59 protein-coding genes are annotated in these 56660 nt (G+C 46.1%); 27 read left to right on the top strand and 32 right to left on the bottom strand.

The window, feature by feature from the left end:
- Window positions 1-169: 169 nt before the first annotated feature.
- Window positions 170-613, bottom strand: a complete 444-nt coding sequence (locus tag A4E24_RS02655) for a Fur family transcriptional regulator (RefSeq protein ID WP_292351417.1) — start codon at window positions 611-613, stop codon at window positions 170-172.
- Window positions 614-853: 240 nt separating this feature from the next.
- Between A4E24_RS02655 and A4E24_RS02650 the strand changes: the two genes are divergently transcribed.
- Window positions 854-2431, top strand: coding sequence for a hypothetical protein (locus A4E24_RS02650; protein ID WP_292351415.1), 1578 nt, complete (start codon window positions 854-856; stop codon window positions 2429-2431).
- 479 nt (window positions 2432-2910) lie between these two features.
- A complete protein-coding gene (locus tag A4E24_RS02645) occupies window positions 2911-3264 on the top strand; it encodes a helix-turn-helix transcriptional regulator (RefSeq protein ID WP_292351413.1) in 354 nt (117 codons plus the stop codon).
- Here the strand turns inward: A4E24_RS02645 and nikR are convergent.
- Window positions 3258-3680, bottom strand: a complete 423-nt coding sequence (gene nikR, locus A4E24_RS02640) for a nickel-responsive transcriptional regulator NikR (protein WP_292351411.1) — start codon at window positions 3678-3680, stop codon at window positions 3258-3260. The two genes, A4E24_RS02645 and nikR, sit on opposite strands and share 7 nt — an antisense overlap.
- Before the next feature lie 145 nt (window positions 3681-3825).
- Here nikR and purC point away from each other — a divergent pair, with 145 nt between their 5' ends.
- Together purC and A4E24_RS02630 are read left to right on the top strand one after the other, a co-directional pair.
- Complete coding sequence (purC, locus tag A4E24_RS02635) at window positions 3826-4539, top strand: phosphoribosylaminoimidazolesuccinocarboxamide synthase (RefSeq protein WP_292351418.1); 714 nt, start codon at window positions 3826-3828, stop codon at window positions 4537-4539.
- 21 nt (window positions 4540-4560) lie between these two features.
- Window positions 4561-6036: an NAD(P)/FAD-dependent oxidoreductase gene (locus tag A4E24_RS02630; RefSeq protein ID WP_292351409.1), complete on the top strand. Its 1476-nt coding sequence runs from the start codon at window positions 4561-4563 to the stop codon at window positions 6034-6036.
- Here A4E24_RS02630 and A4E24_RS02625 read toward each other — a convergent pair.
- The 7 genes from A4E24_RS02625 to yciH form a co-directional block, all read right to left on the bottom strand.
- Window positions 6025-6717 carry a TIGR00153 family protein gene (locus A4E24_RS02625; RefSeq protein ID WP_292351407.1) on the bottom strand — a complete coding sequence of 231 codons (693 nt, stop codon included), beginning with the start codon at window positions 6715-6717 and terminating at the stop codon, window positions 6025-6027. The two genes, A4E24_RS02630 and A4E24_RS02625, sit on opposite strands and share 12 nt — an antisense overlap.
- Window positions 6714-7751: an inorganic phosphate transporter gene (locus A4E24_RS02620; RefSeq protein ID WP_292351405.1), complete on the bottom strand. Its 1038-nt coding sequence runs from the start codon at window positions 7749-7751 to the stop codon at window positions 6714-6716. The genes A4E24_RS02625 and A4E24_RS02620 overlap by 4 nt, the downstream gene beginning before the upstream one ends.
- A 96-nt stretch (window positions 7752-7847) precedes the next feature.
- Window positions 7848-9071 (bottom strand): Nre family DNA repair protein, encoded by a 1224-nt coding sequence (locus tag A4E24_RS02615; RefSeq protein ID WP_292351403.1) that lies wholly within the window; start codon window positions 9069-9071, stop codon window positions 7848-7850.
- Window positions 9068-9430, bottom strand: a complete 363-nt coding sequence (locus A4E24_RS02610; RefSeq protein WP_292351401.1) for a transcriptional regulator — start codon at window positions 9428-9430, stop codon at window positions 9068-9070. Before A4E24_RS02610 ends, A4E24_RS02615 begins: the two co-directional genes overlap by 4 nt.
- A 17-nt stretch (window positions 9431-9447) precedes the next feature.
- Window positions 9448-9819 carry an iron-sulfur cluster assembly scaffold protein gene (locus A4E24_RS02605; RefSeq protein ID WP_292351399.1) on the bottom strand — a complete coding sequence of 124 codons (372 nt, stop codon included), beginning with the start codon at window positions 9817-9819 and terminating at the stop codon, window positions 9448-9450.
- A complete protein-coding gene (nifS, locus tag A4E24_RS02600; RefSeq protein WP_292351398.1) occupies window positions 9819-10982 on the bottom strand; it encodes a cysteine desulfurase NifS in 1164 nt (387 codons plus the stop codon). Before nifS ends, A4E24_RS02605 begins: the two co-directional genes overlap by 1 nt.
- Before the next feature lie 118 nt (window positions 10983-11100).
- Entirely contained in the window at window positions 11101-11409 is a 309-nt protein-coding gene (gene yciH, locus A4E24_RS02595) for a stress response translation initiation inhibitor YciH (protein WP_292351396.1), read from the bottom strand.
- Between the two features lie 77 nt (window positions 11410-11486).
- Between yciH and A4E24_RS02590 the strand changes: the two genes are divergently transcribed.
- Window positions 11487-11840 carry a DUF192 domain-containing protein gene (locus tag A4E24_RS02590; RefSeq protein WP_292351393.1) on the top strand — a complete coding sequence of 118 codons (354 nt, stop codon included), beginning with the start codon at window positions 11487-11489 and terminating at the stop codon, window positions 11838-11840.
- 101 nt (window positions 11841-11941) lie between these two features.
- Window positions 11942-14089, top strand: coding sequence for a phosphoribosylformylglycinamidine synthase subunit PurL (gene purL / locus A4E24_RS02585; RefSeq protein ID WP_292351391.1), 2148 nt, complete (start codon window positions 11942-11944; stop codon window positions 14087-14089).
- A gap of 50 nt (window positions 14090-14139) precedes the next feature.
- Here purL and A4E24_RS02580 read toward each other — a convergent pair whose 3' ends face one another.
- From A4E24_RS02580 to A4E24_RS02565, 4 genes are all read right to left on the bottom strand, one after another.
- Entirely contained in the window at window positions 14140-14337 is a 198-nt protein-coding gene (locus A4E24_RS02580; protein WP_292351389.1) for a DUF378 domain-containing protein, read from the bottom strand.
- A gap of 233 nt (window positions 14338-14570) precedes the next feature.
- The gene (locus tag A4E24_RS02575; RefSeq protein ID WP_292351388.1) at window positions 14571-15353 is read right to left on the bottom strand and encodes an epoxyqueuosine reductase; all 783 of its coding nucleotides are present in this window, start codon (window positions 15351-15353) and stop codon (window positions 14571-14573) included.
- Window positions 15354-15487: 134 nt separating this feature from the next.
- Window positions 15488-15703, bottom strand: coding sequence for a hypothetical protein (locus A4E24_RS02570; RefSeq protein WP_292351386.1), 216 nt, complete (start codon window positions 15701-15703; stop codon window positions 15488-15490).
- A 150-nt stretch (window positions 15704-15853) separates the two neighbouring features.
- The gene (locus A4E24_RS02565) at window positions 15854-16039 is read right to left on the bottom strand and encodes a hypothetical protein (RefSeq protein WP_292351384.1); all 186 of its coding nucleotides are present in this window, start codon (window positions 16037-16039) and stop codon (window positions 15854-15856) included.
- Window positions 16040-16288: 249 nt separating this feature from the next.
- On the opposite strand from A4E24_RS02565, the gene A4E24_RS02560 reads away from it, so the two are divergent.
- Together A4E24_RS02560 and A4E24_RS02555 are read left to right on the top strand one after the other, a co-directional pair.
- Complete coding sequence (locus tag A4E24_RS02560) at window positions 16289-18526, top strand: CDC48 family AAA ATPase (RefSeq protein WP_292351382.1); 2238 nt, start codon at window positions 16289-16291, stop codon at window positions 18524-18526.
- A gap of 35 nt (window positions 18527-18561) precedes the next feature.
- A complete protein-coding gene (locus A4E24_RS02555; protein WP_292351380.1) occupies window positions 18562-18825 on the top strand; it encodes a PRC-barrel domain-containing protein in 264 nt (87 codons plus the stop codon).
- Window positions 18826-18848: 23 nt separating this feature from the next.
- On the opposite strand, the gene A4E24_RS02550 is transcribed toward A4E24_RS02555, so the two are convergent.
- Together A4E24_RS02550 and radA are read right to left on the bottom strand one after the other, a co-directional pair.
- Window positions 18849-19529 (bottom strand): phosphoglycolate phosphatase, encoded by a 681-nt coding sequence (locus A4E24_RS02550; RefSeq protein ID WP_292351378.1) that lies wholly within the window; start codon window positions 19527-19529, stop codon window positions 18849-18851.
- A gap of 38 nt (window positions 19530-19567) precedes the next feature.
- Window positions 19568-20545: a DNA repair and recombination protein RadA gene (gene radA, locus A4E24_RS02545; RefSeq protein ID WP_292351377.1), complete on the bottom strand. Its 978-nt coding sequence runs from the start codon at window positions 20543-20545 to the stop codon at window positions 19568-19570.
- A gap of 975 nt (window positions 20546-21520) precedes the next feature.
- Between radA and A4E24_RS02540 the strand changes: the two genes are divergently transcribed.
- The 3 genes from A4E24_RS02540 to A4E24_RS02530 are packed head-to-tail and all read left to right on the top strand — an operon-like array spanning window position 21521 to window position 23191.
- A complete protein-coding gene (locus A4E24_RS02540; RefSeq protein WP_292351376.1) occupies window positions 21521-21979 on the top strand; it encodes a phosphopantetheine adenylyltransferase in 459 nt (152 codons plus the stop codon).
- 43 nt (window positions 21980-22022) lie between these two features.
- Window positions 22023-22355, top strand: a complete 333-nt coding sequence (locus tag A4E24_RS02535) for a hypothetical protein (RefSeq protein ID WP_292351374.1) — start codon at window positions 22023-22025, stop codon at window positions 22353-22355.
- On the top strand, window positions 22355-23191 hold the full coding sequence (locus tag A4E24_RS02530) for a TIM barrel protein (protein WP_292351372.1): 837 nt from the start codon (window positions 22355-22357) through the stop codon (window positions 23189-23191). Before A4E24_RS02535 ends, A4E24_RS02530 begins: the two co-directional genes overlap by 1 nt.
- 7 nt (window positions 23192-23198) lie before the next feature.
- Here A4E24_RS02530 and A4E24_RS02525 read toward each other — a convergent pair whose 3' ends face one another.
- The 10 genes from A4E24_RS02525 to A4E24_RS02480 form a co-directional block, all read right to left on the bottom strand.
- Window positions 23199-24581: an energy-coupling factor ABC transporter ATP-binding protein gene (locus A4E24_RS02525; RefSeq protein WP_292351370.1), complete on the bottom strand. Its 1383-nt coding sequence runs from the start codon at window positions 24579-24581 to the stop codon at window positions 23199-23201.
- A gap of 8 nt (window positions 24582-24589) precedes the next feature.
- On the bottom strand, window positions 24590-25372 hold the full coding sequence (gene cbiQ / locus A4E24_RS02520) for a cobalt ECF transporter T component CbiQ (RefSeq protein WP_292351368.1): 783 nt from the start codon (window positions 25370-25372) through the stop codon (window positions 24590-24592).
- A gap of 177 nt (window positions 25373-25549) precedes the next feature.
- The gene (locus A4E24_RS02515) at window positions 25550-25840 is read right to left on the bottom strand and encodes an energy-coupling factor ABC transporter substrate-binding protein (protein ID WP_292351367.1); all 291 of its coding nucleotides are present in this window, start codon (window positions 25838-25840) and stop codon (window positions 25550-25552) included.
- Window positions 25837-26544, bottom strand: a complete 708-nt coding sequence (locus tag A4E24_RS02510; RefSeq protein ID WP_292351365.1) for an energy-coupling factor ABC transporter permease — start codon at window positions 26542-26544, stop codon at window positions 25837-25839. The genes A4E24_RS02515 and A4E24_RS02510 overlap by 4 nt, the downstream gene beginning before the upstream one ends.
- Before the next feature lie 214 nt (window positions 26545-26758).
- A complete protein-coding gene (locus A4E24_RS02505) occupies window positions 26759-27343 on the bottom strand; it encodes a cobalt-precorrin-7 (C(5))-methyltransferase (RefSeq protein ID WP_292351363.1) in 585 nt (194 codons plus the stop codon).
- Window positions 27340-28356, bottom strand: a complete 1017-nt coding sequence (locus tag A4E24_RS02500) for a cobalt-precorrin-5B (C(1))-methyltransferase (RefSeq protein WP_292351361.1) — start codon at window positions 28354-28356, stop codon at window positions 27340-27342. The genes A4E24_RS02505 and A4E24_RS02500 overlap by 4 nt, the downstream gene beginning before the upstream one ends.
- Before the next feature lie 41 nt (window positions 28357-28397).
- The gene (gene mutL, locus A4E24_RS02495; protein WP_292351359.1) at window positions 28398-30224 is read right to left on the bottom strand and encodes a DNA mismatch repair endonuclease MutL; all 1827 of its coding nucleotides are present in this window, start codon (window positions 30222-30224) and stop codon (window positions 28398-28400) included.
- Window position 30225: 1 nt separating this feature from the next.
- A complete protein-coding gene (gene mutS / locus A4E24_RS02490; protein WP_292351358.1) occupies window positions 30226-32886 on the bottom strand; it encodes a DNA mismatch repair protein MutS in 2661 nt (886 codons plus the stop codon).
- Window positions 32887-32974: 88 nt separating this feature from the next.
- A complete protein-coding gene (locus A4E24_RS02485; RefSeq protein WP_292351356.1) occupies window positions 32975-34261 on the bottom strand; it encodes a hypothetical protein in 1287 nt (428 codons plus the stop codon).
- Window positions 34262-34363: 102 nt separating this feature from the next.
- On the bottom strand, window positions 34364-35182 hold the full coding sequence (locus A4E24_RS02480) for a Dna2/Cas4 domain-containing protein (RefSeq protein WP_292351354.1): 819 nt from the start codon (window positions 35180-35182) through the stop codon (window positions 34364-34366).
- Window positions 35183-35312: 130 nt separating this feature from the next.
- On the opposite strand from A4E24_RS02480, the gene A4E24_RS02475 reads away from it, so the two are divergent.
- The 5 genes from A4E24_RS02475 to cyaB are packed head-to-tail and all read left to right on the top strand — an operon-like array spanning window position 35313 to window position 39246.
- Window positions 35313-36053 (top strand): helix-turn-helix domain-containing protein, encoded by a 741-nt coding sequence (locus tag A4E24_RS02475; protein ID WP_292351353.1) that lies wholly within the window; start codon window positions 35313-35315, stop codon window positions 36051-36053.
- 30 nt (window positions 36054-36083) lie between these two features.
- A complete protein-coding gene (locus A4E24_RS02470; protein ID WP_292351352.1) occupies window positions 36084-37133 on the top strand; it encodes a hydroxymethylglutaryl-CoA synthase in 1050 nt (349 codons plus the stop codon).
- Window positions 37134-37143: 10 nt separating this feature from the next.
- Window positions 37144-38316 carry a thiolase domain-containing protein gene (locus tag A4E24_RS02465; protein ID WP_292351351.1) on the top strand — a complete coding sequence of 391 codons (1173 nt, stop codon included), beginning with the start codon at window positions 37144-37146 and terminating at the stop codon, window positions 38314-38316.
- 5 nt (window positions 38317-38321) lie between these two features.
- Entirely contained in the window at window positions 38322-38711 is a 390-nt protein-coding gene (locus tag A4E24_RS02460; protein WP_292351349.1) for a Zn-ribbon domain-containing OB-fold protein, read from the top strand.
- Between the two features lies 1 nt (window position 38712).
- Complete coding sequence (gene cyaB / locus A4E24_RS02455; RefSeq protein ID WP_292351348.1) at window positions 38713-39246, top strand: class IV adenylate cyclase; 534 nt, start codon at window positions 38713-38715, stop codon at window positions 39244-39246.
- A gap of 72 nt (window positions 39247-39318) precedes the next feature.
- Here the strand turns inward: cyaB and metG are convergent, their stop codons facing one another.
- Window positions 39319-41364: a methionine--tRNA ligase gene (gene metG / locus A4E24_RS02450; RefSeq protein ID WP_292351346.1), complete on the bottom strand. Its 2046-nt coding sequence runs from the start codon at window positions 41362-41364 to the stop codon at window positions 39319-39321.
- A gap of 148 nt (window positions 41365-41512) precedes the next feature.
- On the opposite strand from metG, the gene sppA reads away from it, so the two are divergent.
- On the top strand, window positions 41513-42586 hold the full coding sequence (gene sppA / locus A4E24_RS02445; protein WP_292351344.1) for a signal peptide peptidase SppA: 1074 nt from the start codon (window positions 41513-41515) through the stop codon (window positions 42584-42586).
- 64 nt (window positions 42587-42650) lie between these two features.
- Here the strand turns inward: sppA and A4E24_RS02440 are convergent, their stop codons facing one another.
- The gene (locus A4E24_RS02440; RefSeq protein ID WP_292351343.1) at window positions 42651-43229 is read right to left on the bottom strand and encodes a DNA-3-methyladenine glycosylase I; all 579 of its coding nucleotides are present in this window, start codon (window positions 43227-43229) and stop codon (window positions 42651-42653) included.
- 122 nt (window positions 43230-43351) lie between these two features.
- Here A4E24_RS02440 and A4E24_RS02435 point away from each other — a divergent pair, with 122 nt between their 5' ends.
- From A4E24_RS02435 to A4E24_RS02425, 3 genes are read left to right on the top strand one after another with little or no spacing between them, the layout of a single operon-like run.
- Window positions 43352-44038, top strand: coding sequence for a class I SAM-dependent methyltransferase (locus tag A4E24_RS02435; protein WP_292351341.1), 687 nt, complete (start codon window positions 43352-43354; stop codon window positions 44036-44038).
- A 45-nt stretch (window positions 44039-44083) separates the two neighbouring features.
- On the top strand, window positions 44084-44818 hold the full coding sequence (locus A4E24_RS02430; protein WP_292351339.1) for a SagB/ThcOx family dehydrogenase: 735 nt from the start codon (window positions 44084-44086) through the stop codon (window positions 44816-44818).
- Window positions 44815-45093 (top strand): helix-hairpin-helix domain-containing protein, encoded by a 279-nt coding sequence (locus A4E24_RS02425; protein ID WP_292351337.1) that lies wholly within the window; start codon window positions 44815-44817, stop codon window positions 45091-45093. The genes A4E24_RS02430 and A4E24_RS02425 overlap by 4 nt, the downstream gene beginning before the upstream one ends.
- A gap of 32 nt (window positions 45094-45125) precedes the next feature.
- On the opposite strand, the gene A4E24_RS02420 is transcribed toward A4E24_RS02425, so the two are convergent.
- From A4E24_RS02420 to A4E24_RS02410, 3 genes are all read right to left on the bottom strand, one after another.
- Window positions 45126-46052 (bottom strand): ribose 1,5-bisphosphate isomerase, encoded by a 927-nt coding sequence (locus tag A4E24_RS02420; protein WP_292351335.1) that lies wholly within the window; start codon window positions 46050-46052, stop codon window positions 45126-45128.
- A gap of 603 nt (window positions 46053-46655) precedes the next feature.
- Window positions 46656-47174, bottom strand: a complete 519-nt coding sequence (locus A4E24_RS02415; RefSeq protein WP_292351334.1) for a pentapeptide repeat-containing protein — start codon at window positions 47172-47174, stop codon at window positions 46656-46658.
- Window positions 47175-47216: 42 nt separating this feature from the next.
- The gene (locus A4E24_RS02410) at window positions 47217-47534 is read right to left on the bottom strand and encodes a nucleotidyltransferase domain-containing protein (RefSeq protein WP_292351333.1); all 318 of its coding nucleotides are present in this window, start codon (window positions 47532-47534) and stop codon (window positions 47217-47219) included.
- Window positions 47535-47667: 133 nt separating this feature from the next.
- Here A4E24_RS02410 and A4E24_RS02405 point away from each other — a divergent pair, with 133 nt between their 5' ends.
- From A4E24_RS02405 to A4E24_RS02385, 5 genes are all read left to right on the top strand, one after another.
- The gene (locus A4E24_RS02405) at window positions 47668-48099 is read left to right on the top strand and encodes a DUF61 family protein (protein WP_292351331.1); all 432 of its coding nucleotides are present in this window, start codon (window positions 47668-47670) and stop codon (window positions 48097-48099) included.
- A gap of 120 nt (window positions 48100-48219) precedes the next feature.
- The gene (locus A4E24_RS02400) at window positions 48220-49587 is read left to right on the top strand and encodes an NAD-dependent succinate-semialdehyde dehydrogenase (RefSeq protein ID WP_292351329.1); all 1368 of its coding nucleotides are present in this window, start codon (window positions 48220-48222) and stop codon (window positions 49585-49587) included.
- A gap of 130 nt (window positions 49588-49717) precedes the next feature.
- A complete protein-coding gene (locus A4E24_RS02395; RefSeq protein ID WP_292351328.1) occupies window positions 49718-51085 on the top strand; it encodes an NAD-dependent succinate-semialdehyde dehydrogenase in 1368 nt (455 codons plus the stop codon).
- Between the two features lie 2 nt (window positions 51086-51087).
- Entirely contained in the window at window positions 51088-52722 is a 1635-nt protein-coding gene (locus tag A4E24_RS02390) for an acetolactate synthase large subunit (RefSeq protein WP_292351326.1), read from the top strand.
- A 270-nt stretch (window positions 52723-52992) separates the two neighbouring features.
- Complete coding sequence (locus A4E24_RS02385) at window positions 52993-53274, top strand: DUF4405 domain-containing protein (protein ID WP_292351324.1); 282 nt, start codon at window positions 52993-52995, stop codon at window positions 53272-53274.
- A 62-nt stretch (window positions 53275-53336) separates the two neighbouring features.
- On the opposite strand, the gene A4E24_RS02380 is transcribed toward A4E24_RS02385, so the two are convergent.
- Together A4E24_RS02380 and A4E24_RS02375 are read right to left on the bottom strand one after the other, a co-directional pair.
- Window positions 53337-54083 carry an ABC transporter permease gene (locus tag A4E24_RS02380; RefSeq protein WP_292351323.1) on the bottom strand — a complete coding sequence of 249 codons (747 nt, stop codon included), beginning with the start codon at window positions 54081-54083 and terminating at the stop codon, window positions 53337-53339.
- On the bottom strand, window positions 54080-55003 hold the full coding sequence (locus A4E24_RS02375) for an ABC transporter ATP-binding protein (RefSeq protein ID WP_292351320.1): 924 nt from the start codon (window positions 55001-55003) through the stop codon (window positions 54080-54082). Before A4E24_RS02375 ends, A4E24_RS02380 begins: the two co-directional genes overlap by 4 nt.
- Before the next feature lie 367 nt (window positions 55004-55370).
- Between A4E24_RS02375 and A4E24_RS02370 the strand changes: the two genes are divergently transcribed.
- Both A4E24_RS02370 and A4E24_RS02365 read left to right on the top strand, forming a co-directional pair.
- Window positions 55371-56171, top strand: a complete 801-nt coding sequence (locus A4E24_RS02370) for a class I SAM-dependent methyltransferase family protein (protein WP_292351318.1) — start codon at window positions 55371-55373, stop codon at window positions 56169-56171.
- 17 nt (window positions 56172-56188) lie between these two features.
- The coding region (locus tag A4E24_RS02365; protein WP_292351316.1) for a D-aminoacyl-tRNA deacylase at window positions 56189-56660 on the top strand (472 nt) is incomplete at its 3' end.

The following is a 56660-nucleotide window of genomic DNA, read 5'->3' as shown; positions in this document are numbered from 1 at the left end:
TCACGGGCATCACATGTGATGGATACACATACGACCCAACGCAGAATGTCTATTCTACAAAAAGTGTCACTTTCTGAACGCAAGACATACTTCAGATCGTATCCTGCTTTGTCGGGATACGATGATCTTTTTTTATGCCAGAGGATAAAGGCTGCCTTTGGTCCTGCTTTTAAGTGTTCTCATCTTCCTGGCATTTCCTGCAAACGCCATTAAGGTTCAGACCCGATGCGCTCACGATAAAATGTGCATCATTGGAAATATTGCTAACCAATTCAGACAGGAGAGGGTCCTCCCAATCAGTGATATCGCCGCATTTCTCACAGATCAGATGTGCATGGGGCTCCAGATTCGGATCAAATCTCGACTGGCCGTCGGGCAGATTCAGCTCCTGGATAAAACCAATTTCCTTCAGGACCTTGAGAGTGGCATAGATCGTTGCCACGCTGACCGTCGGATGTGCCATCCTGATCTCCTGATAGATCCTCTTAGCTGTAGGATGCTCGCTGTTATTGAGCACATATTTGGCGATGGCTATCCTCTGTGGAGTGACTTTTAAATTATTCTCCCTGAATGTAGAAATTATTTTTTTATCAATATATTGCGATTCGGTCATATGTATTATTAGTTAATAATTGTTCTTAAATAAGAATGTGCTCATATTTATAAGCGAGGTAAAGTAGAGTATGATCTTTGCTTATTGCTAAGGTCAGAAAGAGAAATTCATGTTTTTTGAGAGAGTGGGAAATCTAAGTTAATTCCAATGAAGATTCGGAAAAAGAAGAAGATTTAAGTTATAGTATGAGTGTTACCACGCGTACTATATAAACTTACGAGAAAGTGGGAGGTATAAGATATGAAAAAATTGATTGTAACATTGATAGCAATGGCTTTAGTGTTTGCCCTGCTCCCGGCGGCGGGCGCAAATAGCATGTACACATATGACTGGAATGGTATAAACGGACTATATTCCCAGGATTGTACAATGCCCGATGCGGATGATCCCCGCTACGATATGTATCTGGATGGCTGGATTCACTGGGTATTCAACACCAAAGGCCTATCTACCGACGCAAATTTGGTTCTTACTGACAAGGACGGCAAACCACTCGGCACCTATTCTCCAGGAGAGCCGCTGAACGCCAATGTATGGCATTTTTATACACCATACTATGACCTAGAAAACCTCAAAGCTACGATAAATCTCAATGGCGCTCCGGGCAAAAACAGCAAGCTTGTTATTTCCGACTACTGCCCTGGTGGTAGCATCCAAGAATTAATTGACATTTCCAAGACCGCTGAGACCTCATACACCCGTGAACACTTCTGGGATATAGAAAAGAAAGTTACCACAGAAGATGGATATAAGGAAGATGGGTCTCCCAAGATCTGGCTCTACACCGACGGCAGCGGCGATGAAAAAGCAACCTGGACCGTGGATGTGACCTACAAAGGTTACGAGGACAGCGACTGGGCAGTTTCAGGAGAGATCACCATCACAAACAGTGCAAATGTTCCTATCGTCGTTACCAAGATTGAGGATACGCTAGCTGAAACACCGATTGATGTTGTTGCTGGAAAAGTGATTGATGTTTATGGAACAGTGACTGATGTTGATTGTACTAAGGCCGTCGAAGTGCCAGCCTCAGGGCAGTTGATTTGCACGTACAGCAAGAAAGTTTATGTCGAGGGATCTAATGTGGTATATGTCACATATTATGTAGATGAAGAGAATCCAGTGACTGAAACCGCAATTGCCACTATAAACTGGGAAGATGCCGAGGTAACTAAGGTTAACGACGTAGTCAATATACAAGACATAAGTGACCTGTTTGGTACAGTGAATCTAGGCACAGTTACTGCCCCGAATAACGCTCAGTTCACCTACTACAAGGACTTTGCCTGGGCATACTACGGCGCAGAAGAATGTGGTGATTTCCGTTACGACAACACCGCCACTATAGTTGAGACGAAACAATCTGCCTCTGCCACACTCTTGGTCAACGTCCAGTGCTTCGTCTTTGATGGTGAAACCGCCTGGGCGGCGAATGAACTGACCAGTGGACTCATTAGGTATGTTGACCAGGGCAACTGGGCAACCTACGTTGCATATACACCGAAAATCACTAATCTGTTCGCTGGGCAGACCACTCCAGTTGGCACAGTAGCTTTCTCTGAGGCCACTGGTGGATTTATCGACATCACTGTAAAACTGGATACTCCATGGGAGTTTGAGGACGTTACCGAAAACCTGAAGGTGCAGGACTATGCGGCAGCCCCAAGTGATAAGCCAGAGCCTGGTCGCTTTGCTTGGAAGAAGACCTGTGATCCTGCTGAATCCGCATGCACTATTACGGTCCCCTTGAATAACTTCTATGGTGTACACGTGAATGTTGGGCAGTGGATCCCTGACCCGGACTTTGGTCCAGTATAAATGACAGATATTTGAACATGCAGCTTTCAGCTGAATGATCGAAAAAACCCGGGATGCATCCCGCTCCCGGTGTACTTTTTTTATGATGGTTTCCTGTAATGGTGCAGAGCAGCAGATGTTTTTTTTAAAACTTGGCATGTTGCAGAAGTTTTTTTTATTGACATGTTACAATGACACCATAAAAACATGCGATCTTCGAGAAAAAAGAACGTGTTTCTGTTTTTAAGGAGTATGTGAAGCACTTGGATCCCTGTAGTATCCAGGACATCGTTTGTTGGTTGGTTGGTTATGCACAATTCTGTGATGTCTTCGCAGCAGGGTGTTGGTGGTGGCTTCACACCCGACTCCTTGGTTTAAACAATCGCCCGAACATATTTGAATGTTTCTAAATCGTTCCACAGCAGACAGAACTATCAATATCCTTACACCGATAATAGGGTAAAAAGATTATTAACATATCAGGACATCATCCAGTGTTAATGAGCGGAAAAGAAAGACTGCTGGAGCCTGAACCTTATATTTTGCCTGATATGACCATGCAGAAGGTCCATGATGCCATGCAGGAAAATGTGACTGGGCTCGTGGAACTGTTCAAGGTGCTCTCAGACCCCGTAAGGATACACATACTCAAAGCCCTGGAAGTGCAGGAGCTCTGCGTATGCGTGCTCGTGGAAATAACGGACTATAAGCACTCTGCACTGTCATACCATCTGAAGCTGCTCAAAGGAGCAGGGCTCGTGGAGTCCACGAGGAACAAGAACTATCAGATATATTGTCTCACTGACCTGGGAATGTCCCTGCTCAAAGCTATCGAAAGAACGTTCGATCAGTGACTTTCCGTAGGCTGGGCGGTGTTGAGCTTCACATACTTCACACCCTTAAGCGCCATCAGCTTCTCAGCTATCGTCTTTACCTCCTGACCCTCTCCGTCCAGGATAACGACCTCCAGGCAGTTGTCATGGTCCAGGTGGATGTGTATAGAGGTCTTGATCAGAGAAGAATGGTCATGCTGTATCTCCGTAAGGGAGCTGGTCAGTCCGCGTTTGGTATGGTCATAGATCAGAGTGATGGTAGCAACACGCCTGCCTTTCACATCGCTCATCCATTCGTAATGCGTGATGTAGCTTCTGATGGCATCCCGTATACCCTCCGAACGTGATGAATACCCTCTCTGCTCAATGATACCATCGAATTTCGTAAGAAGGTTCTCAGGCAGCGAAACACCAATTCTCATTAATTCCTGTTCCATAGGATCACCCATAAATAAGATATATAGACCTACTAATGAAAGTAAAGGCTAATAACATTTTGTATGTCTTGATGATAGATTTATTAAGATAAATAGTACTTACATGGGAAAATATAATAAAAGAACATTGCCATAGAGGGAGATGATGAAAGGCGAACAATTATACTCAGGAAAAGCAAAGACCATATACAGGACCGAAGACCCTTCAAAGTACATATCCGAGTTCAGGGACAGCCTTACCGCTTTTGACGGAAAGAAAAAGAGCGAAGCCTCAAAGAAAGGATATTACAATGCCCAGATATCAAAAAAGCTCTTCGAGCTGCTGGAAAGCAAGGGTATCAAGACCCACTATATAAAGATGCTTTCAGACACTGAGATGCTTGTGGAAGCTGTGGACATCATCAAAATAGAGGTCATACCCCGCAACATCGCTGCAGGCTCCATCACGCGCAGATACCCCATAAAGGAAGGCACGATTTTCAAGAAACCTGTCATAGTCATGGACTACAAGAGCGACGAGTACGGCGACCCCATGCTCAACGAAGACATCGCCGTAGCCCTGGGAGTAGCCACACACGAAGAAATAGCCACAATAAGGCAGCTTGCCCTCAAGGTCAATGACATCCTCATCAAATACCTTGATGAACGCGGCATAGCCCTGCCAGACTTCAAACTGGAGTTCGGGAGAAAGGATGGGCAGATCCTGGTAGCCGATGAGATATCCTGTGATACATGCCGCTTCTGGGACAAGGAAACAGGAAGGTCCATGGACAAGGATATCTTCCGCTTCGACAAAGGAGATCTGACAAAAGCATATGAAGAAATAGCAAAACGTATAGCCCCTGAGATATTCCAGTGAGCCTTCAAAGGGGTTGGCATCATGAAAAAATATGATGTTATAGTTGTCGGTGCAGGTGTCACAGGACTGCTTTCAGCTTTGGTACTTGCAAAGCATGGAAAAAAGGTCCTGATACTGGAAAAAAGCAAACATGTGGGGGGCAACTGTAATAGCTATGTAGTGGATGGGTTCCAGGTGGACACCGGGGCACATGCCATCACACACCTCATCGAAGGTCCGCTGAAAAGGCTCATGGAGAGCTACTTCGACTACCTGCCCGTATTCGAGGACTACGGAAACTATTTCATCCGCACGGACAAACGTCTTGTGAAAGTACCTTCCAATATCAAGGAATTCGTGACCTTCGACGTATTGCCCAAGATGGACAGGCTGGTACTTAGCCAGGCTGTCACCAAAGCCCTTACATATAGGACCTTCGGAATGGACCTATCCAAACAATCCGTATATGAATTCCTTCCCAAGAACCTCTCCCAGGATACTTACGACTTTGCCAATACGATATCTTATTTCCTTACAGGCAAGGACATGAAACATACATCGGCACAGAGGGTACTTGAAGGGAGCGCATTCGTGCGGGACAGTGTAACACCAGAACAGCTGGACGAGATCCTGAAAACAGAAGAAAGGAACGGTCAGGAAGAAAAAGTACTGCAGAACCTGATCCCATTGAACCTGCATACTTCACTGCAAACCCGGCTGAACAAGGTATCAAGTCCCCTTACAACCCTGGGCAGGCTTGCCACTAACAAGGTAAGCTATTCCCAGGGATATCCGCGTAAAGGCCTCAGATCACTCCTCAATACCATACTGTATTCCCTGCCCAGGTCAGTGGAGATCATGGTGGAGGATCCTGTGCATAAGATCCTGACAGAGGAGGGAGTGGTAAAAGGCGTGATGGCAGACGACACATACCTTGCTGACATGGTGATACACACAGGTTTTGCAAAGGATCTGCCATATCTTGTAGAAGATCTGCCTTCTTCCTATGTCAAAGAACTAGAAGGCATCGTACAAACAAAAAGCCTTACTATCTGGCTTGGGCTGGACACTACCATGGAAGCTTTCAATTACATAGGTTCTGAGATCTGGTTCAGGGACAAGGCCTACTGGGCAATGCCCATCAGCAACTATGACTCATCCCTTGCGCCTGAAGGAAAACAGCTGGTAGGTTTTACTTTTGTGATAGACCCGGAAAAGGATGACAGCTCTGAGGTCAAAAAGGCCTATGAAACGATATACAATGCTGTTCCCGGCATCGAGGAACATGTTGAGATGAAGCATGAGCAGATCATTATTCCTGAAAAGGCTGCAGTTACCATTGATGGGAACTTTGCGGACATCAGGACGCCCATAAAGAATCTGTATGTTGCGGGAACAGACACGGACCGGCGCAGTATGGGCATCACCCGTGCTGCATATTCTGTTATAGAAATGCTGCGTGTACTGAACATAGATGGCAACCTGCACAGGAGAGGAGGACGGAACTCATCTCCTTAATACCATGGTCCGCAACCTGTCCGCAGCACTCTCGGTACGGTCAGCAATGCGGCCTATGTTCTTGGCAAGTTCCAGGAAGAAATAAACACCTCCGCCATCAAGCAATTCTTCCTTCTCGAATATCTGTTTCATAACTTGTTTTTCTATAACGTCCACCTGGTGTTCCATTTCTTCTACCCTGGTGACAAGCTCCAGGGTTTCATGTACATCCTTCTTCCCAAAAGAAGATTCCAGTAGCTCGCTTAGCGTGTCCACAAGAAGCTCATACATCTCCACCGTTGCCAGGGTCCTGGACATCAGTTCACGGAACCCCTCTTCGAGTTCTTTTGGTACCTGACAATTTCGCAGTGTAAGCCAGTAAGCTGCATCCTGACACTCATCAGAGATCGAATCCTGTGGTTTGAGGAAATTGAGGAGGTCATCAGCATGGACCGGCAGCATGATCGTAGATGTAAGTTCCGACCGTATGGTCTGTTTTATCACATCTGCCTCATGCTCAAGGACATCTATCTCATTATTGAGGCGTAGCACAGTGTTCGTGTCACAGTCAAAGAAAGCAGAAAGTTCCTCGCTTAACTTTCGGACAGCATCTCCTCCTTTAGTGGCATGCATGTGCAAAGGCCTGAAAGGAGATTTTGCAAAGACGCTTAGCACAGAGCGTATGTATTCCCTTTTCGTCAAATTCCTATCCCCATTAGTCCTGTGAATATCAGAGCTGAAGTCAACGCTGCCACAGGCACCGTGATTATCCAGGATACTGCTATCTTTCCTATCACACTTAAATCAACCGCTGCAAGACCGCCTGCAAGACCAACACCTATCACAGATCCGACAAGCGTATGAGTGGTTGAGATCGGCAGGGAACTATAACTATGCAGCACCACAACGGAAGCAGTGGCAAACTCTGCACAGAAACCCCTTGTGGGAGTAAGTTCAGTTATCTTGTTACCAATGGTCTGTATCACTTTATAGCCCCATGTGGCAAGCCCAAGCACCATCCCGAACCCGCCGATCACCATGATCCACGTGGGTATCTGCACACCATTCATACCCAGCACATTGAGCCCTGCATACAAAGGACCTATTGCATTTGCAACATCATTGGAACCATGTGCGAATGCCATATAACATGCTGTCATGGTCTGAAGATATACGAACTTCTTTTCAACTGCAAAAGGTTTGTCAGTTTTCTGGAGGATAAAACGGGACACCAGCATGAACAGAATATATGCTACAAGAGCACCCAGCAAAGGGGAAACCAGCCAGCTTGCTACGATCTTGATCAGAACTGACCAATGTATCTCACTGTAAGATATGATCCCATGATAGGCCGATACCAATCCAAAACCAAGAACAGAACCAACGATAGAATGAGTTGTGGAAACAGGAAGATTATAAAAAGTAGCAAGCGTGATCCAGAAACCTGCAGCCAGGATCGCTGCAAGCATACCGATGACCACAAGATGTGGATCTATCATCCTGATCTGTTCCACAGGCACAATGCCTTTGGCAAGGGTAGAAGTGACACGCTTCCCAAAGAAAACAGCACCACAGAATTCGAATACTGCTGCAACCAGTATGACCTGTTTAAGGGAAAGTGCACCACTGCCAACTGAAGTTCCCATGGCATTGGCAAGGTCATTTGCCCCAATGTTCCAGGCCATGTATAATCCCGCAGCTACTAGAGCTATCACATAGGGATTAAAAATATCCATTTTCCATTATCCTCCTATTAACTACGTGGACAATTTAGTAAGATATAGATAAATGTAGGTACAATATTCTATATATCACTATATAGCCATATAGGCCTATAAGAAAGAATCAAGAGTCCTCTGGCACTTCAACTCTTTCATAAGACTTGCTTTTGGCCTCCATGCCTCAATGGGAGTTTGAAGTCTTGAGGACATATCCGCCAAAGCTGCATCTGTGCTCTCGAACCTCTGTGGAGGATTCTGCAAAGCGTTGCGCACAGCTTCCCTTACAACCCATACGCCCAGAGGCGCCCAGTAATCTGGCGTGATCTCCCTTACCATGAACACTGTAGCCTGTCTACTGATACCGTTGAGGTACTCCAGGGCCCCAAGACGCGCCGCATAATAACCACCTGCAAGACTAGAATATCCTTTTTTGCCGTCCATGCCCTCACCGTCGGCACCTATCCATGTGGAGTCACCCGACCATACAGCCCTGGGCATCCATATCTCTATTAGTTCATAGGAAAATACTCGGGGGATCAAGAGTATTTCGAAATGGTTACCGAAAGCTCCTCCGCTAAAGAGCATAATATCGCTTATCTGAGGATGATCCCGGACACTGTGCAACATATCCTTGCCCAGCATATCGTCCACTGCTGTTATGGACCATCTGGTGGGTACCAGCTTGCGCTCTTTTCCGAGCAGTCCAATGGAAAGAAGACGGGTGATGTGGTCCTGAGAGATATTCGAGGAGATAAGCTCTGAAACAGCATCCTTTGCCAGAGCATCGTCATCATATACCAGATAATCGACCTTCTTTGGAACATTCGGGTTCTCAGTGATATCCAGATCCTTTAGATCACCTGAAGGTCCCATAGGGGTCATTACGCTATCGAACTTCAACCTGTTGGACAGAGGCTTGTTGAACCAGGCTTCAGTATCCACAGGCGTTATAGAAAGGGCAAGTTCCTGAGACTTCAGGAGTAAAGGATCTTTGGGATCTGCGGCATCCTTAACGTGCATGCGTGCGCCTGCCCTCACAAGCCTGGAACGTGCTGCAATGATATCTCCAATGCCCATGCTGAGCAGCTGCTTAGGGTCCTCAAGCATGGAAGACTCATCTGCGCCCATATCAGGAGGAACCATGGGACCCGACATCACTGAAGGATAATCATGCCTGCCAATGAAAACTGCCGGAGGAGAGGCTCCGAATATGGAAGTTGCTCCTTTACTGGTTATTACAGATGACTCTATGGACTTGAACTTTTCAAGAATGGGACATACAGGACGTCCACAGAATCCTCGTCCCTTGCATTGTACACATTGATTATGGCTCAACTTTGCTCTTTATCCCCACATAGGATGCATGATCCTGCTTCAGGTATGTTCTTATCGAACCAGCCGGAGTGCTGCACGAATCTGCAGATATTGCACATACCTTCTACCTGGTCCTTTTGGTCCATGCCCTTAAGTAACCTGGCAGAGAACTTCCTCACCTCTGCACGGACCTCTTCTGGGAAATCAACTTCAGCTCCTCTTTTCTCGCTCATGTACTGTGAAACGGCAGCCCTTGAAAGACAGAGGATATCAGCGATCTCCTGCTGGGTACATCTGTGTTCAGAGAACATCACACGTGCGATCTCTGCACGTATCGCAGGAAGGACTTTCTGCACCATGATCTCACAAGTCGTTTTCAAAAGATGAGCCTCCGCTATCAGATATTATGTTTATTCTGATAATCTTCAATGGCCATCCTTAAAGTATCCGGAGCAAAGTTCGAACAATCCATCTTGCCTGGTGGAAGACCACCCAGCGCCTCAGCCACTTCTTCCTTTGTTATACGCCTGGCCTCTTCTATGGTCCTGCCTTTTGCCATTTGCGTCACCATACTCGAAGTAGCGATAGCCGCTGCACAACCGAAGGTCTTGAACTTAACATCTGTGAGTATACCATCCCTGACCTTTATGTAGATAGTTATGACATCACCATCTGCAGGATTGCCCAGCTGACCCACTCCATCTGCATCTTCGATGACACCTACGTTCTTAGGATCAGTGAATTCTTCCAGAAGTTTTCTGCTGTACATTAATTCCCCTCCTCGAAAGGTGACATCCGGCGCAGCTTTATGACGGCCTCCTCAAGGAGATCAACTACAAGATCGATCTCTTCCATGGTGTTCTCCCTACCTAGGGTGAACCTCAGTGAACCATGTATATAATCTACACCTGGATCGATGGCTGTAAGCACATGAGAAGCTTTTTGGGATTTAGAGGAACATGCCGAGCCGGTGGAAACAGCAACGCCCTGCATATCAAGGAGCATAAGCAAAGATTCACCTTCCACATGCCTGAAACTCATGTTCACATTGTTCGGAAGACGCTTTATTTCATGACCGTTAAGCCTGGAATACGGTATTCTGCTGCGGACCTTTTCTACCATAGAATCCCGCAGACGTTGCATGTGCCTGGAATCCGCTTCCAGTTGTTCCCTGGCAATGGCCATTGCCTTTGCAAAACCCACGATGCCCGGGATGTTCTCGGTACCCGGACGCAGACCGCGTTCGTGGCCACCACCCTGCACTATAGGCAGGATATTGACACCACTGCGCAAGTACAGGGCTCCCACACCTTTAGGACCGTGGAGCTTGTGGGAAGATATGGACAACATATCCACGCCCAGTTCATTCACATCAACAGGTATCTTACCCACGGACTGGACAGCATCGGTGTGAAGGACTATTCCCCGCCCTTCTATGAGCTCACTGATTTCCTTTATGGGCTGAACAGTTCCGATCTCATTATTGGCATGCATTATACTTATGAGAATGGTGTCTTCCCTTATGGAATCCTCAAGGAACTGCGTATCCAATATGCCTTCATTATCCACTGGCACATAGGTAACTTCGAAACCCTCTTTCTCAAGCTGCTCGCAGGTGCGTAATACTGCAGGATGTTCTATAACAGAAGTGATAATATGCCTGCCCCGGGAAGAACACATGTATGCAGAGCCTTTTATGGCCATGTTGTCAGATTCGGTGCCACCTGATGTGAAAATTATCTCCTGCGGTTCAGCACCCAGTGCTGCAGCCACCTGTTCCCGGGAAGAGGATAGTGCTTCTGCAGCTTCCAGTCCAAAAGAGTGTAAACTTGAAGCATTTCCGAACTTTTCACTAAAATAAGGGAGCATGGCCTCCAGAACCCTGGTATCCACATGCGTGGTTGCACTGTGATCCAGATATATACGTTTCATGCTTCACCTTATGAATAACTGACGGATTTACTCCTTCCCATAAAATGAATAAATCTGATACTTTGGAAAATTAAAGGTAAGTAACTGGGAGATACGATTTCCAGTTAAATGAAAGTGTTTAATCTTTGATCTGCTCCGGAGAAAAACCCCTTTCAACAAGAACATCCTTCATGCGAGACAGATGGTTGCCCTGCAACTCAACAGCATTATCCCTGACAGTTCCACCACATGCAAACTTGGATTTCAGATATGTGGATAGTTCGTGGAGGTCGATCTCGTGTGCATCAAAACCTTCTACGACAGTCACTTCCTTCCCATACCTTCTTCTGTTGACCTTCACGGTAATTCTTTGCTGCTCTTTTGCTACTTCTTCGCAGATGCACAATTCCATTGGCAATCCGCATACAGGGCACATTTCTGAACTCATCTAGTGATATTTCCTCCAAGATCATTAAACATTTTGACCATAAACTATACTTAAATAGTCGTATAAAGTAAACAGCAATGATATTAAAACCTAATGGTGAATTAGTTGCATCTGACATTGAATTTGCAGAAGGTATAATAAGCCAGTCAAGGGGGCTTATGTTCCGAAAGAGCATTGCAGAAAGATATGCGCTTGTCTTCATACTACCTTCTACTAGATCCGTTTCTGTGCACATGCTTTTTGTATTTTTTCCAATAGACGTGGTTTTTCTGGATGATAATAAGAAAATACTTGCCACTGCAAGATTGAAACCCTGGATAGGTCTGGCACAGTCCCCTAAAAAGACAAAATATATTATCGAAATGCAATCCGGCTCCGTAGAGCGCTGCAAACTCATGCCCGGAGAAAAACTCACTATTGATCTTCCGTGAACAAAGGGACGGGGTTTTGGTCTAATGAAGGAATCTTTTTTAAACTTGAGTGCTTTTAAGCCTACAGAAACACAGAAATGAATAGTAGTCTGAGGCACACAATGTTACAAGAGAACGATTTCAAGCTTATAACTGAAAAAATGGGAAGAGAACCCAACATTGTGGAACAGGGATGTTTCCTCAATTTGTGGAGCGAGCATTGTTCATATCGCTCCAGTGGACCTTTACTGAAGACTTTTACCACAACCGGCGAGAAAGTTATCATAGGACCTGGAGATGATGCTGCTATCGTGGACTTTGAGGACGGCTGGGTGCTTGCAATAGGTATGGAAAGTCACAACCATCCATCATACGTAGACCCCCACAACGGTGCTGCAACAGGCGTAGGAGGCATTGTAAGGGATATCATATCCATGGGAGCGAGACCTATAGCCCTTATGGACCCCCTGTATTTCGGGCCCCTTAATACTCCTAAGAACCTTTACCTTTTCGAACACATCATCGAAGGTATCGCAAGCTATGGTAATTGTATAGGTGTGCCTGTGGTAAGGGGAGAAGCATTCTTTGATGAAACCTATAGTGGTAACCCTCTTGTAAATGTTGCATGCATAGGGCTTGCAAGGAAAGAGAACATAGTGACAGCAAAGGCCCAGAAGGCAGGGAATAAGATGATCCTCATGGGATCCACCACTGGCAGGGACGGGCTGGGAGGTGCATCCTTCGCATCCAGGGACCTTTCCGAGAGCTCCGAAGCAGAGGACAGGCCCAGCATACAGATAGGTGATCCGTTCACAGAGAAACTGCTCATAGAAGCGACACTGGAAGTTGTCGGAGCGGGATATGTGAGATCCTGCAGGGATCTGGGTGCAGCAGGCCTTGCGGGTGCCAGTTCAGAAATGGCATCCAAGGGAGATATGGGAATGCATATAATCGCTGATAATGTCATACTCAGGGAAAAAGGCATGGTGCCTTATGAGATCCTCATTGCAGAATCCCAGGAACGTATGCTCTTTGAAGTAGAACCACAGAACGTGGAAGCTGTACTGGCCATAGCAAAGAAATATGATCTGAACGCCAGCATGATAGGAGAACTCACTGAAAGACCATATTACACAGTGGATTTTAAGGGAGAGACTGTTGTCGATATCCCGATCAAGCTGCTTGCTGAAGGTGCACCTACCTGTGAAATGCCTGCCAGTTCACCCGCCGAAAAAATACCATGGGAAAAGCCAGAAATGCCAGTTGATCTTAAACAGGCACTTTTGAACGTGCTTTCCTCTCATAATGTGGCATCAAAGGAATGGATATACAGACAATATGATCACGAAGTGCAGATAAGGACTACGGTAAAACCCGGAGATGATGCTTCCGTATTACGTATAGAGGGCAATAAGGGAATAATACTCTCATGCGGCTGCAACCCCAGACATACCATGCTGGACCCCTATCAGGGAGGAAAGGGTATTGTTTATGAAAATGCCATGAACATTGCGGTCAAAGGAGGTAAAGGACTAGCCCTTGTGGACTGTCTGAATTTTGGCAACCCTCAAAGACCCGACATATACTGGTACTTTAAACACGCTATCCTTGGATTGGGCGATGGTGCCAGAGAATTGCAAATACCCGTTGTAGGTGGGAACGTATCCCTCTATAACGAAAGTGATGAATTTGATACCGCGATCCTTCCCACTCCATCCATAGGTGTCGTGGGAACAACAAATAATGTTGCAGGTGCCCCCCTGTCCTCGTTCGCCAACGAAGGTGACACGATAGTACTTATCGGAGAGACACGGGATGAGCTGGGAGGTTCCGAATATTACAGCCTGCTCGGTAAGAAGATGGACGGCAACGCTCCTAAAGTGCCTGAAAATGCTATCTCTATAGTGGATTCCGTGATCAAGGCCGTGGACACAGGAAAGGTCACGTCCTCTCACGATGTTTCATTGGGCGGATTGGGAGTCGCACTGTGTGAGATGTGCACATATATGGGAGCAGATGTGGACCTCAGTAAGGCCTGTGAGGGCCTCAGGGCAGACGATGCTCTGTTCTCTGAGTCTTATGTAAGAGCCATTCTTACAACCCCTGAACCAAAGGTAATAGAGGAGGCATTGCAAGGAGTACCCTATGCGATCGTAGGTACTGTGGGCGGGGACATGTTAAAGATAAAAGTGTCGGGGATCTCCATTAAGATCTCACTTCCAGAAATTGAAGTGGCAAGAAACAGCCTTATGAAACAGATGATGGAATAAAAGAGTGATGAAAAGATAAAATGGTCAGGTCTTTGAAAGACTGACCATCTTTATTTCTTGGTTGCATAATAGATCATATACAATGCGGACAGACCTACAAGGATGTAAACGATCCTTGCTATGATGCTGTAGCCGAATATAAGTGCCACAAGGTTCAAATCCTGGGATATGCCGAAGAGTCCCCAGTTGAGGCCTCCGATTACAACCAAGACTAATGCTATCCAGTCTAACGTACTTTTCTCTGCCAAAAACTCACCCCCATGGTTTTGGTGAATATAAATATGTATACAGTCATATATAAAGAATTTGGCTATATATCGAAAAGAGAATCTAGTTTCACATAAAAGGATAACAGAGTATGGATGTCATAATTTGTTTTAAGTTTTACCCATCTAAAGTTCATACTAATGTGAAAAATAAATCGAATGAAACACTATTAAGATATAACTTCTGTGAAAATAAAAAAGATCAGTTCTTGCTTTCAGGCAAGACCCCTTTTTCTGGGAATGATCTGCACATCTACATTTTTGCCATAAGGACAAGCAAGGTTACAGATGGTACATTCCATAAATCCACGTTCTGTTATCCTGCGGATGTGCTTTTCCCATTTATTATCTATATCTTTTTCAAGTTCATGTGCTACAACACATTTATCATATATGACTTTTTCACCAGGTGGAACTCCCTGCGACGGACCTGGGATGATCGCACCATAAGGACATGCTTTTACGCACAATGATTCATGCTGGCACAATGGTTGCTCTGCACATAGGTTCCTGGAGAAGGGCTGGTCGGGCATTAGTTCAGCGGTAGTGAGCAAAGCTATCCAGCGTACCCTTGGACCATATTCAGGGGTTATCACCTGAGTATTGTGGCCTATGAAACCAAGGCCTGCGAGATACGCTGCCACTTTCACATGCACTGAGTGGGTGGGTGTCGCCTTGATACCTTTATCATCCCATAGCCATTGAGCCAGTCTCCATGCGCGTGTTTCCACCGTTTCGTAATATAGATTATAGTATTCTGCTTCGCCTCCGCTAAAATCACCGGTACCGGGAGTGCTTATTGCAGCGTTCATACCTTCGTCCCAGATCACCATACCCAGAACTACAAGTGATCTTGCATCCGACATAAATTCAGACGGCTTTACAAGCCCACGCCCAGGTGGAAACTCTACATCCTCCATTTTGCTTATATCTGACACACCGAAAAGCTGGAATCCCTTTTCCATGGCTTTACTTCGGATCTCCTCTTTCAGATCCAATGTTTGCCTCCTGCAGAACTTTGTGCCTGCACAGAAAAAAGCACTCTCGCAGTATATGAAAATAACCTACTATAATATTCAATGGTCGTGATAATCTTAAAAGTCAAGAATGAACAGGATACATGCATAGTTCATCAATCGCTTTCCTTTACAGCTTCTGCATACAGTTCTCCCAGGCTGGCGGGGATAGGGTTTGCCCTCAACAGTTGTGCGAAGGAGGTGAGATCCTGTACCATATGCCTGACCGTTCTGTTAGTATACAGATGCCTATCACCACCTGCTGCAATGTAACTCGCCCCCGGCCCTGCTGACCCGCCCAGTAGCTGTCCACGTTCGGAGGAACTGTGCAACCCAGATAGGTAATGTTGAACAGAGTATTAGCAGCCACATCATGTGCACCGTCCGTCCTCATTGCCGGTAATAAGCACACCCTCAACCTTCGCATAAAGAAGGAACTGACCAGTCTGCGGGTCTGCTTCCTTATAAGTTCCGTCCAACCTTTATACCACCATCTGTGCCACAGAGGAACGAACACCGAACCAGATAGAAGAGCACATCACAAGGATATCGCATGCCTTTATCTTTACAAGTATCAATGGCCATTCATCGCCTTGATCTTCGTCGGAAGAAACACCAAAGGGATTTTTATAGTCCGCGATCCGTATGCACTCACTTTTCACTCCCATATCTGAAAAAAGCCCCCAGCCTTGTCTATCAACGCTTGTGGTTAGAGATCTGTGGTGATCTCTTCAATGTACAGTTAAGAAATAAAGCCTTTAACCCCATAAAAGGCATAAGTAACATAATCAGTTAAAAAGATTTCTTCCTCGCCTTTCATATATTAGCAAGTGACCACTACATGCATTTTTATGCATCAGATAAAAATAAATACCTATAATCGGACTATATATGAGATTCAATTACAGGATGACATCATGGACGAAGTACAGATCAAGGTTGAAAAAGCACATCCGAACGATTTTGGTCGTGGCATCATTCGCCTGGACCCCAGCACTCTCCTGAGCCTGCAGCTCTCTCCCGGAGACATAGTAGAAATAACCGGTAAGAGGAGAACATGTGCTAAAGTGTGGAGAGCAGACCGTCAGGATTGGGGACAGGGCATTGTAAGGATAGATGGCTTCATCCGGCAAAACGCAGGAGTTAGTATAGGGGAAAGAGCTACCATCAAAAAAGCAGATTTCGAACCTGCTACGCATTTAGTACTTGCACCTCCGGAAGGCGTGGTGATGGAGTATGGCGATCATATTAAAGAGATCATCAAACGGAACATATTGAAGCGGCCTTTTGTGGTAGGTGATGTAATACCCATCATCAGTTCCATGACACAGCCCATGACGAGTCAGTCCTCAGGAGGGCAGGCAATACCCCTTATTGCTGTTGAGGCTCAGCCCCATGACCCAGTGCTCATGGTCACTGAGAACACGGAGATCGAATTGCGCCAGAAGCCTGTAAGAGGGTATGAAAGCGCAGCCAGGGGCATCACCTACGAGGATATAGGCGGACTGGGAGATGAGATCCAGAGAGTAAGGGAAATGATAGAACTGCCTCTTAAACATCCTGAACTCTTCCAGAGGTTGAACATCGAACCTCCGAAGGGTATTATATTATACGGACCTCCAGGAACAGGAAAGACCCTTATAGCCAAGGCAGTGGCAAATGAATCCAGGGCAAATTTCCTCTACATAGCGGGCCCCGAGATCATGGGGAAATATTATGGTGAAAGCGAAGAGCGTATCCGCAAGATATTCGAAGAGGCTGAAGAGGATGCACCATCCATAGTGTTCATTGACGAGATAGACTCCATTGCTCCAAAGAGGCAGAACGTCACTGGTGAAGTGGAACGCCGCGTCGTAGCCCAGTTGCTCACTATGATGGATGGTCTGGAAGAGCGTGGACAGGTAGTGGTGATCGGAGCTACGAACCGGCTGGATGCCATTGATCCTGCACTGCGCAGACCGGGCAGGTTCGACAGAGAGATAGAGATCGGTGTTCCTGACGCTGGGGGACGGTTAGAGATCCTGCAGATACACACACGTGGAGTGCCTCTGGGAAGCGATGTTGACGAGAAGTACCTTGAAGAGATAGCCAAGAACACACAGGCATTTGTAGGTGCGGACCTGCTGGCCCTTGTGCAGGAAGCTGCTATGCGGGCATTGAGAAGGGTATTGCCGGACATAAACCTTGACGATGACCTGATCCCACAGGAGAAACTGGAGCAAATAGTGCTGATACGATCTGATTTTGAGAACGCCTTAAGAGAGATAGGGCCTTCTGCAATGCGTGAAGTGCTGGTCGAGATACCATCTGTGAAATGGGCTGACGTAGGAGGGCTGGACAATGTCAAACAGGAGATCATTGAGGCTGTGGAATGGCCTATCACAAAGCCTGAGAAGTTCGTGCAGATGGGTATAAAGCCTCCTAAAGGAATTCTGCTGTTCGGTCCACCCGGTACAGGCAAAACCCTTGTGGCCCAGGCTGTTGCCAATGAATCCAACGCCAATTTCATCAGTATCAAAGGACCTGAGATGCTCTCCAAATGGGTAGGAGAGTCTGAACGTGCGATCAGGGAGATATTCAAGAAAGCAAGACAGGTAGCCCCATGCGTGGTATTCTTCGATGAGATAGATTCCATTGCATCTGCAAGAAGTTCCATGTCAGAAGATGCAAAGGTCTCTGAAAGGGTCGTGAACCAGTTGCTTACTGAACTCGATGGCCTCGAAGCTCTGAAAGAGATAGTTGTCATTGCTGCAACTAACAGGCCGGACATGATCGACCCTGCCTTGCTGCGCGCAGGAAGGTTCGACAGGCTTGTGCTTGTGGGCCAGTCCACGAGGGAAGGAAGGAGAAGCATCTTCCAGATACACACAAGAAATATACCTCTTGCAAGCGACGTATCAATTGATGAACTTGCGAACATCACGGAAGGATACGTGGGTGCTGACATCGAAGCAGTATGCAGAGAAGCTGTGATGCTTGCCCTGAGAGAGAACTTCAATATAGAGAATGTGGACATGAAGTATTTCATGGAAGCACTGAATAAGGTAAGACCCACTCTTTCCGAGAACCTTATGGGATACTATAAGAAGATACATGAGCTTTTCAAGGGCGGGATGCCGAAAGAAGAAACAAGCTCTTATATAGGATACAGATAAATATATGAAAAGTTTAGATTTATCGGGTGAACTACATGACGAAAGTATTTGCTAAGAACCTCTCCAGCAAACAGGTAATGGCTACGGATGGCACTGAACTGGGTGTGCTCTTCAACATAGTCATGGATGGGAAAACAGGAGACCTCATTGATCTTATAGTCAAGCCGGACATGAGCCTTGACACTTCCAAGTATAAGACAGACGACCAGTACATTCTCCTTCCATTTACTTCTGTTAGAGCAATTAAAGACTACATAGTAGTAGATAAAAACACTGCATTAGGCAAACCTGTTGAATAAACGGCTTTTGCCTTTTATGTTTTTTAGATCAGGCTATGCTCCCGAAGATAGGTGATACCTTCAGCCGCTCCGGCCCCATAGGGTGATGCGGCAGTATAATCGGCAACTGACCTTAATTCCGGATCGCCGTTGCCTACAGCTATCCCAAAACCTGCCATTTCAAGCATCTCCACATCATTCACGGAGTCGCCTATGGCAACGAAATCCTTTGGCTCAATACCCATCAGCTCTGCAACTTTAATGAGACCAGTGCCTTTGTTCACTCCCCTGCTCTTTATATGGATTGCGAAATGTGTGTCTATGATCTCTACGTTAGGACCATGCTCATACAAGATCTGCCTGGCAAGTTCCAGATCAAAGTCCCTCCTAAGCACTATCTCTGTCTTACGATGCTCCGGGTCCAGCTTAGTTAGCTCGAACTTGCCCGAGAGCAGATCAAAAGCCTTTTGACATTCTCTGATCGATTCGGATACAATAGGAACCGTATCAAAACCTGGGGAAATGACACCTCCATTTTCGGCTATCACTATCCCTCCTACTCCTATTAGCCTTGCGGCGGCATGGGCATAACAGAGAACATTGCCTGTGGATAGCACCACAGGTACATCAAGGGAGCGTAAACTCCCAATTGCTGCCATATCAAGGCTTCTGTCCCTGAAAGTTATGGTACCGTCGATATCAACTGCAATGGCCTTGAATTTCATGGCAGGTAAATTAGAAAAAAAGTTTAAAAACCTGCTGTTCAGGGGTCACGCAGGCCAGCGGTGGTGACTGAGATCACTGCTTCAGCATCCGGAAGGTTCGGAGCGTCCACAAGCTTGACTATCCTTTTATCCCCCTTGGATTTGCGCATATATAGCCTGAATGTAGAAGTATGGCCAAGTATATGCCCTCCTATGGGCTTTGTCGGATCGCCAAAGAAAGCATCCGGTTTTGCCATGACCTGGTTTGTTACCAGCACCACTGCATTGTTAAGGTCGCCAAATCTCTGGATGTCGTGGAGATGTTTGTTAAGTTTTTGCTGCCTGTCGGCAAGAGTCCCCCTACCGATATACTCTGCTCTGAAATGTGCCGTCAGGGAGTCAACTATGAGCAGCCTCACAGGTTTGTCAGAATCCTTGAGCTCGTTGGCAAGTTCAGATGCTGCATCCACGAGCAGGATCTGATGGTTCGAGTTGTACGCCCTTGCCACATGTATGTGCCTGAGGAACTCTTCATGATCATAGTCCTCACCGTATAGCTCCGAAAGGCCCTCCACCATCTGTTTTATCCTTTCGGGCCTGAAGGTGTTCTCTGTATCGATCATAATCACGGAGCCATTCAATCCGCCTTTTTCCTGCGGCAACTGCACATTGACGGCTAACTGGTGAGCAACCTGCGTCTTGCCTGACCCGAACTCGCCGTATACTTCGGTTATGGCCTGGGAATCTATCCCGCCACCCATTATATCATTGAACTCCTTACAGCCCGTAGAGAGCTTACCTACCAGTTTCCTGCGTTCCATTACCACATCACCTGTTTCAAAACCACCGATATCTGCAGCTTTACGGGCTGCCAGGATGATCTTGGCTGCTGTGGACTCTCCTATATCCGCGGCTGTGGCGAGCTCTGCGGGAGAAGATACAGCAATGGCTTCTACTGTCGAAAAACCTGCTTCGATGAGTTTTTGGGCTGTGGCAGGACCAACGTGGTCCAGGTCCTCAAGTAATACTTCTGACATTTTTAAGACTCCTTTGTGGTGCACATGTTAACTTCCGGTGCACATTTCGATGAATTATTGGTCTTTGGAATATATATACATGAAGAGAGCGGAGTGAAAGTAATAATTGACCCATAGTTAAATTTCAGGAAATCGGACTGACAAAGAAATGTGCCTTATACCATGAAAAATACTATTTTGTCTCATAGTGAATACCAGACCAGATCAAAGATAGGCCAAAAATGAATGTTCCGAGTATATATAAAAGCCCAAGATTCTCTCGCAACGATACCGAACCTGTATATTTGTACCGCGCTAACAGATCTACTATAATAAAAAAGACAGTACAAACAAGTGTAAGGAAGGAAATTCTAAAAGGTGTCAATAATTTCTTTCTTTTATTTGCCGGCACTGACATGGAAAATAGCAGCATGGAAAGAGAAAAGACTATTGAAACAGAATACTTGAAAAAATTGTCTGAAAGAAAATTCGAGATATTACTATAATTTGCAATGAAGGATGTATCATAAAATGGCCCTAATATATTGTTATCACGGTTCAATGTGACCAATACTATTGAAAAAAAGAGAGGTATCCCCATATACCATCTTGGCGACTTATTCTTTATATTGCTCAGGAATAAGAAAAGCCCAATAGTAGGAATTAGAAATGAGAACAGATACATACTGAATACGTATATGTTGTCAACTGTCTGGGAATCAGAATAAGATGGAGGAATTGGTATAAGTGCCAGTACCCACATCGCTAAAAAAGCGGACGATACTAGGACCAAGTATATGCCGGGCTTTTTGATCGGTATTTTATCCACTATTAAGCTAATACCTCCTGGAATAAATATCCTGAAAAGCAATCTGTTTGAATATTAATATTTGTTAAAGGTTATATACTTTGCTAATTATGAACTAATTTTACATTTGAAGCTCCCTGACATTTTCGGGCAAACATTTATTTTATAAAATATCCTTTGTACCACCAATGCCCAGAGTAGTGGTTGGTGGAACTTTCGAGTGTCTTCATGACGGACACAGGGAGCTTTTAAGAAAAGCCTTTGAGCTTGCCGGCAATGGAAAGGTCGATATAGGACTCACGTCCAACGAAATGGCAAATAAGCGCCCGCGCAAGATACCTGATTATAGTGTACGGAAAGAAAGGGTCATCCAGTACATACAGCAAATTGCAGAGGGTCAGAAATACACGATCATAGAGCTGAACGACCCTTACGGAAAGACCCTTGAAGAGGATTACGACTACATTGTGGTCTCTCCTGAAACATATCCTGTTGCCCTTAAGATCAATAAGCTCAGGGCTGAGAAGAACCTGAAGGACATCAGGATCGTGAAAATTGATTACGTCCTCGCCGATGACCAGATACGCATCTCCTCCACAAGGATAGTGCTCGGAGAGATAGACATCCACGGGCATCTGAGATCTTGAGCTGGCACATAATTTTATAAACTACTTTATACAACTAAAACCCATGGGCAGAGTATTCAGCGACATGGACAAACAGATATTTGACAAACTTGCACCTGAACTTAGCGGAAATACGATATCATCGGGAGGACACAACTATCCTTTCATCTTAAGGCCGCTGTCCCATAAAATAGCACAGTCTGCAGAGGATTTCAGGGATAGGATGGAGCGCCTGAGCGTGGAAGAGCTGGACTACCTGGTGAAACTTGCGCTGGAGAACAAGGAAGATATACGTTCCCTTGAACCTGAAGATATTGACACTATCATGGAACTGGTGGAGCAGAAGATATCTGCACAGCGCATGAAAGAGCTAAAGCAGCACCTGGGCATAGTCTGATGAGCCACAGGGAATTGCTTTTTGGTACAGCTGGAGCACCCTACTCATCGGCTAAAGGCACCACTGTGGATGGCATCCGCAGAGTGAGAGAGCTTGGACTTGGCTGCATGGAGATAGAGTTCGTGCGTGGGGTTAAAATGGGTGCCAATTCTGCACAGGAAGTGCAGAGAACGGCTACATCTCAGAATGTAGCCCTTAGCGTGCACGCACCTTATTATATCAATCTGAATTCATCAGAACCCGAAAAGATAGATGCCAGTATCAAGAGGATATATGACTCCGCACTCATTGGCTCCATCTGCGGAGCTCGTTCAATAGTATTCCATCCTGCCTACTACCAGAAAGATAAGCCGGAAGACGTTTTTTCAAAAGTTTTGCAAAAACTGCAGGAGCTGACAGCCAGAATAGCTGCAGAGGATATTGATACGGTGCTAAGGCCCGAAACCACAGGCAAGCCCACACAGTTCGGCAGCCTTGATGAAACCCTCAGCATGTGCAGCCAGCTGGACAAAGTGCTTCCATGCATCGATTTTGCGCATCTGCACGCAAGAAGCAATGGCAAAGAGAATTCGTTCGAGGAGTTCACTGCAGTACTTGAAAAAGTGGAGAACATACTTGGGAGGGAAGCTCTCGAGAATATGCATGTACATATTTCAGGCATTGAATATGGACCAAAAGGAGAAAAGAACCATCTGAAACTGGATGAATCAGATCTCAGGTACGTGGAACTGTTGCAGGCTTTCCAGGACTTCCGGGCAAAGGGTCTTGTAATATCCGAAAGTCCTGATAATGAAGGAGATGCTTTACTGCTCAAAAGGACTTATCAGGGTCTTTAGTCACCCTTCATACCCGGTGTTCTTCCGTAGATCGAGAGCATGATAGCTGCCCGGTGCAGGCCGTTGCAAGAGAGGAGATGTCTCCATTCTCATTTATGATATCAACATGGATGTTGATACCACTTTCTTCAATATAATGACTGATACGTTCAAAAGCATGGTAGATCATTCCACCATGCGTGATTATAAGACATCTCTGTCCGCACAGAGCATTGAGGATGGAACGATCGATAACTCCTGAAGTGATGTCCAGGAGAATGTTGTCCCTCTCAGCTATGAGTTTGCTTCTCTTGCCCATGGCACCCACAGTATCCACATCGCCGTTAGAGATGAAAAGCTGTAAGAAATCAGCATCGTGATGGTCCGTATCGTAGATCATAATGGAACCTGCACGCACATAACGTCTGCTGAGTTCCACTATTGCCATGCAGTCCTCATGGATATGGAGGACCTTCCCATTGACTGCCTCCATAGGATAGTTCAGTGCGAACTCGCCGTGCAGCAACCCTAAGTTCACACTATCCCCTACCTTGACGTCAGGAGACACTTTGACCCACATGAGTTCCGGCTCTTTCAGTATCCTGACAAGGCCGGGTATATCCTTGGGACAGCCGTTCTCCTTGACAAGACTGCGCCTGCGCAGCTCCTCATGCACCTCAAGTATCTGGGGCTTTCTCAGATAAGCCCTCTGGAGCAGCTCCTCATTTCTGAAAATATCCTCAGGAGTGCCTTCCCCGATCATCTGGTGATCCGTCATAATGAACACATGATCGGCCCACCTGTAAGCGAGATCCACATCATGGGTCGAGATGATTATTGTTTTGCCGAAGTAGTTCAGTTCGTTCAGAAGGTCCATTACCTCGTCGGCACCCACCGGGTCAAGATTGGACAGCGGCTCATCAAGGATGATAACCTCGGGCTCCATGGCAACGATACCTGCAATGGCAACCCTCTTCTTCTGGCCGCCGCTTAAGTGGTGTGGAGGCTTTTTCTTGAGCGGGTTAAGCCCCACATAATCAAGGGTGCTCTGGACCACAGAGTTTACTTTTTCCCTGGAATAACCCAGGTTCGTGGGACCAAAGGCCACATCCTGGTAAATGCTGGGTGCAAAAAGCTGATCATCAGAGTTCTGGAATACAATGCCCACGTTCTTGCGCAGTTCACGCAGGGACCTTGCATCATACTTCACAGGCTTACCATGGAAGAGCACTTCCCCTTTATTCGGTGTCAAGGTGCCGTTAAGGGTCAGGAACAGCGTGGATTTCCCGGAACCGTTGCGGCCTACAAAGGCTATTTTTTTACCCATATCTATCCTGACGCTCACATTGTCCAGGGCAATGGTTCCGTCTGGATAACTGTATACAAGATCTCTGGTTTCCAGGATTGTCATGCTCTACCTCAGATAAGAAGGATGTTCCTCGTGGAATAGAAAACTACAATCACCATGATAAAATATACGGACGTAAGTGCTATCTCGGACCTCTTTATGGGACGGTCCTCCTCCAGTAGTATGAACCTGCCATCATAACACCTTGAGTTCATGGAAACATACAGTTTTTCTCCCTGCTCCCATGCCCTTATGAAAAGAGACGTAGCCAGCATTCCTATGGACCTGAACGAGGTCCTGAAATCCTTGTAGCCCAGCCTGACCGTCTGAGCGTACTTGATGCCCATGGCCACTTCCATAAAGACAAAGATGTAGCGGTACATCATCATGGATATCTCTATGAAGGAATCCGGGAAACGGGTCGCCTTCAATACAGAGAATAGCTCTATCATAGGAGTTGAGAGCGAAAGGAAAAAAAGACAGGACATACCGCTGATGGTACGTGCAAGCACCACTAAGGCCATGTTCAGCCCCCCGGTACTGACCCCAAGCCTATGACCCCACAGATCAAAACCAAATACCTCACTACCATTACCTGAAAAGAAAGCAATGATGACTACGCTGATCAGCACGAATCCTGCGGGTGCAGCCAGGATCTTTAAGTAGAAACTTGCAGGCACCTTACTGAAACGGATGGTTGCAATACCCATACATAGAGCTATTACAAAAGGTGTGACAGGAGAATTGGAAGAAACACCCACAACTATGCCGAAAGCCGTTATGGCGATCTTGAGCCAGTTGTTCTTTTCACGCAGGGGGCTGTTAAGGGCGTAATCGTCCAAGATAGATGTCATGATGTGTCCTGTGTACCTTCTTAAATCAACAAAATTTGTTTTGTAAAAAAGCTCCTTTTCAAGCTGGATTGAGAGTTATATTAGATAAGTTTTCCGTTTTGTAATAGCCACCTTGTGAAACATAACAGAAAAGAGAAAAAGGATTTTTTTGAAAACCATAATGGGTTGTAAAACCCATTACTGACCTGACTGGTTCTTTCCCCTGTAGTAGCCAAAGAAGTAACCAATGACTATGGCACCTATGGCTGCCTGAAGAGCAAAGAGCAGGCTTTCAGTTTCTCCACCTGGTGGTTCGAACTTCGGGAAACCCGGGTCCCATGGCTCATAACTAGGGTCAATACCTGAAATCACATCCTCTGCTGCACCATCTGCACCTCCGAATTCCGACCCGGGATTGGCTGCAAGTCCGTAGAAGAACTGGGCCACGAAGAGTATTGCTATGGCTCCCACGATGTACTCTAATTTCATCCCACAGCCCCCTTAAGCTTATTCACTGCCTCTGATGTGAGAACCTGTAGGTTCACAAGTACATCGCCCTTTACCTGCACCACATATTTCATAATGAGGGCCGTGAGAGCACCCTCCATGATGGCAAGTGGTACCTGGGTTGTGGCGAACACCGCTGCAAATGCGGTGAACGAAGACAGGAAACCCGAAACCGTAAGAGCACCACCTGCGGGGAAAGCCAATGCAAGTTGAGTGGATGTCACCACATAGGTTACCCAGTCGGCTATTGCAGTAGCCAGGAATATGTTGAGATAAAAGTTCATATTGACCTTTGAAGCCGCCTTGTAGAATGCATATGCCACAAACGGACCCACTATACCCATGGATGCAACATTTGCCCCCAGTGTGCTTATTCCTCCATGGCTGAGGAACAAGGCCTGATATATAAGGACAATGAGACCGAGCACAGATGTTATTGCCGGACCGAAAAGCACGGCTGCCATCCCTGTACCTGTTGGATGTGATGAACTGCCTGTGACCGAGGGAAGCTTGAGGGATGAAAGTACAAAGATGAAAGCTCCAGCCACTGCAAGCAAAGGAACTATCTCCCTGCGTTCACTTACGAGCCTGTTCAACCGATACATACCGAACAAGATTACGGGAATGGAGAATGCAAACCATAACTGCCACCAGGGTGATGGCAAGAACCCTTCGAATATATGCATAATTGTCACCTTCCTATCGTTTTCCAACTGGATAATCAAGTTAATTTGTTTTAAATAAATGTGACTTACATGTTATTATACATAAAGGTAACGATTCTTGTTTTAAACGGTTAAAGGTTTAGTAATAAAGGAGACAGATATACCTGAGAACTTAATTAATATTGTACAAAGGATACGTACATATAAAAAATGTAACACATCGGTCAAATTGAACTTAGCGCTGCACCACCAGAAGACAGTACATGTCAGACTCCGCAAGCGGTGGATTTTGTACGGAACCGACCACTGCCCGTTCTTGGGGATAGCCTATGTTCTCATAAAGGCAGATCTTTGCCTCGACACCCATTTCCCGTAACAGGTCAGCCACTTCCTTAGAACCGAAGTTCTCTGCGGGTAACAGGAATATGTCCTTTCCCAATCCGGCCTCTCTTATGAGAGCCTCCCGGGCAGGCGATGGATCACGCCCATGTGCAGTGATCAGAGCGAGATTGGACATCTCTACGTGAAAACGGGCACATGAAGCCTGAATAGAAGAGACGCCTGTGATCACCTTGTCATTTTCACCGGCGAACTTTCCAAGTCCTGAGAACATGGGATCGCCCGTGGAAAGCACTACAGCATCAGCGGGCAGCAGATGCAGTTCCCTGTAGTTCTTGATGATGTGAGCCTCACAGTTGATGAAATCCTTCACAAGCTCGATGGACCTGCCTGAGCCATAGATCACAGGGGCATTACGGATGGCTGCAATGGCTTCCTGGGTCAGCATATTGGGACCAACCCCCACGCCTACGATGATCATGTCTTTTCCCCGCTGTCCATGAGCACAGTGCCATCCCTGTCCACGACCACGACCCTAGCACCATGAGCTTTTTCCACTGCCATGTCAAAAGCTTTCTTAAGCCTCTCATTACCCGGGTCCAGTTCCAGCATCTCCACCACAGTGGCATAACCACTGCCTTCAAGCATTTTCGGATCTCCCCACTTGAGCACAAGACCGGGGAGTCCGCAAATAATAACATCACCTTTAGCTGCTCCTACAGCATCGGATATGCGGCTGCCTGCAAGCACCACCGTATATCCCGGGAACAGCATGGTGGAATAGCGTATGCCTATTCTGCCGGTGGTGAGCACTACCTTGTCAGCGCTGCGTATAAGATCCTCTTTCATCTCGCCCAGATGGTCGTTCCAGGGTTCCACGAAACCCGTGGTGCCTAGGATAGATATGCCCCCTTCCACACCAATGCGGCTGTTCAGGGTCTGCTTGGCAACCTCAGCACCGCGGGGAAGAGATAAAGTGACCTCTGCGCCCTGCAGGCCGAGATCTTCAACGGCTTCGGAAATAGCTGCCTTGATCTGTTCCATGGGCCTGGGATTGATGGCAGGATACCCCTTCTTTGACTCCAGGCCATCCCTTGTAACGATACCTATACCCTCTCCCGCCCGAATCATGATGCCATCGATCTCTCTGGCATCGGCCACGAACTCAAGGCCACGGGTGATATCGGATTCATGATCATTATATAACTTGACAGCAACTGCATGACCATTCACAGCCTGCAAGTCCATCTCAGCCCTCAATCCCACCGGAGTGGGCACAGATACATGAGAAACAGGTTTACGCAGCGAAAGTACTGCAGCCTTGGCTGCGGCTGTTGCTGTCGTCCCGGTGGTATAACCCCTCCTGAGCACAGAGCCATCGCTTAACAGAACAAGTCTTCCGCTTTCAATGCCTTTTATGAGCTCGTCCCTGGGCACATTGGAACGCGCAACCCACTCATCTGGGATCCTAGATTTGTTCACCGGGTCTATCATTGAAATCTCAATTGTGGTCCAAAGTTATAAAAGTAGCGAATTCATCCCGTTCTTTTGAACATGCGGTCGAGTTCTTCCCTTGTGAAGGATATCATTGTTGGGCGGCCATGTGGGCATGTGTATGGATTCCTGCATTTCTTAAGCTGACGGATGAGATCGGCCATCTGTTCCTTATTGCACACAGCACCGGCCTTTATGGCAGCTCTGCATGCCATGGTACTGAAAACATGGTCGTATATCTCGGTATCGTCCTTTATCCTGCCAACAGAGAGCAGGTCAGATACTATGTCATGTACCACATCAGGACTTTCCATCCTGCCAAATATCGTAGGCACCGTAGTAACTACATAGGTGTCAGGACCAAACTCGGAAATGCTGAAACCCACCTCTTCCAGATAAGGAATGAACTCTTCCAGAATTACCTTTTCCTTAGGATTAAGTTCCAGCGTCACGGGATTCAGAAGCTCCTGCCATCCCATATCCCTGGAATCCAGCACACGTTCATACATGACACGCTCATGTGCAGCATGCTGGTCTATCAGCAGGAGTTTTTTCTCCACATCTGCAACAATATACAGATCTTCAAACTGGCCCATTACCTTCACATCATCTGTAACGAAAACGGGTTCTTCATCATGAGGAGAGGATGCCAGCCTGGACTGGAGGCGTGCACTTGCTTTGAGCCGCCTTTCAGTATCCTTTGCAGGAGGATTATAAGGAGTTGGCTCTTCAAGAAGACGGGATCCCAAATAAACCTTATCTTGCAATTTAGATCCATCCTCATCTTTATCTTCGTACAAGACCTTCTGGACAGGAAAAGGCTTATCCTTGACTTTGATCTCAGGAACAAGATGAGTAGAACTTAGAGCTTTCTCCACAGCAGCAGTAACAACGTCCATGATCTCTTTCTCATGGCTAAGCCTCACTTCTGTTTTTCGCGGATGCACGTTCACATCCACTATTCCAGGGTCTATCTCAAGCTTGAGAAAAGCTGCGGGATACCTGCCCTTGGGAAGAAGAGTGTAGTATCCAAGCCTTATGGCGTTGCTTATAGCCTTTGAGGAAATACTGCGCCCGTTGATATAGAAGGATTGCAGGTCTGAACCGCTGCGGCTGAGTTCAGGCTTGGAGATGTAGCCTGAGATCTTCACAAGGTCATTTTCACATACAACAGGCACCAGCGATCTGGCAACCTCTGCGCCGTGGATATGCACGATGTTGTCGAACATATTATTGGTGGCAGGGGAACGTAAAACAACCTTGCCTTCGTTCAGGAGAGTGAAAGAGACATCAGGATGGGCTATGGCATAGTTAGTAACGACATCAGTGATATGGGCAAGTTCAGTGCGGCTGCTTTTAAGATATTTCCTCCGTGCTGGAGTGCTGTGGAACAGATCAGCTACATCCACAGTGGTGCCTACAGGAGCACCGACTTCCAATATGGACTCCACGCCATCACTGCCTGCTATGACCTTTGTACCTGCCACATCCCGGTTTCTGCGGGTTATGAGGGTAACTTTTGCAACTGCAGCCATTGAAGAAAGAGCCTCTCCCCTGAACCCCAGTGTACGGACAGTTTCCAGATCATCGATGCTGGTAAGCTTACTGGTGGCATGTTTCATGAAAGCCATGGATGCATCCACGTGGCTCATACCGCAACCGTTGTCCCGGACAGATATTCTTTTGACACCTGAGCCTTCTATCTCCACTTTTATCTCGGTGGCTCCAGCATCGATGGAATTGTCAAGCAGTTCCTTCACCGCCGAAGCAGGTCTTTCTATTACCTCGCCGGCAGCTATCTTGCTGATAGTAGCCTCATCCAACAGGTGTATCCTATTGCTGCCCACATCACATGCATCATCGACCATATCATTCCCCACTTTCGTCCAGTAATTTCTTAAGGCTATTGAGCTTGTTCAGGGCATCCACAGGGGTCAGGGTATTAACATCAAGAGACTTCAACTTCTCCAGTACCGGGTGCTTCACATCTGCTTCCTGAGAACTGCCACCATCGAAGAGCATGAGCTGGGTATATCTGGCAGTGCTCTTACCCTTACCTTTCTTCGGCCTGCCCTCCCGGTTGATGGCGCTTTCACTTTCTATCTCCCTTAATACTTCCTTTGCCCGGGAAGTGACCGCATGCGGCACACCGGCAAGCCTTGCCACATGAATACCGTAACTTCTGTCCGTGGCTCCAGGCACGATCTTGCGCAGGAACACCAGATCATCACCTTCCTCTTTCACCGCAATGTGCAGGTTCTTTACCCGCCTGAGAGTGCCTTCCAGCTCAGTAAGCTGATGATAGTGAGTTGCGAACATGGACCTCACGCCCACTTTACTTTTATTATGTATATACTCCACAACAGCCTTCGCGATACTGTACCCGTCGTAAGTGCTCGTACCCCTGCCGATCTCATCCAGCAGCACCAGGCTCTTGGGAGTGGAATTGTTCAGGATGTTGGCAAGCTCCACCATCTCCACCATGAAAGTGCTTTGTCCGCTGGCAAGGTCGTCAAAGGCTCCGACCCTGGTAAATACCCTGTCCACTATACCTATGGAGGCATGGGAAGCAGGTACGAAAGAACCTACCTGGGCCATTATGACAATGAGCGCTGTCTGGCGCATGTATGTGGATTTTCCTGCCATGTTGGGACCTGTGATGAGCAGGAACTGGTTATCCTCACAATCGATCTCAGTATCGTTGGGCACGAAACCGCCCGGCACGGTACTTTCCACCACAGGATGACGTCCATCCCTGATGAGTATCCTATGATCACTGGTAACCGCCGGCCTGACAAAGTTATTATGTACAGCAACCTCAGCAAGGTTCACCAGCACATCGAACTGCCCTATGAGAAAAGCAGCTCTCTGTAACTGCCTGGAGTATGAAGCCACAGTGGCATTGATCTCGTTCAGCAGTTCATATTCCAGAGCATGAGCCTTTTCATCTGCGGTCAGGATGGAAGTTTCCATTTCCTTAAGTTCAGGAGTGTAGAAACGTTCGGCATTGACCATGGTCTGCTTGCGGATATAATCATCCGGCACCTGAGAGCTGTTTGTACTTGTAACCTCCAGATAGTAGCCGAACACTCTGTTATATCCCACTTTCAGGGATTTGATGCCTGTCCTTTCCCTTTCCTTTTGCTGGAAATCGGCCACCCACTTCTTGCCGTTGCGGGAAAGGTCCCTGAGCTTGTCAAGTTCGGAATTATAACCAGACCTGATCATGCCACCTTCCCGCACACTTAACGGTGGCTCTTCAACGATGGCTTTTCCTATGAGCTCCACAAGAGAGCCAAGCTCTTCAAAACTCCGTAATTCCTCAATTATGTCCCTGATAAGCCTGGAAGAAATATCATCACCCATGCACTGTATCAGCAGAGGCACTGCCTCCAGGGACAGTTTCAATGCTACCAGGTCCCTGGCATTGGAATTGCCATACATGACCCTGCCTACAAGCCTCTCAATGTCTTTTACATAAGAAAGATGGGAACGCAGATCGAAACGCACCAAGGTCTTGCCGGACAGCTCCTCCACAGCATCCAGGCGTTCATTTATCTCACTGACAGAGATCAATGGCTTTAACAGCCATTTCTTGAGCATCCTGCCACCCATGGGCGTACTGGTCTGGTCCAGGATCTTAAGGAGAGATGTATCATTGCCCTCCCCCCGGACATTATGCACGATCTCAAGATTGCGCAGGGTGATGGAATCCAGGATCATGAACTCGGATTCGGAATATGTGGACAGTGACTGCACATGCCCCAGTTCCCTCATCTGTGTCGTGATGGCATAGTTAAGGGCAGCTCCTGCAGCGGCTATGGCCTGGGGCAGGGTATCGCACCCCATGCCCTCCAGAGTGGAAACGCCGAAATGCTGCTTGAGATGTTCCCTTGCGTTGGTGGTATCGAAGGCCATTTCATCGAACTCATGCACTATGACCCTCAGTTCCTCAAGACGCTGCATGAGATGCGCGTTCCCATATAGATGCAGCGGAACTATACATTCCGCAGGGAGCATACGGGCTACTTCGCTGGCTATCCTGTCATAGGGTGGCTCGTCCAGGAACTGCGTTGCTACGAACTCGCCTGTGGACACGTCCAGAAAGGACACACCGAAATCCTCATTCTTTCCTGAGAGCGCCATGAGATAATTGTTAGTGGCATCACTGAACATGGAAGGGTCTATGGCCGTGCCGGGCGTGACCACACGCACAACACCCCGTTTCACAACGCCTTTGGCCAATTTGGGATCTTCGAGCTGCTCGCAGATGGCAACCTTGTAGCCTTTCCTGATGAGGCGGGGCAGATATGTATCAATTGCATGGTACGGTATTCCTGCAAGGGGCATGTTCTTGCCGTCCTCCCCTTTGCCCCGGGTGGTGAGAGTGATCTCCAGCTCCCTGGCAATGGTCTTCGCGTCCTCCCCGAAAGACTCGTAAAAATCCCCCATCCTGAAAAAGATCAGGGCATCGCTGTACTCTTTCTTTGCCGTATAGTACTGGTGCATGGCAGGGGTCATCTTGCTCATGGTGCTGTGGTTTATCTGTGTGGTACTATTTTAGTGCTTTCATGGGGAAGAGGAAAGTGATGAATAGACCTTAATCCTTTTTTTCTGATCAGTATTCTATCTCAATATCCTTCTCGAAAAGTCCTTTGATCTCCATGTTCAGGCCTGATCCCAGAAGTTCCGACTCTTCTGTGAGAGTATCTAAACGCTTCTTTTCCGTATCAAGTTCAAGCTCTGTGCTTTTTAGCATGTGCTCATCACGGGAGATCTGCTGCACAAACTGCTCTTTGTCCCTGTAGACTATTAGGCTGTTCAGCTCGCTCATTGCTTTTTCAAGCTGCAAAGAATACTCTTTCCTCTGCTCTCTCAGAGATGCCAGAGCTTCGGAACTATGCAGCTTATCCACCTGCTTTAAGGCTTTCTCGCACATCTGGTCTTTGAGACCAAGACTACCGTTCTCTATCCGGGGTTTGACCTCGGCAAAAAAGGACTCCAGATCATGCTCTAGAGCAGAAGCTGGGTCATGTGTTATCTTTTCAAGAATTTGCCTGTGCTCAGAAGAAAGCACGCATATCTCGCTCTTGTCCTGTTTTTCCATTCTGGAGAACACCTTGGACAAAGGAGAGAAGATTCTCTGGATATCGTGATCTGCATTTGATAATTGCTCTTTTAGGGTGTTGACATCAGCCTCAAGTTGTTTTGCCCTTTCGAAATCCTGGCTGTTTTCGAGATCATTGAGCCTGTTTTTAGTATCCTGTATATCTTTTTTGATTGAATCGATCCTGGATCCAAGATGCTCGATCCTTGTATGACTATCCTGGATCTGCACCTGTATTCTCTTATAGTTCCCGATCTCTTCAGAGAACTTATCGAAGGAATCCTGCCGATCCTTCTTGTCCCTGACAGGTACGAATAGCTCATCCACCAGGTCTTCAATGTTTGCTAAGGTTGATATGATCTTTTGCGATTCCGCAGGATAGATGGCTTTAATATAGAGCTGGCTTCTGTGTGTGTTATCCCGCACAGTTTTAAGTGCGGATTTCGCATTTATGCAGAAGTCGAAGGCACTTTGAATAGAAGTATCCACAGGAGGCTTCACCTTTTCAGTGATCGATCGCAGATTATTGGCAATATTGTCCCTGTTGGCATCTCCTACCTTTTCCACTCTCTTATTAGCATTTTCAGCAACCTCGGCAGAAAGGAGGCTTTCTATGACCTCGGGTATCTCACGGAGAATGAGATCGATCTCTTCATATTTCCTGCGGATGAAAGGCTTAATTTCATTGAACTCTTTTTCCGATTCGATAGCAATGAACCCCGGGAGTTCATCTATTTTCAACTTGAAAGAAAGAGATTCTGCCTTCTTCTTTCCGAAAAGCTTGTCAATGAATTTCATGCTCTGAACAAAAAACGCGATATCTCTTTAAAAGGCTATGGATAGTGCGAATGAGGATAATAGAACATAGACCTTTGAAAAAAGAAAACTTCTGATCGATGATCAGAAGAATTTAGATGCAAGAGAAGACTTTACATCACAGCTTTCAAGGAACTCGCAATCACCGCATAGAGGTGTCTGTTTTCTTTCCGGCAGAAAGCCTTCTTTGATCTTCTTGATATTGCTGCACACACCAAGAACCTGCCTTCTGTCGTTTGCTCTGATCTTTGATGGTCTTATGCAGCCTGATCTGGAATAAATGACTATGCCACCCTCAATAGGCATGTTGTGAATATCCTGCACAAGCATAGAGAACGCAGCCAGATGAAGCCTGTCATCTGCCCAGATCCCATATTCCGGACACTTTCCTGTCTTAATGATCACTGGAGCGGGCGAACCTTCGAAGTTGACCATGCCTGCGGGTATACCGGAAACTTTCATTTTAGGTCCATATAGCACGGGTTCCAGTTCCATACCGTACAATGCTCTAACAAGCGGCATGCTGTGTGCATCTTTCAGCATCTTCCCCATATTACAGGAAACGTCTTCAATACAAGCTTGTAAGTTATCAATAGCTTCCAATATGGTTGACTCTGAAACGCCCTCAAGTTCAGAGGCATATATAATGTTTAATTCAACACATATTTCATTGAATACACTTTGTATTGTGTCTATCATACCATCGGCTTTTGACGAAAAATGTTCCAGCAACTGCGGATACCGCAAACCGAATTCTTTAAGGAAAAGATGCTCAACATAAGAAACATCATCATTGGTCCTTTTTTTCTGAGAACGCTTTGAATAGTATACTTTTCGTGGGCATTTGAGATATAACGCTATGTCAGAAACGTTCGTATTATGTTCATTTTTATTGAGAGACATACATTTCTAATCAAAGGCTGTTTTAATATAAATATTTAAATATGTTTTGACTGCTTACATGTTTTTCTTCGTCAATCAACGATTGGGCATTCGTTAAATATATATAATTATGTCTCATTTAGAATATGAAATGGCTGACAATGCTTCTCGCGAGAATATACGCCAACGTCTTGCTGAAAAGATGGCAGGCGAAATAACGCTTTCAGAGAAACCTGGGGAAGCTTTGAAAAAATGGAGGCTTAACTTCGAGATACCCCAAACAGACCTGTCAGGCTATCTGGGAGTATCCCCCTCCGTTATAAGCGATTACGAAAGCGGAAGAAGGAAATCTCCTGGTACGCTCATAGTAAGCAGGATCGTAGAGGCGCTGCTGGAAATAGACTCACAGAATGGCGGACAGAAGATACATTCCTATGAAAGCATACTTTTCTCAGATAACACTTCAAGAGCTGTCTACGCAACCTATGAATACACTTTTCCCATGCAGCTTGCAAAGCTTGCAAGCCTTATAGAAGCTGATTTTGTAAACAGGGGCATAGAAAAACCGCTGTACGGTTTTACCGTCGTTGACAGCAAGAAAGCAATTCTAGAACTTTCTTCCCATGAGTTCCAGAAACTGTATGGATGGAGTACCGAGAGAGCCATGATCTTTACAAAGGTAACCACCGGAAAATCACCCCTTGTAGCCATAAGAGTGACCAACCTCAAACCCGGTGCTGTCGTGATACACGGGCTTAGGGGCAATGAGGTTGACCCCATGGCAAAGAAGATGGCAGAGATCGACAGGTTACCTCTTTTAGCCACAACTATGGACATTGATCAATTGATCGAGAATCTTAAAAAATATAGTCAGTACCACGTAATGGAATGACATTTACATAAAAACTATCGGTGAAAAGAAATGAGTGCAGGGATAGTTTCATACGGAGCCTATGTTCCAAGATATAGGATCAAAGTGGACGAGATCGCCCGGGTTTGGGGCGACGACGCTAACAGCCTGAAATCAGGTCTGATGGTACATGAGAAATCTGTACCTGATTTCGATGAGGACACGGCCACAATTGCAGTGGAAGCCGCAAGATATGCAGTAAAAAGATCAGGTATAAACGCCCAGCGGATAGGTGCAGTGTATACCGGGTCAGAGAGCCATCCATACGCTGTCAAACCTACCAGTACCATAGTCGCAGAAGCAGTGGAAGCAACTCCGGTCATGACGGCTGCAGATTATGAGTTTGCCTGCAAGGCCGGAACTGCCGCAATACAGACTTGCATGGGATTGGTACAATCAGGAATGATCGACCTGGGACTGGCAATAGGAGCTGATGTTGCGCAGGGTGCACCAGGGGATGCACTTGAATACACTGCAGCTGCAGGGGGTGTAGCCTTCATAATAGGCAGCAAAGAAACCGAATTCTTAGCGGTCATCGAGGACACATATTCCTTTACCACTGATACACCTGACTTCTGGAGGAGGGAAGGTATGCCATACCCTGAACACGGCGGACGTTTCACCGGTGAGCCCGGATACTTCAAGCATGTGACACATGCGGCAAAAGGACTAATGGCTAAGATGGGTACTAAACCAGGAGATTATGATTATGCAGTATTCCACCAGCCAAATGGTAAATTCCCCTCCCGTGCAGCGTCCATCCTGGGCTTCACTAAAGAACAGATCAAGCCCGGCCTTGTCGTGCCAAAGCTTGGAAATACCTATTCCGGATCATGCATGATGGGCATTGCAGCCACACTGGACCAGGCAAAACCCGGAGACAGGATCTTCGCCACTGCATTTGGATCAGGTGCCGGCGGAGACGCGTTCAGTTTTACTGTTACAGATAAGATCGAAGAGATACGCAACAAGGCACCTACTGTGATGGAACTTCTGGCAGATCCTATATATGTGGATTATGCAACATATGCCAAGCACAAAGGTAAGATCAGACTGGCATGAGGTGAAAAAGATGAGAGATGTAGCGATCATTGGTGTAAAGACCACCAGGTTTGGAGAGAACTGGGATGTTTCTCTGAGAGATACAATAACTGAAGCCGGTGTCGGTGCCCTGGAAGATGCGAGGGTCACCGGAGAAGAGATAGATGCCATCATAGTAGGCAATATGAGCGGTGGTCAGTTCATTGAGCAGGAACATATAGGCGCCCTGATAGCAGACTATGCCGGACTGGCAAAGGAACTTCATGTACCGGCCACCCGAGTGGAAGCGGCCTGTGCTTCCGGAGGATTGGCACTGAGACAGGGTATCCATGCAGTTGCATCCGGACTTGAGGATATAGTAGTGGCTGCTGGCGTGGAAAAGATGACAGACATCTCCTCTACAAGCGCATCCACTGCCCTTGCCGCTGCCGCTGACAGGGAATGGGAAGGCATAATGGGTGCAACTTTTCCCGGGCTCTATGCTATGATAGCAAGGCTGCATATGCACAAGTATGGCACCACCAGCGAGCAGCTGGCTCAGGTGGCAGTAAAGAACCATGCTAACGGTGTCCATAACCCTATAGCACAGTATCGCAACAAGATCAGTGTGGAAGATGTGCTCAGATCCATTATGGTGGCAGATCCGCTGCATATATTCGATTGTTCGCCTATCACAGATGGTGCATCAGCGGTCATACTGGCACCTGCTGACATTGCCCACAAATACACGGACACACCCATTTATGTAAAGGCCACAAGCCAGGCCAGTGATACCATTGCTCTCCACGACCGCAAGGATATCACGACCCTTGCAGCATCAGTGGAAGCAGGCAAGAGAGCCTTCAAAATGGCAAAACTCACACCTAACGATATAGACCTGGTGGAAGTGCACGACTGCTTTACCATTGCAGAGATATGCGCTATAGAAGACCTTGGTTTTGTTAAGAAGGGCGAAGGAGGCAAGTTCACAGAAGAAGGAAATACAGCCATAGGCGGCAAGATACCGGTGAACACCTCAGGTGGACTGAAAGCCTGTGGACACCCTGTTGGTGCCACTGGCATCAAGCAGGCTGTGGAGATAGTCGAACAGCTGCGAGGGGATGCCGGAAAACGGCAGGTCGATGGCGCGGAGATAGGTATGACACATAATGTAGGAGGTTCGGGAGCCACTGCAGTAGTACACATATTTTCGAGGGACAGGTGATCACGATGTCAGTACCGAGATTCTGGAGAAAACAGGTAGCCAGGTATAACCTGATAGGCACTCACTGCACTAACTGTAAAACTTACTACTATCCACCCCGTAACATGTGCCCTAAATGCCGTCGCGACGGAAAACTTGAGAACTTCAAGTTCAGTGGGAAAGGAGAGATACTTACCTATACTGTGATTCACACTGCAGCAGAAGGTTTTGAGAAACAGACCCCTTATGTGCTTGGTATCGTGAAACTGGAAGAAGGACCAAGCCTTACCAGCCAGATAGTAGCTGACCCAGAGGACATGAAGATAGGTATGAAAGTAAGACCTGTGTTCAGGAAGCTTGGCGAAAGCAGTGAGAAAGGTATGATATACTACGGTACCAAATTCGTACCCGAATAACATGATAGAGATAGAAGTCAAAGCCCGGGCAAGCCACAGGTTCCTCCGTGAGAGGCTTGCAGCCATGGGCGCAAAACCAGAAGGTATCCAGGAACATCTGGATACCTACTATAACTCTCCAGTGAGGGATTTTTCCACTACTGACGAAGCACTGAGAATACGCTCTGTGAATGGAAGATCAGTGCTGACATACAAAGGAAAGAAACTTGACTCGGTTTCCAAGACACGTCCGGAGTTCGAAACCGAAGTAGATGGCGACAGCGCCCGAAGTATCCTTATAGCCCTGGGTTTTTTTGAATCGGGCGTGGTAAGCAAGAGAAGAGAACTCTTCAGTTACCGGAATATGACCATTGCCCTTGACTCTGTAGAAGGGCTTGGAGAATTCATAGAGGTCGAAGAACAGGCCGACTGTAATATTGAAGAGCGCTGTGATGAAATATTTTCTTTCCTTGAAGGATTGGGTATACGGAAGGAAGATTCCATCAGAACCTCATACCTTGAGATGGTGCTGGAAAAAAAGAAGGAAAAGAATTGATCACAGGTGTGATAACATCTGCACCTGTGAACAACTTACGTTTGGGCTCAGATTTCACTGTTTTTTAGTATTTTATCTCACAACAGACCCTGGTTTCATTTCTTTGTCAGGGGTCAGCAGAGATACACGTTCTCCTGCATCAGCTGCCAATAGCATGCCTTGGGATTCCACGCCGCATAATTTCGCAGGCTGGAGATTGACAAGCACATTGACGACCTTACCAACAAGTTCTTCCGGCTGATAGTATTCTGCAAGACCTGCAACTATCTGTCTGGGTTTTGGTTCACCTACATCTACCGTCAGCTTGAGCAGTTTCTTGGATTTCTTTATCTTCTCAGCACTAAGGACTTTACCCACGCGTATATCCACTTTAGCGAAATCCTCGTAGGTTATCTGGTCTTTCAGAGGCACAACTACAGGCTCTTCTTCCTGTATGCCTGCTTCCTTTGCAAGAGCCTTGCGTACCCTCTCATTGGAGATAACGGTCATCTCATCGATCTTAGCATCTTCGATCTTATCAAAGAGAATGCTTGGATTAGAAAGTGCTGTACCTGCTACGACAGGTACCAGGGCCTCTTCATATCCTGTTGCATGGACATCTGAGTCCATACCTATCTGCTTCCAGGCGATCTCCATCTTTTCAGGCAGTGTGGGTTCGAAAAGCAGGATCAGTGCCTTTGCGATCTGCATGCAGTTCGCCAGCACCTCGGCACATGCCTCCCTGTTCTCTTTTATAAGTTTCCAGGGTTCATTGGACTGGAAATAGGAGTTCCCGAAAGAAGCCAGTGCCATTGCGGTATCAATGGCCTTCTTGAACTCGAACTCCTCCATTGCAACTGTGACCTCATCAATGGTGGTTTTTATCTTCTCCATGATCTCAGGTGATATCCTGCCTGCCGGGATCTCGCCAAAGTTCTTGAAATCGAACAGAAGACTGCGGTAAAGGAAGTTGCCCAGCACAGCCACAAGCTCAGTATTGATCCTTTCCTGGAATACCTTCCATGAGAAGTTGACTTCTTTGGTATGGGATGTGTAGCTTATCAGGTAATATCTGAGCAGGTCGGCATGGAAACCATGGCCCAGGTAATCCTCCTGTACCCATACCACATACCCCCGGCTCTTGGAGAATTTCTTGTCCTCGATCTTCACCATGCCTGAAGACACAACAGCCCACGGCTGGCTGTAATCAGCGCCTTTGAGCATGGCCGGCCAGAAAATACAATGGTGGTATATTATATCCCCGCCGATGAAATGGACAATGGGGCAATCGCCCTTCCAGAACTTCTCCCAGCTTTCATTATTAGCCTGGGCCCATTGCTCTGTGAAGGCGATGTAACCGATAGGTGCATCCACCCATACATACACAACAAGATCATCGTGACCCGGGAACTTCACACCCCATTCCAGTGTCCTTGTGATACACCAGTCGGTAAGCTCCTGTTTCACCCAGCCAAGAGCATAGTTCCTGGCATTGGAAGTACCTTCCAGGTGTTCCAGGTGTTCCAGAAGGAAGTCCTTGAATTCAGACAACTTGAAAAAAAAGTGTTCCTGTTCCTTATATTGTGCAGGACCACGGCAAATGGTACATGTGGGTTCTTTAAGCTCTCCAGGTTCCAGGTGTTTACCACAACCCTGGTCACATTCGTCCCCTCTTGCATTCTGGCCGCAGTGAGGACAGACGCCTGCTACATATCTGTCAGGAAGGAAACGGTCACATGCAGGACAATATGCTATCTCGATGACCTTTGGATAAACGTATCCCTTTTCTATAAGCCTGTTTACGATATCAAGCGTACGGTTATGATTTTCCGGATCATCGGTTGTCCCAAAAGCATCGAACGTGATACCCATGGACCCGAATACCTCATAGAAATGCTTATGGTATATTTCCACCAGCTCTTTTGGGGTCATCTTCAGTTCTTCTGCATTCACAACTATAGGCGTTCCATGCGTATCTGAACCGCAAATGAAAGTTACCTCTTTGCCACGTTTTTTCAGGGACCTCACATAGATGTCCGCAGGAATGTACGTTCGCAGATGCCCTATATGGGCTTTCCCGTTAGCGTAAGGAAGGCCACATGTAACAAGTACAGGTTTATCTTCAGGTAGTTTTGACATGTATGATCTCCGAAATGATATGACCAGTATATGGAATAGATTTACTTGATGAGGATAGAGTGCTATTATAAAATATATTACGCTTGCATTAGTCAAGATAAGTATTTCAATGTTCATGTATATTCTCTTGCCAGGAAGGATAATCCAGATGAATCCTGAAGATATGGCAAATAGTTCCGATACAACATATGGGGAAGAAACACCGGCCATGGAGAATGATCCTTATTCTGCAGGAAAAGTGGAAAGGGATGTTCCGGTAAGTGGAACTTCGGCCTATACCCGAAATACACCTCCACCTATGACACCCCGTAAAAGCAGATGGAAAATGTACCTGTTGCTGGCAGGATTTCTTGTTATCCTCATAGGCGCAAGCTTTGCAGCCATTATGGGTACGTTCGATGGTGATCTGTATCCCACAGGTGATAAGATAGCAGTGATCTACGTGGAAGGCTCAATCGTTTCCGGCAGCATATACAATGGATTGGGATATGCCACTCCTGACGGGATAAATGAGAATATCCGCAAGGCTGTGGAAGATGAAAGCGTAAAAGCTATCGTATTGAGGGTAGATAGTCCCGGGGGCTCTTCAACTGCAGGTGAGGAGATATATGAAGAAGTGAAAAGAGCTCATGACGAAGGTATGCCTATAGTTGTATCCATGGGTAACGTAGCTGCCAGTGCAGCATACCATATATCAGTGCCTGCTGACGTGATAGTGGCAAACCCTTCTACGATGACCGGTAGCATAGGTGTGATATGGACCTTTGAGAACATGTCTGCTTACTATGACCAGGAAGGAATAGAATTCCATGTGGCTAAATCCGGAGAGTTCAAGGATATGGGTGGCTCGTGGAGAGGCCTATCTGATGAGGAAAAGGAATACGCCGACAGCGTAATAATGGAAGTTTACGATACCTTCGTGACAAATGTCGCAGAAGGCCGTAATATGTCCGTAAGCGAAGTCAAGGATATTGCAGACGGCAGAATATACACTGGCAAAAAGGCAAAGGAACTGGGCCTGGTGGATGAACTTGGAAATTTCTATGATGCTATTGAGATCGCCACGGAACTGGCTGGCATAGAAGGAGAACCTACTGTAGTATATATGAACAAGCCTTCCCTTTCAAGCTTGTTATTCGGCTCCGAATCCGGAACTTCGAACTTATCTCTTGAAGCGATATTAGAACGGCATGAGAAGAGCCCGTACGGGTATTTGTCCTGAGGGAACTTGACAAATGTCCTTATATTTCTATATCGTTCATCCTTAGAACAGAATAAATAGATGGCTATTTTCGTTCAAGCTCCCTGCACTGCTCATGCCTGAAACAATCCACAACATGATCATTGACCATGCCTACTGCCTGCATGAACGCATAGACCATTGTCGGACCCACGAAACTGAACCCTCTTTTTTTCAGGTCCTTACTTACCTTTTCTGCAATTTCGGTCTTTGAAGGAATCTCTGCCAGCGATGTCCATGAGCTCTGCACTGGCCTATGGTTCACAAAGCCCCAGATGTAAGCATCAAAAGAACCGAATTCTTCCCTCACTTTTTTGAAAGCCCGGGCATTATTAATGGCAGACCGCACCTTAAGTTTGTTGCGGATTATACCTTCGTTCTTAAGGAGATCCTCCACTTTTGCATCATCATAGGCTGCAACCTTCTCATGATCAAAATTATCAAATGCCTCCCTGTAATAATTCCTTTTTTTGAGGATCGTTTCCCAGCTTAAGCCTGCCTGTGCACCTTCCAGCACAAGAAATTCAAAAAGTGATCGGTCATCGTGTATCGGCACACCCCATTCCTCATCATGGTATTTAAGAGCAAGATCACTGAAAGAAGCCCATTCACATCGTACTGGCATAAGAGGTGGATTTGTGCTATAGAATATTATATTTTACTGATGTTTTTTGGTTATTAGTTTATAAGCTTGCAGATGAAAAAGAATCCAGAGAGGATTTATTTGATGTTCTATAAGAGGCTGGAATGAAAACATCGTTCGATCTGCATACACTGGAATACGATTCCTGGTACGATGAGCACAGTAAAGTGTTCGATTCTGAGCTGGCGGCTATAAACAAAGTGTTGGGACATATCCATCCGGAACAAAGGTTCATCGAGATTGGAGTAGGGACTGGCAGATTTGCGCAGGCCCTGCATATCACATATGGTGTTGATCCTTCCAGAGGGATGCTGGAATTAGCCAGAAAGCGAAATATCGTTTGCGTGCAGGCGGTGGCTGAAAGCTTACCGTTCAAAGAAAAGAGCTTTGATGTGATCCTTATGGTCACTGTGGACTGTTTTTTGATGGACCTGCAGCAAGCATTCTCTGAGGTTTACAGGACACTTAAAACAGATAGCAGACTGATCCTGGGAATGGTGGACAGGAACACTGAACTTGGAAACTTGTACGAGAAAAAATATGAGAAAAAGCAACATGAAAAAGGATTTTACACATGTGCAAGACTCCATTCAGTTAAAGAAGTATCTGAATGCATCCATGAAGCTGGTTTCAGGGACATTACCATGGTTCAGACGCTTTTCCGGCCACTGGAAATGATAGAAGATGTCGAACCTTTCAGAAGCGGATGTGGAGAAGGAGGATTTGTAGTAATCAGTGCAAATAAAGGAGAACATAACACAGTGGATAAGTACTCAAAAAACAATATATGATCAAGGATTTGAACATAGCAGCAAATTACAAAAGGGGAGTATGAAATGCAAGAGATAGGCAAAGATTTCATGAAATTGACGAGGTTCCAGTACCTTGGAAAAGCACCACAGAACGCCGGATATCCTCAACCGCCTTTACAAAAGGAGCCAGATGATGCGATAGAGGTCATCGAACTACCGAAACCAGATACCATTCATATCAAAGACGTGCCTGTAAGGCGCGCCATAGAACATCGTACCAGCGTGCGCAGCTATTCTGATAAACCTCTTACCCAGAACGAGCTTTCTTACCTCTTGTGGTGTACACAGGGAGTGAAAGAGACCATAGAGGATGTCGTCACTTTCAGGACCGTGCCCTCGGCGGGAGCAAGACATGCGCTTGAGACATACCTGCTTATCAACAATGTAGATGGTCTTGAGCCCGGCCTGTACAGATTCCTTGCCATAGGCCATAAACTGCTGCAACTGGACATCGAGAACGACATGGCAAAAGAGATCACAGAAGCGTGCCTGGGACAGGATTTTGTAAAGAAGAGTGCAGTAACGTTCATCTGGACAGCTGTGGCATACAGGATGAAATGGAGGTATGGTGAAAGAGGATACCGTTACCTGCACCTTGACGCTGGTCATGTGTGCCAGAACTTATACCTTAGTGCAGAAGCCATTGATTGCGGTGTTTGTGCCATTGGAGCATTCCTGGATGACGACATGAACGAGCTGCTGGATATAGACGGCGAGCAGGAGTTTGTGATCTATATTGCCACAGTGGGTAAGAAATGAAGGATGAGGACAAAACCCTGATCCTTAAGGAATTAGAGATTATTCCTGGAGTCGGTGGAAAGACAGCAGAGGATCTCTGGGAATTGGGTGTTCGTTCCGTGGCAGATCTGAGGGGAAAAGACCCTGAAGAACTCTACCTGAGGCTATGTGATAATGCCGGGATGAAAATAGACAGGTGCATGCTCTATGTGTTCAGATGCGCAGTGTATTACGCATCGAACGAGGAGCATGAACCACAACTGCTTAAATGGTGGAGCTGGAAGGATAATAAATAATTCCTATATTCACCAAATTAAGGAAAACAAAATTATTTCAGATCCACCAGGTCCAGTCCCAGGTATTCCTTGATAACCATGTATGCCATTGCCGGTGGGAAAGCACCAGCATCTGTGATTATGAGGTCGATGTATTCAGGTGGAGTGATATCAAATGCCGGATTGCGCACTTTTACATTTGGCATCTCTTTGAGCATATCGGGGTCTATGACCTCGTCACTTGAGCGGTCCTCTATCTCCACCATCTGACCCAGAATGGTATTAGGACTGAATTTATAGGTCTCGGCTGCAACCAGGACGTTCTTGCGGGCTTCCCTGGCTGCCAGTGCAAGCTGGGAAGTACCTATCTTATTGACCAATGCACCATTAACAGCAATGGAATCAGCACCCACGATCACCAGGTTCACGTCTTTCATGACCAGCCTCACAGCTGAGTCCACGATGAGCGTAGTGGGGATACCGAAATCGTTCAGCTCCCTGATAGTGATAAAACCCTGCCTGCGGGGTCTGGATTCTGTGGCGATGACAGATATCTTCTTGCCCTGCTTAAAGGCGGTCTTGATGATGGCGATAGCTGCATGGGAATTGCAATGTGTCATAATGACATCACCATCACGGATACGCCTGGCACCTACCCGGCCGATCTTATCCAGGGCTTCATTGGCATTTTTGATGAACCTCTCGGAATTGGCAACAATTTCAGCAATGGCTTCGCTTACATCCCGTGAAGAATATCGTTTAGTGAGGGCCACAGCATTGGGCAGGGAAACGGCTGTTGGCCTGGTCTCCACAAGTCTCCTTGCAGCCTCGTTGATGCTGTTCTCAAACTCTTCAGCGGACAGTGAACTAAGTGTCCGTGCATGATCCCTAAGGGCTGCTGAAGCTGCAACTGCTATCCTGCCTGCCCCCCGTATCTCCATGGTACGGATCTTTTCTGCGGTATCCATCAGGTCGTACATGGTACAGAGGTTGTGGTTAATGAATTTATAACTATTGGAAATTAGGGCCTGGAGAGATCTCCATGGTACGATCTCAATGAGGGACAGATGCAATCGCAGAATGTTCAGGGCTCAAGAAGATAGATAAATTATCATTCTCTGTGAACTCAGTGGTTCAATATAATTTGTATGTTATCTACAAAACGAATGTTTGATAAACTTTGAAGACGTATATGATATTGTGGGAAAATAATACGGTCCATGAGCTTACTGCATTTTGATGTTACCTCTTCAGGGGAACATCGTAAGCTTGAATGGCACTGTTATGGACCCACCCGGGAATAATGGATTTAGACCCCAAGGACAAAGAGAGCGATGGGTCGTGGGTGAATGTTGCAGGTGCCGAACACTTATAGTGGGGTGTGTTGGCACTAAGTGGGGATCACATAACATGACCCATCCTCTACCCTTCAAGGACTGATCTAAAATCGAGTTATGTATTTCATTAACTATATATCTAGTTTATGATACACTCGGAGGAAAATGGCCCTTAAAGATAATTAGTGCCGATAATGAAAATCTTGATGGGAGCCTGATCATTGCTTTCTTTGGTCCATCTACCTTTCATTCAATATCGAGATCATAGATGTTTAAAAGAGAGAGAACCTCTGGGACTGAGAATTTCGTTCTTTTAAGAAAATTATGATTTGGATCGATATTGTAGTTCCTTGCATTCTTGAACGAGGCGAAGCTAAGGTTAGTATTTCTAAAGAGACTATTTTTAAGATCAGACCCTTCAAAATTCGCATTTTTAAGGTTAGTATTGACAAAATCACAATCTTGTATCTGGCAGTTAATGAGATCCGTATTTTCCAAATTCATGTCGGAAAAAACAGAATAAGAGATGAAAGAACCTTCAAACCCTATACTGAGCATGAATTTGTTGCATTTTGAAAAATCAAGCCCCATGATCTTACAATTCCTGAATCTGATATCCTTGAACTTTGTGTCATTCAGATCCATATTTGATAAGTTGCAATTCTCGAAAGTGCATTCAATGAACTTTGAGTTTTTGAAAGACGTACCTGTAAGATCAATGTCCTTAAATGTTTCCGCCTCATACTCCTTACCCTGGGATATCATAATCCAAAGGAAGGACTGCAAGTTAATATAATTTCTTTGTGATCATGTCCAGTCTTTCCAGAGTTCACCGTCTTCCAGCAATTGAGCTCTGAGGCTTTCAGAAACTCTCGAAAGGTCTATAAGGTCCACAGTGTATGGAAAGTTTATTTCCTCAATTTTTTCCATAGAATCGATCAGCTTTTTCCTGTCACCCGGGGACCGTGGAAGTATCCCTATGGCAACCTCCGTTGAATTATGAGAATATCCTCTCTTATCAAGGTCAATACGTATTATTCTGATATCCTCTCCTGCAAATGTTTCCAGCAAGATGACCTTGATCTGCTGGAGCTTTTCGTCATAAAGAGGGGATGGTGTGGACATGTGGATCGACTTAGTATTAACAAGACTCACAGATTGTTTAAATCATTGTTCCCGCCAGAAATAATACAATGCTGCAAAAACAGTAAGTACAAATTGATCGTAAACAACTGTTGTATAATAGAAAAGAGGTAGCATGCCGGGCAGAAGTCCAATGGGTGATGATTCTGTTCTCATGAGATGGATGCGAACAGAGATAAATAAGGTCAATGAGGGCATAGTTTCTGAAAGAAAAAGCCTCGCTCAGCTTTTGCTGGAAGAAAAGCCCACAGCAAGAACAAAAGGTGGTAAAGATCACTTTTTTGACACAGCAACACTTAAGACCTTAAGCGAAAAGCTGCCGAAGAACCTGCACGATAAACTGAAACTGCCCATCCTTTTCTTCTTTGATAATCAGGTGCCAGACAGTTGCTACCTCAACGATGCACATGCATTGCAGGCATTACAGACCCTGGGAGAGATCAGCCGCCTGCGCACCATGCAGCAGGGCAGATCGTGGGTTGGCAGGTCCATTGCATACTCGATCATGAAAAAATATCCGACCGTGGTGCAGATAGTGATGGGATAAACTACAATTCCCCTGGATCTTATAGCCTGCCCATACATCACCTTTTTCCCAGCTACCTTTATACCCTATCCCTTCCTCTTTTCTATCCAGAAAGGACCAATGACCCACGGAAGTTTCACCATGACCCTCATCTCATCCATCGATCCAACCACAGGAAAAATTATCAAACAATTTCAACCTCACTCCAAAGAGCAAATAAATGCAGCTCTTAAGAAAGCTGATACCGTTTTCCATGAATGGAAAGAACTTGATGTATCCGAACGCAGCACGCTTTTAAGTGGTTTCTCACAATTGCTGCGCAGCAGAAAACAGGAGCTTGGAGAACTCATCACACTGGAGATGGGGAAGGTCATAAAACAGTCTGTGGCAGAGGTTGTGAAGTGCGCAGATACGTTCGACTATTTTGCAGCGCATGCTGAAGAACTTATGCAGCCGGAAGAAGCAGAAACTGACGCTGCCCGCTCAATGGTATCCTACGAGCCCATGGGACCGGTACTGGCCATCAAACCCTGGAACTTCCCCTTCTGGCAGGTGCTCAGTGCAGCTTCCCATATACTGGCAGCAGGCAACGTGATGCTGCTCAAGCATTCCAGCTATGTGCCCATGTGCGCCCTGAAGATGGAAGAACTGTTCCTGGAAGCAGGATTCCCTGAAGGTGTTTTTCAGACATTGCTGACAGATGGTCCCACAGCTTCCTCACTCATCTCAAGGAATGAGATCAAAGCAGTTTCCTTCACAGGCGGGGATATTGCCGGAAAAAAGGTTGCAGAGCTTGCAGCCCGCAATATGAAGAAGTTCGTACTTGAACTTGGGGGCAGCGACCCATTCATAGTGCTTGCTGATGCCGATGTGGAGAAAGCAGCAACATTGGCTGTACCCAGCAGGTGCATCAACACGGGACAGACTTGTATAGCAGCCAAGAGGTTCATAGTGGCACAGGAAGTGGCGGAAGAGTTCACCTGTAAGTTCGTGGAACTCACAGAGAAACTCAAATTGGGAGATCCAATGGACAAGAACACGGATATTGGGCCGTTAGTGCGGGAAGAACAGATATCGATCCTTGAACAGCAAGTGGAAGATGCTATCGCAAAAGGAGCAAGACCGCTTGTTCCCGGAGGAAAGATGGAAAGAGAAGGGTTCTTCTACTCCCCTACAGTACTTGAGAACGTAAACCTTGATATGAAAGTTATGACAGAAGAGACCTTCGGGCCTGTAGCACCGATGATCACCTTCAGGAAAGAACAGGAGGCCATCCGTATTGCCAACAGTACCCAGTTCGGCCTGGGCGCAAGCATCTGGACAAAGGATAGAGAAAAAGGAGCTTTGCTTGCCAGGAAGCTTGAAACCGGGATGGTAGCTGTTAATGCTTTCTTCCGGCCGGAAGCGTGCATGCCTTTCGGAGGCATCAAAGGGAGCGGAATGGGCAGAGAAATGGCAAAACAAGGGTTCTATGAGTTCATGCACATAAAGTCAATAAAGATATACTGAAAAAAGAATGCTTTATAGGGGCATATCTTAAACATTGGATCTTCTTAATATCTACTAAACCATTATCTGTTTATTTTAGTGGACCCAACTTTAAAAACTAATGAACGCATGCAGCTGGGAGAGGGAAATAATGAAAGTGATAAGATCGGTAAATCCTGCCACAGGAGAACTTAACGGGGAATATGAGCTTCATTCACTGGAAAGAATAGAGGAAACCTTAAAAAGATCAAGGGAAGCCTTTAAGGAATGGAAACACACTGAGGTCTTTAATCGCACATATTACCTTGATAAAGCTGCAAGAGTGCTCAGAGAAAGGTCAGCGGAACTTGCACAGACCATCACTATTGAGATGGGCAAACCCATCAGAGAATCCCTGGATGAGATCGAAAAATGTGCAAAGGTCTTTGATTACTTTTCAGAGCAGGCCGAGATGTTACTAGCTCCGGAATTCGTGGAAACCGAGGCTGAAGCATCTGGTATAGTACTTGAGCCTCTGGGAACGATCCTTAGCATCATGCCCTGGAATGCACCGTTCTGGCAAGCATTACGTTTTGCTGCTCCTGCACTGGCAGGCGGCAACGTGATATTGCTCAAGCATGCAAGTTATGTACCAAAGTGTGCCCTGGCAATTGAAAGTATATTTAAAGAGGCAGAGTTTCCCGAAGGTGTCTATCAGACCCTGTTAATAGATGGACCCACTGCATTGTCCCTTATACCCAGAAATGAGATCAATGCCGTATCTTTCACAGGAGGGCAACAGGCGGGACAGAAGGTGGCTGCTGCCGCAGGTGGCAGTATCAAGAAATGCATACTGGAACTTGGTGGCAGCGATCCATTCATCGTACTGGATGATGCAGATATCGAAAAAGCTGCAAAGGACGGAGCAAAAAGCAGGTTCCAGAATGCAGGACAGAGATGTACAGCAGCCAAGAGGTTCATTGTGGATGCTACTATTGCTGAAGAATTCACCTCAAGGTTCCTGGAACATGTCCACGATCTGAAAATAGGTGATCCTCTTGACCCAAACAACGATATGGGACCCCTGGTCAACTCCGAACAGGCGGATTTTGTGCAGGATCAGGTGGACAGGACACTTAAAGCCGGAGCTGATGTCCTGCTGGATGGTGGAAAACAAGATGGAAAAGGCAGTTTCTTCTATCCGGTGGTACTTGGTAACATAACCGAAGGTGCGCCCGTACTTACCGAGGAGACTTTCGGACCGGTTGCACCAATAGTAACATTCAGGAACGAAGATGATGCTATAAAGATAGCCAATAGCACGGAATTCGGTCTGGGAGCAAGTATATGGAGCAAGGACCGTGAACGTGCTGTAATATTTTCAAGGGAAATAGAAGCCGGGCTCATAGCCATTAACAATGGCGTATCCTCAGACTCCCGCCTGCCACTTGGCGGTTTCAAGAAAAGCGGGTTTGGCAGGGAGTTGCACAGGATAGGCATGTATGAGTTCTTAGGAGCAAAATCGATGAAGGTGTTCTGAAAATGAAAGCTAGTGACCTCATGGTACAATGTCTGGAGAATGAGGGTGTGGAATACATTTTTGGGATACCTGGCGAGGAAACCCTGGACCTGACCGATTCCCTTTCCAGATCAAAAATAAAGTTCATAGTAACAAGGCATGAACAATCCGCAGCCTTCATGGCCGATGTCTATGGCAGGCTGACCCATCGGCCAGGAGTGTGTCTTGCAACCCTGGGCCCGGGTGCGACAAATCTCATTACAGGTGTGGCGGATGCGCATCTGGACAGAGCACCTTTAGTGGCTATTACCGGACAGGCAGGACTTGAAAAGACCCACAAAGAGGCTCATCAGTACCTTAACATAGTGGAAGCTTTCCGTCAATTTACTAAATGGAACTCCAGTGTGACCCGGGCAGATTTCATACCTGAGATCGTGAGCAAAGCTTTTGAGATCGCCAGGGACAGGCCAGGAGCAACACATATCGAGCTGCCTGAGGACATTGCTGCAGAACGAACGAACAAAGTACCTCTTGTAAAAAAACCATATTCTCACATACGGATGCCTGACGAGGATGAACTGCAGCGTTCAGCTGTGCTTATAGAAGCTGCTGAGATGCCTGTAATTCTGGCTGGTAATGGAGTCATCCGGGAAGATGCATCTGAAGAACTGAGGAAATTCGTGAGAAGCACAGGGATCCCGGTGGTTACAACTTTCATGGGTAAAGGTGCTTTCCCGGCCGATGACGAACACTACATGGGGTCCATGGGTATCAAGGACAGGGACCATATCATGTGTGGTTTTGCGAGGGCAGATCTTGTCATCTGCATCGGATTCGATCACGTGGAATATAGCCCCAGGTTCTGGAACCCGGATGGGTCCAAGAATATAATACATATCCACTCTGACCAGCACGAAGTGGATGAAAAATATGTTCCCGACCTGTCACTTGTAGGGAATATCCGCACCTCTCTGAAACACCTTGTACCATTCTGCAAGAGAAAGGAAATGCCTGAATACTTCTCAAAGGTACGGAAGAACATGGAGAAGGAACTCCTTGATCTCAAGGCTGACACATCCTTTCCCATGAAACCCCAGAAGATCATATACGATATCAGGCAGGCATTGAAAAGGGAAGATATTATCATCAGCGACGTGGGCGCTCACAAGCTCTGGATAGGACGCCTTTATCCGGCCTATGAACCCAATACGGTACAGATGTCCAACGGCCTGGCATCTATGGGATTCGCACTTCCCGGAGCTATTGCGGCAAAGCTACTGAGTCCTGACCGTAAGGTGGTGGCAGTAGCCGGAGACGGCGGGTTCCTTATGAATGTCCAGGAACTGGAGACCGCAGTACGTCTCGGATGTGACATGGTGATAGTGATATTCGATGACGCCAAGTTCGGACTTATTGAGTGGCACGAAAAGAAAAAGTTCGATGCCAGCTTCGGTATCGACTTTCTGAACCCAGACTTTGTAAAACTTGCAGAGAGCTTTGGAGCACACGGAATACGTATAGAAAAGGCAGAGGACTTCGGACCACAGCTTGAAAATGCGCTAAAAGCGGGTGGAGTATGGCTCATAGACGTTAGAGTGGATTATTCGGAAAATATGAAGCTCACGGAAAAGCTGAGCAATAATTTCTGCGAGATCTGAACTAACAAATTTAGGATAATGTTTGGACATTTTGTGCCATAATTTGATCAAAGGTTTCTGAGGCGTATTCAAGCTTGATCTGTGCTGTTAAACTCTAATAAACCTTTAGCTTAACTATTTTTTACATTTAGTTCATTGATAATTGTAAGTTTCTTTTTATTTTATTTGATTGGTTTCTCATTTCATGAGCCAGATACTGCTGATGAAAGAACAATAAATGGCCGTAGAATGTAGGCTCTAAAAACAAAAGAAGATATGAAGGAGAGCGTAATGAACAGAACAATGACCAACTACATAACAGACATACCATTAATGATCCTGACGATCCTTGAAGGACTTTCAGGCATATTTCTTCAGTTTGGTGCAAGACATGCCTCATACTTGGGATTGAGCATGTTGGAATGGAAGCAGGTCCATATAATGGCTGGAATGCCCATGGTGATATTATTCACCATTCATCTTGCATTACACTGGAGATGGGTAGTCTGTGTAACAAAGAAAACCTTTGGACTCAATAAGAAGAGTGAAGTGAACACATGCCCTACCAATTGATCCTTCCCGGTAAATGGGATCTAAGACACTTTATCATTGCTGCATACGGAAATGAAAGATCTTCATAACCCTTTTGAGAGGTTCTTCTTGTGGAAATAGCTGGCTACGTACAGAAATATACATGTATAGGCGGACAATGCCAATATGTCTATATATTGTGGGACAGAAGGGGTGCCTCCAATGCTAAAATGGAAAATATCGACCAGGTAAGTAAGAGGAGACAGCAAAGCCAGATATTTACCTGCATTTGACAGTTCTGTAAGCGGGATGAAAATACCACTAATGAATACCAGTGGAAAACGCACGAGGCTTGAGAGCATCATTATATTGGAAGGGGTTTTGGACGCAGGCGCTGCTATGAGCACTCCCAGTGCTGCAAAGCAAAATGTACCCAATAGCAAGGATACAAGGAGCAGGGAAATACTTTTGAATGCAGTATCGAGGAAAAGAGTTACTGCTATAAGGACCGAACTGGAAATGAAGAGTCCGAATATAGCTCCTGCAAGAACATCTCCCATGATGATCGTATTTATCGTCACTGGAAAGGACAGCAACCTTTCATAGGTTCCTGATTGTTTTTCCCATGGAGTTATAAGTGGACCTACTGAGGAAGATGTGAAGAATAGTACCATAGCCAGAAAAGCAGGGAAGAACTCATGAATATCAATTCCCCGCCCCATAAAAAAGGCGAGGAAGAGAAACATCGGGAACAATAATCCGAATATGAGGACCGGGGGCTTATTGTAGTAGATCATCATATTCTTTTCTGCAGTAACTAACACACCTCTGATGAACACAGAGATATTCATTTTTCTATCACTCCCGTGAGCCTGACAAAAACCTCTTCCAGGCTTGGACCATATGTGGTCATTGAATTAATTTTGATTCCCTTATTCTCTACCATAGTGACAATGTACCTGATAGTGCTATCTATATCGATAGTGTAGAACCTCCATTTATTTCCCTGCCGGTCCATCCTTGATATGAACTTCGAATTAAAAAGGTCCCTGGATATTTCTTTGTCAAAAGCAACTTCCAGAGATCTTGTATCTTCAAAAGTGTACCTGAGGTTTTCTGGTGTGTCCATGGCTACTATTTTTCCTTTGTTGATCATGCAAACCCTGTTACATAATTTATTAGCTTCCTCTATATCATGGGTAGTAAGAAAAATGGTACAGCCTCTTTCATTCATATCAGCTATAATTTGGATGATGAGTCTCCTGCTTTGCACATCCAAGCCGGAAGTTGGCTCATCCAAAAAAAGAATAGAAGGTTCATGGATGATTGCACAGGCAATACTGACCCTTTGCTTCATTCCTTTGGAGAAGGTCTTAACAAGGTCATTACTTCTTTCATACAAACCCAGTTCTGACAGAAGTTCATCGGACCTTTTCCGGATAGTATCCTTTGAGAGGCCATAGTATTTCCCTGTCAATGAAAGGTTTTGTTTTGGAGTAAGGTCAACATATACATTTCCCGTTTCAGGGAGCATTCCTACTTTCATCTTTGCTTTGATAGGGTCTTTTGCAATATCCATTCCCCCTATGAGAACAGTGCCTGAGTCTGGCTTAAGCAATCCGGTGAGAATTCTTACGGCAGTTGTCTTGCCGGCTCCGTTGGGACCAAGAAAACCAAATACCTCACCACGTCCTACACTTAAGGTCAGATCATCGATAGCCACCGCATCTCCATATCTTTTTGTGAGGTTGCTCGCTTCTATTACAGCCATGTGTTCACCCAGTTCAAGAAAGCATTAAAATCAAAGACAAATTAGACATTGTTTATTTCTAATGTTTTACATGGTATATAATCCGCTTAGAGTCCAATTAAAAATATGTAAAATACAACATACAAAAGAACATAGTGAACTTTTATTCCCTCGCTTCTCTTTTGACAACACCAACAGGGGCCAAGTATCTGGGAACTAGCGGCTTGGAATGGAAATGTGTACACGAATAAAAGAGATCTCCACAGCTACTTATGATAACACTGAGACCACCATACAAAATGGGAACATCAAACTTAATAAGGATTATTGAACATTGGAGAACGAAGGTTTCAGGCAACATTAACAAATGAACAATACAGGATGGAACATGAGCCTTAGAGACATATTAAAAAACACACTCAATGAACAGGAACTGAAGATGTTGCCCGGCAGGTTCGATGTAATTGGGGACATAGCTGTTATATCAGTGCCATCCAAACTTGGTGAACATAAACATGAGATAGCTCGTGCACTAATATCTGAACAGGGTGGGGTAAAAGCTGTTGTGAACAAGATCTCCAAGCTCTCCGGGGAACACAGGGTGGCATCCTTTGAGCTGCTTGCAGGCAGCAGTACCAGAACGATACACAGAGAATTTGGATTTGCCTATGAAGTTGACCTGCAGAAAGTGTTTTTCAATAGCAGATTGTCTTTTGAAAGGCACAGGATCACCAGTATGGTGCAGAACGGTGAAAAAGTGATCATACCTTTCTGTGGGGTGGGGCCTTTTGCTGTACCAGTGGCTGCGAAGGGTGCTCATGTTGTAGCATTGGAGAAGAACACAGCAGCTTGTTCCCTGCTCCAAAAGAATGCGTCAATGAACAGGGTCATGCAAAACCTTTCAGTGATATGCGCTGACGCCATGGACATTCCTTCGATACTGAAATGTCAATTCCACAGAGCCGTGATACCCACACCTTATGGGATGGACCAATTCCTCGACATCGTAGCAGAAGTTATCAGACCTGAAGGTATGATACATTTCTATACTTTCAAGAAACAAAATCAAATAGAAGGCCTGACAGGAGATTATGAGAAAAGGGGATTGAAAGTCCTGAACTGTCGCAGGTGCGGTAATGTGGCACCAGGTGTAAGCAGATGGGTTTTTGATATGATCAAAATGGTCTAGAACAGGGTTGAGAAAAGATGAACAGCAATGGAAACATATCGAGAATAACCATTCTATGTTCCACAAAGGACAGAGCGAGCCAGAACATCAAGGAACATATACTCAAAATGAGAGATTGGAAACCTGTGAACGTGGCATGCCCCGACTGGAAGGAGCTTGTATCTGCTTATTCATCCGAAGGTTTCTGGGTTGTAGAAATAGATGCACATCACATATATCAGGATGGCATAGACCTTAAACTTGAGGCATGTGGATTGAAAACGCGGCTCATTGTAGTTGCCTCAAAACATAAGAGCAAGGATGGTAACAGGGTGCTTACGGCCCATTATACCGGAAACAGCGGAAATGCAGAATTCGGAGGACACAGCAGGGAATTTTCTTATCCTGCGCCTTTTGCCTTGAGGTCCATCTTGCTCAACATGCAAAAAATGGCCATTAATACTGGTTATGAAGTTACCATGGAGTCCACACATCATGGACCAACGGATG

This window comes from Methanomethylovorans sp. PtaU1.Bin093 (assembly GCF_002067275.1).
In the GTDB taxonomy this organism is placed as follows: Archaea; Halobacteriota; Methanosarcinia; order Methanosarcinales; family Methanosarcinaceae; genus Methanomethylovorans.
Note: the sequence above shows the minus strand (reverse complement) of the source record. Positions and strands in the feature narration are given on the sequence as shown.

Bases quoted from the DNA above. Each gene is read 5' to 3' on its own strand.
- A4E24_RS02655 (WP_292351417.1), bottom strand. From the start codon at position 613: ATGACCGAATCGCAATATATTGATAAAAAAATAATTTCTACATTCAGG.
- A4E24_RS02650 (WP_292351415.1), top strand. From the start codon at position 854: ATGAAAAAATTGATTGTAACATTGATAGCAATGGCTTTAGTGTTTGCC.
- A4E24_RS02645 (WP_292351413.1), top strand. From the start codon at position 2,911: ATGAGCGGAAAAGAAAGACTGCTGGAGCCTGAACCTTATATTTTGCCT.
- nikR (WP_292351411.1), bottom strand. From the start codon at position 3,680: ATGGAACAGGAATTAATGAGAATTGGTGTTTCGCTGCCTGAGAACCTT.
- purC (WP_292351418.1), top strand. From the start codon at position 3,826: ATGAAAGGCGAACAATTATACTCAGGAAAAGCAAAGACCATATACAGG.
- A4E24_RS02630 (WP_292351409.1), top strand. From the start codon at position 4,561: ATGAAAAAATATGATGTTATAGTTGTCGGTGCAGGTGTCACAGGACTG.
- A4E24_RS02620 (WP_292351405.1), bottom strand. From the start codon at position 7,751: ATGGATATTTTTAATCCCTATGTGATAGCTCTAGTAGCTGCGGGATTA.
- A4E24_RS02605 (WP_292351399.1), bottom strand. From the start codon at position 9,819: ATGTACAGCAGAAAACTTCTGGAAGAATTCACTGATCCTAAGAACGTA.
- nifS (WP_292351398.1), bottom strand. From the start codon at position 10,982: ATGAAACGTATATATCTGGATCACAGTGCAACCACGCATGTGGATACC.
- yciH (WP_292351396.1), bottom strand. From the start codon at position 11,409: ATGAGTTCAGAAATGTGCCCTGTATGCGGATTGCCAATGGAATTGTGC.
- A4E24_RS02590 (WP_292351393.1), top strand. From the start codon at position 11,487: ATGATATTAAAACCTAATGGTGAATTAGTTGCATCTGACATTGAATTT.
- purL (WP_292351391.1), top strand. From the start codon at position 11,942: ATGTTACAAGAGAACGATTTCAAGCTTATAACTGAAAAAATGGGAAGA.
- A4E24_RS02565 (WP_292351384.1), bottom strand. From the start codon at position 16,039: ATGGGAGTGAAAAGTGAGTGCATACGGATCGCGGACTATAAAAATCCC.
- A4E24_RS02560 (WP_292351382.1), top strand. From the start codon at position 16,289: ATGGACGAAGTACAGATCAAGGTTGAAAAAGCACATCCGAACGATTTT.
- A4E24_RS02555 (WP_292351380.1), top strand. From the start codon at position 18,562: ATGACGAAAGTATTTGCTAAGAACCTCTCCAGCAAACAGGTAATGGCT.
- A4E24_RS02550 (WP_292351378.1), bottom strand. From the start codon at position 19,529: ATGAAATTCAAGGCCATTGCAGTTGATATCGACGGTACCATAACTTTC.
- radA (WP_292351377.1), bottom strand. From the start codon at position 20,545: ATGTCAGAAGTATTACTTGAGGACCTGGACCACGTTGGTCCTGCCACA.
- A4E24_RS02540 (WP_292351376.1), top strand. From the start codon at position 21,521: ATGCCCAGAGTAGTGGTTGGTGGAACTTTCGAGTGTCTTCATGACGGA.
- A4E24_RS02535 (WP_292351374.1), top strand. From the start codon at position 22,023: ATGGGCAGAGTATTCAGCGACATGGACAAACAGATATTTGACAAACTT.
- A4E24_RS02530 (WP_292351372.1), top strand. From the start codon at position 22,355: ATGAGCCACAGGGAATTGCTTTTTGGTACAGCTGGAGCACCCTACTCA.
- A4E24_RS02525 (WP_292351370.1), bottom strand. From the start codon at position 24,581: ATGACAATCCTGGAAACCAGAGATCTTGTATACAGTTATCCAGACGGA.
- cbiQ (WP_292351368.1), bottom strand. From the start codon at position 25,372: ATGACATCTATCTTGGACGATTACGCCCTTAACAGCCCCCTGCGTGAA.
- A4E24_RS02515 (WP_292351367.1), bottom strand. From the start codon at position 25,840: ATGAAATTAGAGTACATCGTGGGAGCCATAGCAATACTCTTCGTGGCC.
- A4E24_RS02510 (WP_292351365.1), bottom strand. From the start codon at position 26,544: ATGCATATATTCGAAGGGTTCTTGCCATCACCCTGGTGGCAGTTATGG.
- A4E24_RS02505 (WP_292351363.1), bottom strand. From the start codon at position 27,343: ATGATCATCGTAGGCGTGGGGGTTGGTCCCAATATGCTGACCCAGGAA.
- A4E24_RS02500 (WP_292351361.1), bottom strand. From the start codon at position 28,356: ATGATAGACCCGGTGAACAAATCTAGGATCCCAGATGAGTGGGTTGCG.
- mutL (WP_292351359.1), bottom strand. From the start codon at position 30,224: ATGGTCGATGATGCATGTGATGTGGGCAGCAATAGGATACACCTGTTG.
- mutS (WP_292351358.1), bottom strand. From the start codon at position 32,886: ATGAGCAAGATGACCCCTGCCATGCACCAGTACTATACGGCAAAGAAA.
- A4E24_RS02485 (WP_292351356.1), bottom strand. From the start codon at position 34,261: ATGAAATTCATTGACAAGCTTTTCGGAAAGAAGAAGGCAGAATCTCTT.
- A4E24_RS02480 (WP_292351354.1), bottom strand. From the start codon at position 35,182: ATGTCTCTCAATAAAAATGAACATAATACGAACGTTTCTGACATAGCG.
- A4E24_RS02475 (WP_292351353.1), top strand. From the start codon at position 35,313: ATGGCTGACAATGCTTCTCGCGAGAATATACGCCAACGTCTTGCTGAA.
- A4E24_RS02470 (WP_292351352.1), top strand. From the start codon at position 36,084: ATGAGTGCAGGGATAGTTTCATACGGAGCCTATGTTCCAAGATATAGG.
- A4E24_RS02465 (WP_292351351.1), top strand. From the start codon at position 37,144: ATGAGAGATGTAGCGATCATTGGTGTAAAGACCACCAGGTTTGGAGAG.
- A4E24_RS02460 (WP_292351349.1), top strand. From the start codon at position 38,322: ATGTCAGTACCGAGATTCTGGAGAAAACAGGTAGCCAGGTATAACCTG.
- cyaB (WP_292351348.1), top strand. From the start codon at position 38,713: ATGATAGAGATAGAAGTCAAAGCCCGGGCAAGCCACAGGTTCCTCCGT.
- metG (WP_292351346.1), bottom strand. From the start codon at position 41,364: ATGTCAAAACTACCTGAAGATAAACCTGTACTTGTTACATGTGGCCTT.
- sppA (WP_292351344.1), top strand. From the start codon at position 41,513: ATGAATCCTGAAGATATGGCAAATAGTTCCGATACAACATATGGGGAA.
- A4E24_RS02440 (WP_292351343.1), bottom strand. From the start codon at position 43,229: ATGCCAGTACGATGTGAATGGGCTTCTTTCAGTGATCTTGCTCTTAAA.
- A4E24_RS02435 (WP_292351341.1), top strand. From the start codon at position 43,352: ATGAAAACATCGTTCGATCTGCATACACTGGAATACGATTCCTGGTAC.
- A4E24_RS02430 (WP_292351339.1), top strand. From the start codon at position 44,084: ATGCAAGAGATAGGCAAAGATTTCATGAAATTGACGAGGTTCCAGTAC.
- A4E24_RS02425 (WP_292351337.1), top strand. From the start codon at position 44,815: ATGAAGGATGAGGACAAAACCCTGATCCTTAAGGAATTAGAGATTATT.
- A4E24_RS02420 (WP_292351335.1), bottom strand. From the start codon at position 46,052: ATGTACGACCTGATGGATACCGCAGAAAAGATCCGTACCATGGAGATA.
- A4E24_RS02415 (WP_292351334.1), bottom strand. From the start codon at position 47,174: ATGATATCCCAGGGTAAGGAGTATGAGGCGGAAACATTTAAGGACATT.
- A4E24_RS02410 (WP_292351333.1), bottom strand. From the start codon at position 47,534: ATGTCCACACCATCCCCTCTTTATGACGAAAAGCTCCAGCAGATCAAG.
- A4E24_RS02405 (WP_292351331.1), top strand. From the start codon at position 47,668: ATGCCGGGCAGAAGTCCAATGGGTGATGATTCTGTTCTCATGAGATGG.
- A4E24_RS02400 (WP_292351329.1), top strand. From the start codon at position 48,220: ATGACCCTCATCTCATCCATCGATCCAACCACAGGAAAAATTATCAAA.
- A4E24_RS02395 (WP_292351328.1), top strand. From the start codon at position 49,718: ATGAAAGTGATAAGATCGGTAAATCCTGCCACAGGAGAACTTAACGGG.
- A4E24_RS02390 (WP_292351326.1), top strand. From the start codon at position 51,088: ATGAAAGCTAGTGACCTCATGGTACAATGTCTGGAGAATGAGGGTGTG.
- A4E24_RS02385 (WP_292351324.1), top strand. From the start codon at position 52,993: ATGAACAGAACAATGACCAACTACATAACAGACATACCATTAATGATC.
- A4E24_RS02380 (WP_292351323.1), bottom strand. From the start codon at position 54,083: ATGAATATCTCTGTGTTCATCAGAGGTGTGTTAGTTACTGCAGAAAAG.
- A4E24_RS02375 (WP_292351320.1), bottom strand. From the start codon at position 55,003: ATGGCTGTAATAGAAGCGAGCAACCTCACAAAAAGATATGGAGATGCG.
- A4E24_RS02370 (WP_292351318.1), top strand. From the start codon at position 55,371: ATGAGCCTTAGAGACATATTAAAAAACACACTCAATGAACAGGAACTG.